The 57,671-nt window shown below is 56.0% G+C and carries 47 protein-coding genes (2 of these 47 running past the window's edge); 16 read left to right on the forward strand and 31 right to left on the reverse strand.

Going from position 1 to position 57,671, the window contains the following annotated elements:
• From ACR0B7_RS06420 to ACR0B7_RS06435, 4 genes are all read right to left on the reverse strand, one after another.
• On the reverse strand, window positions 1-459 hold the 5' end (the start) of the coding sequence (locus ACR0B7_RS06420; RefSeq protein WP_170482955.1) for a pilus assembly protein TadG-related protein. It extends 1,311 nt beyond the left edge of the window; only the first 459 of its 1,770 coding nucleotides appear in the window; its start codon is at window positions 457-459; the stop codon falls past the left edge of the window.
• Window positions 460-722: 263 nt separating this feature from the next.
• Window positions 723-2,072, reverse strand: coding sequence for a sensor histidine kinase (locus ACR0B7_RS06425; protein ID WP_170482957.1), 1,350 nt, complete (start codon window positions 2,070-2,072; stop codon window positions 723-725).
• Window positions 2,072-2,731, reverse strand: a complete 660-nt coding sequence (locus tag ACR0B7_RS06430; RefSeq protein WP_170383466.1) for a response regulator transcription factor — start codon at window positions 2,729-2,731, stop codon at window positions 2,072-2,074. The genes ACR0B7_RS06425 and ACR0B7_RS06430 overlap by 1 nt, the downstream gene beginning before the upstream one ends.
• A 38-nt stretch (window positions 2,732-2,769) precedes the next feature.
• Window positions 2,770-3,366, reverse strand: coding sequence for a hypothetical protein (locus ACR0B7_RS06435; RefSeq protein WP_170482080.1), 597 nt, complete (start codon window positions 3,364-3,366; stop codon window positions 2,770-2,772).
• 609 nt (window positions 3,367-3,975) lie between these two features.
• On the opposite strand from ACR0B7_RS06435, the gene ACR0B7_RS06440 reads away from it, so the two are divergent.
• Genes ACR0B7_RS06440 through ACR0B7_RS06455 form a run of 4 tightly spaced genes read left to right on the forward strand, consistent with a single transcriptional unit; the run spans window position 3,976 to window position 9,510 of the window.
• A complete protein-coding gene (locus ACR0B7_RS06440) occupies window positions 3,976-6,066 on the forward strand; it encodes a hydantoinase/oxoprolinase family protein (RefSeq protein ID WP_170482959.1) in 2,091 nt (696 codons plus the stop codon).
• Entirely contained in the window at window positions 6,066-7,712 is a 1,647-nt protein-coding gene (locus ACR0B7_RS06445; protein WP_170569156.1) for a hydantoinase B/oxoprolinase family protein, read from the forward strand. The genes ACR0B7_RS06440 and ACR0B7_RS06445 overlap by 1 nt, the downstream gene beginning before the upstream one ends.
• Complete coding sequence (locus ACR0B7_RS06450; RefSeq protein WP_480681122.1) at window positions 7,709-8,776, forward strand: pyridoxal phosphate-dependent aminotransferase; 1,068 nt, start codon at window positions 7,709-7,711, stop codon at window positions 8,774-8,776. The genes ACR0B7_RS06445 and ACR0B7_RS06450 overlap by 4 nt, the downstream gene beginning before the upstream one ends.
• A complete protein-coding gene (locus tag ACR0B7_RS06455) occupies window positions 8,773-9,510 on the forward strand; it encodes an aspartate racemase/maleate isomerase family protein (protein ID WP_170569159.1) in 738 nt (245 codons plus the stop codon). Before ACR0B7_RS06450 ends, ACR0B7_RS06455 begins: the two co-directional genes overlap by 4 nt.
• 33 nt (window positions 9,511-9,543) lie before the next feature.
• Here the strand turns inward: ACR0B7_RS06455 and ACR0B7_RS06460 are convergent, their stop codons facing one another.
• Complete coding sequence (locus ACR0B7_RS06460; protein WP_480681124.1) at window positions 9,544-10,476, reverse strand: GlxA family transcriptional regulator; 933 nt, start codon at window positions 10,474-10,476, stop codon at window positions 9,544-9,546.
• Window positions 10,477-10,541: 65 nt separating this feature from the next.
• Here ACR0B7_RS06460 and ACR0B7_RS06465 point away from each other — a divergent pair, with 65 nt between their 5' ends.
• On the forward strand, window positions 10,542-11,342 hold the full coding sequence (locus ACR0B7_RS06465) for an MBL fold metallo-hydrolase (RefSeq protein WP_170482969.1): 801 nt from the start codon (window positions 10,542-10,544) through the stop codon (window positions 11,340-11,342).
• A gap of 112 nt (window positions 11,343-11,454) precedes the next feature.
• Here ACR0B7_RS06465 and ACR0B7_RS06470 read toward each other — a convergent pair whose 3' ends face one another.
• The 19 genes from ACR0B7_RS06470 to ACR0B7_RS06560 all read right to left on the reverse strand — a co-directional run bounded on the left by ACR0B7_RS06470 (window position 11,455) and on the right by ACR0B7_RS06560 (window position 32,952).
• Window positions 11,455-12,423, reverse strand: a complete 969-nt coding sequence (locus tag ACR0B7_RS06470) for a sugar-binding transcriptional regulator (protein ID WP_170482971.1) — start codon at window positions 12,421-12,423, stop codon at window positions 11,455-11,457.
• Window positions 12,420-13,442 carry an ABC transporter permease gene (locus ACR0B7_RS06475; RefSeq protein WP_170482973.1) on the reverse strand — a complete coding sequence of 341 codons (1,023 nt, stop codon included), beginning with the start codon at window positions 13,440-13,442 and terminating at the stop codon, window positions 12,420-12,422. The genes ACR0B7_RS06470 and ACR0B7_RS06475 overlap by 4 nt, the downstream gene beginning before the upstream one ends.
• Complete coding sequence (locus ACR0B7_RS06480; RefSeq protein WP_170482975.1) at window positions 13,439-14,470, reverse strand: ABC transporter permease; 1,032 nt, start codon at window positions 14,468-14,470, stop codon at window positions 13,439-13,441. The genes ACR0B7_RS06475 and ACR0B7_RS06480 overlap by 4 nt, the downstream gene beginning before the upstream one ends.
• Complete coding sequence (locus tag ACR0B7_RS06485; RefSeq protein WP_480681127.1) at window positions 14,467-15,975, reverse strand: sugar ABC transporter ATP-binding protein; 1,509 nt, start codon at window positions 15,973-15,975, stop codon at window positions 14,467-14,469. The genes ACR0B7_RS06480 and ACR0B7_RS06485 overlap by 4 nt, the downstream gene beginning before the upstream one ends.
• Window positions 15,976-16,193: 218 nt before the next feature.
• Window positions 16,194-17,210 carry a substrate-binding domain-containing protein gene (locus tag ACR0B7_RS06490; RefSeq protein ID WP_170576545.1) on the reverse strand — a complete coding sequence of 339 codons (1,017 nt, stop codon included), beginning with the start codon at window positions 17,208-17,210 and terminating at the stop codon, window positions 16,194-16,196.
• 502 nt (window positions 17,211-17,712) lie between these two features.
• Window positions 17,713-19,326, reverse strand: a complete 1,614-nt coding sequence (locus ACR0B7_RS06495) for a GMC family oxidoreductase N-terminal domain-containing protein (RefSeq protein ID WP_170576546.1) — start codon at window positions 19,324-19,326, stop codon at window positions 17,713-17,715.
• 19 nt (window positions 19,327-19,345) lie between these two features.
• On the reverse strand, window positions 19,346-20,356 hold the full coding sequence (locus ACR0B7_RS06500; protein WP_170482983.1) for a zinc-binding alcohol dehydrogenase family protein: 1,011 nt from the start codon (window positions 20,354-20,356) through the stop codon (window positions 19,346-19,348).
• Window positions 20,357-20,361: 5 nt separating this feature from the next.
• Window positions 20,362-21,873 carry an FGGY-family carbohydrate kinase gene (locus ACR0B7_RS06505; protein WP_170482985.1) on the reverse strand — a complete coding sequence of 504 codons (1,512 nt, stop codon included), beginning with the start codon at window positions 21,871-21,873 and terminating at the stop codon, window positions 20,362-20,364.
• Window positions 21,866-22,708, reverse strand: coding sequence for a Cgl0159 family (beta/alpha)8-fold protein (locus ACR0B7_RS06510; protein WP_170482988.1), 843 nt, complete (start codon window positions 22,706-22,708; stop codon window positions 21,866-21,868). Before ACR0B7_RS06510 ends, ACR0B7_RS06505 begins: the two co-directional genes overlap by 8 nt.
• A complete protein-coding gene (locus ACR0B7_RS06515) occupies window positions 22,699-24,420 on the reverse strand; it encodes a glycerol-3-phosphate dehydrogenase/oxidase (protein ID WP_170482990.1) in 1,722 nt (573 codons plus the stop codon). Before ACR0B7_RS06515 ends, ACR0B7_RS06510 begins: the two co-directional genes overlap by 10 nt.
• Window positions 24,421-24,451: 31 nt before the next feature.
• Window positions 24,452-25,447, reverse strand: a complete 996-nt coding sequence (locus ACR0B7_RS06520) for an aldo/keto reductase (protein ID WP_170482992.1) — start codon at window positions 25,445-25,447, stop codon at window positions 24,452-24,454.
• The gene (locus ACR0B7_RS06525; protein ID WP_170482995.1) at window positions 25,437-26,417 is read right to left on the reverse strand and encodes a sugar-binding transcriptional regulator; all 981 of its coding nucleotides are present in this window, start codon (window positions 26,415-26,417) and stop codon (window positions 25,437-25,439) included. The genes ACR0B7_RS06520 and ACR0B7_RS06525 overlap by 11 nt, the downstream gene beginning before the upstream one ends.
• Window positions 26,417-27,412, reverse strand: a complete 996-nt coding sequence (locus ACR0B7_RS06530) for an ABC transporter permease (RefSeq protein ID WP_170482997.1) — start codon at window positions 27,410-27,412, stop codon at window positions 26,417-26,419. The genes ACR0B7_RS06525 and ACR0B7_RS06530 overlap by 1 nt, the downstream gene beginning before the upstream one ends.
• 14 nt (window positions 27,413-27,426) lie before the next feature.
• The gene (locus ACR0B7_RS06535) at window positions 27,427-28,941 is read right to left on the reverse strand and encodes a sugar ABC transporter ATP-binding protein (RefSeq protein ID WP_170482999.1); all 1,515 of its coding nucleotides are present in this window, start codon (window positions 28,939-28,941) and stop codon (window positions 27,427-27,429) included.
• 93 nt (window positions 28,942-29,034) lie between these two features.
• On the reverse strand, window positions 29,035-30,051 hold the full coding sequence (locus ACR0B7_RS06540) for a substrate-binding domain-containing protein (protein ID WP_170483001.1): 1,017 nt from the start codon (window positions 30,049-30,051) through the stop codon (window positions 29,035-29,037).
• Window positions 30,052-30,297: 246 nt separating this feature from the next.
• Window positions 30,298-31,272, reverse strand: a complete 975-nt coding sequence (locus ACR0B7_RS06545; RefSeq protein WP_480681272.1) for a zinc-dependent alcohol dehydrogenase family protein — start codon at window positions 31,270-31,272, stop codon at window positions 30,298-30,300.
• Between the two features lie 110 nt (window positions 31,273-31,382).
• Window positions 31,383-31,790, reverse strand: coding sequence for a universal stress protein (locus tag ACR0B7_RS06550; RefSeq protein WP_170483004.1), 408 nt, complete (start codon window positions 31,788-31,790; stop codon window positions 31,383-31,385).
• A gap of 58 nt (window positions 31,791-31,848) precedes the next feature.
• Window positions 31,849-32,298 (reverse strand): phasin family protein, encoded by a 450-nt coding sequence (locus tag ACR0B7_RS06555; RefSeq protein ID WP_170483006.1) that lies wholly within the window; start codon window positions 32,296-32,298, stop codon window positions 31,849-31,851.
• A 246-nt stretch (window positions 32,299-32,544) separates the two neighbouring features.
• Window positions 32,545-32,952 (reverse strand): c-type cytochrome, encoded by a 408-nt coding sequence (locus ACR0B7_RS06560; RefSeq protein WP_170483008.1) that lies wholly within the window; start codon window positions 32,950-32,952, stop codon window positions 32,545-32,547.
• Window positions 32,953-33,361: 409 nt separating this feature from the next.
• On the opposite strand from ACR0B7_RS06560, the gene ACR0B7_RS06565 reads away from it, so the two are divergent.
• Window positions 33,362-34,582, forward strand: a complete 1,221-nt coding sequence (locus ACR0B7_RS06565) for an amino acid permease (protein ID WP_170483010.1) — start codon at window positions 33,362-33,364, stop codon at window positions 34,580-34,582.
• 126 nt (window positions 34,583-34,708) lie between these two features.
• Here ACR0B7_RS06565 and ACR0B7_RS06570 read toward each other — a convergent pair whose 3' ends face one another.
• On the reverse strand, window positions 34,709-35,389 hold the full coding sequence (locus ACR0B7_RS06570) for a GntR family transcriptional regulator (RefSeq protein WP_170383409.1): 681 nt from the start codon (window positions 35,387-35,389) through the stop codon (window positions 34,709-34,711).
• 122 nt (window positions 35,390-35,511) lie between these two features.
• On the opposite strand from ACR0B7_RS06570, the gene ACR0B7_RS06575 reads away from it, so the two are divergent.
• Window positions 35,512-36,531 carry an AbrB family transcriptional regulator gene (locus ACR0B7_RS06575; RefSeq protein ID WP_480681133.1) on the forward strand — a complete coding sequence of 340 codons (1,020 nt, stop codon included), beginning with the start codon at window positions 35,512-35,514 and terminating at the stop codon, window positions 36,529-36,531.
• Between the two features lie 142 nt (window positions 36,532-36,673).
• Here the strand turns inward: ACR0B7_RS06575 and ACR0B7_RS06580 are convergent, their stop codons facing one another.
• Complete coding sequence (locus ACR0B7_RS06580) at window positions 36,674-37,396, reverse strand: DUF6629 family protein (RefSeq protein ID WP_170483012.1); 723 nt, start codon at window positions 37,394-37,396, stop codon at window positions 36,674-36,676.
• 336 nt (window positions 37,397-37,732) lie between these two features.
• On the opposite strand from ACR0B7_RS06580, the gene ACR0B7_RS06585 reads away from it, so the two are divergent.
• Window positions 37,733-38,809: an AI-2E family transporter gene (locus tag ACR0B7_RS06585; RefSeq protein ID WP_170383403.1), complete on the forward strand. Its 1,077-nt coding sequence runs from the start codon at window positions 37,733-37,735 to the stop codon at window positions 38,807-38,809.
• 72 nt (window positions 38,810-38,881) lie between these two features.
• On the opposite strand, the gene ACR0B7_RS06590 is transcribed toward ACR0B7_RS06585, so the two are convergent.
• The gene (locus ACR0B7_RS06590; protein ID WP_170483014.1) at window positions 38,882-39,784 is read right to left on the reverse strand and encodes a YegS/Rv2252/BmrU family lipid kinase; all 903 of its coding nucleotides are present in this window, start codon (window positions 39,782-39,784) and stop codon (window positions 38,882-38,884) included.
• Window positions 39,785-40,225: 441 nt separating this feature from the next.
• Here ACR0B7_RS06590 and ACR0B7_RS06595 point away from each other — a divergent pair, with 441 nt between their 5' ends.
• Entirely contained in the window at window positions 40,226-42,082 is a 1,857-nt protein-coding gene (locus tag ACR0B7_RS06595) for an SLC13 family permease (protein WP_170411958.1), read from the forward strand.
• Between the two features lie 258 nt (window positions 42,083-42,340).
• On the opposite strand, the gene ACR0B7_RS06600 is transcribed toward ACR0B7_RS06595, so the two are convergent.
• Window positions 42,341-43,426, reverse strand: a complete 1,086-nt coding sequence (locus tag ACR0B7_RS06600; RefSeq protein ID WP_170483015.1) for a DUF2652 domain-containing protein — start codon at window positions 43,424-43,426, stop codon at window positions 42,341-42,343.
• Window positions 43,427-43,812: 386 nt separating this feature from the next.
• Here ACR0B7_RS06600 and ACR0B7_RS06605 point away from each other — a divergent pair, with 386 nt between their 5' ends.
• The 3 genes from ACR0B7_RS06605 to ACR0B7_RS06615 all read left to right on the forward strand — a co-directional run bounded on the left by ACR0B7_RS06605 (window position 43,813) and on the right by ACR0B7_RS06615 (window position 47,443).
• Entirely contained in the window at window positions 43,813-44,595 is a 783-nt protein-coding gene (locus ACR0B7_RS06605) for a lysophospholipid acyltransferase family protein (RefSeq protein WP_170483017.1), read from the forward strand.
• A 419-nt stretch (window positions 44,596-45,014) separates the two neighbouring features.
• Window positions 45,015-45,158 carry a hypothetical protein gene (locus ACR0B7_RS06610; RefSeq protein WP_170576548.1) on the forward strand — a complete coding sequence of 48 codons (144 nt, stop codon included), beginning with the start codon at window positions 45,015-45,017 and terminating at the stop codon, window positions 45,156-45,158.
• A gap of 299 nt (window positions 45,159-45,457) precedes the next feature.
• Window positions 45,458-47,443, forward strand: coding sequence for a DEAD/DEAH box helicase (locus tag ACR0B7_RS06615; RefSeq protein WP_480681136.1), 1,986 nt, complete (start codon window positions 45,458-45,460; stop codon window positions 47,441-47,443).
• Window positions 47,444-47,837: 394 nt separating this feature from the next.
• Here the strand turns inward: ACR0B7_RS06615 and ACR0B7_RS06620 are convergent, their stop codons facing one another.
• The 3 genes from ACR0B7_RS06620 to ACR0B7_RS06630 all read right to left on the reverse strand — a co-directional run bounded on the left by ACR0B7_RS06620 (window position 47,838) and on the right by ACR0B7_RS06630 (window position 54,205).
• Window positions 47,838-51,158 (reverse strand): AAA family ATPase, encoded by a 3,321-nt coding sequence (locus ACR0B7_RS06620; RefSeq protein ID WP_170483023.1) that lies wholly within the window; start codon window positions 51,156-51,158, stop codon window positions 47,838-47,840.
• A gap of 374 nt (window positions 51,159-51,532) precedes the next feature.
• Window positions 51,533-52,987, reverse strand: a complete 1,455-nt coding sequence (locus ACR0B7_RS06625; RefSeq protein WP_480681138.1) for a metal-dependent hydrolase family protein — start codon at window positions 52,985-52,987, stop codon at window positions 51,533-51,535.
• A gap of 309 nt (window positions 52,988-53,296) precedes the next feature.
• Complete coding sequence (locus tag ACR0B7_RS06630) at window positions 53,297-54,205, reverse strand: LysR substrate-binding domain-containing protein (protein WP_170483026.1); 909 nt, start codon at window positions 54,203-54,205, stop codon at window positions 53,297-53,299.
• A 179-nt stretch (window positions 54,206-54,384) separates the two neighbouring features.
• Here ACR0B7_RS06630 and ugpB point away from each other — a divergent pair, with 179 nt between their 5' ends.
• The 4 genes from ugpB to ugpC form a co-directional block, all read left to right on the forward strand.
• Window positions 54,385-55,695: a sn-glycerol-3-phosphate ABC transporter substrate-binding protein UgpB gene (gene ugpB / locus ACR0B7_RS06635; protein ID WP_170483027.1), complete on the forward strand. Its 1,311-nt coding sequence runs from the start codon at window positions 54,385-54,387 to the stop codon at window positions 55,693-55,695.
• A gap of 61 nt (window positions 55,696-55,756) precedes the next feature.
• The gene (gene ugpA, locus ACR0B7_RS06640; RefSeq protein ID WP_155150415.1) at window positions 55,757-56,638 is read left to right on the forward strand and encodes a sn-glycerol-3-phosphate ABC transporter permease UgpA; all 882 of its coding nucleotides are present in this window, start codon (window positions 55,757-55,759) and stop codon (window positions 56,636-56,638) included.
• A 20-nt stretch (window positions 56,639-56,658) separates the two neighbouring features.
• Window positions 56,659-57,495, forward strand: a complete 837-nt coding sequence (gene ugpE, locus ACR0B7_RS06645; protein ID WP_170576589.1) for a sn-glycerol-3-phosphate ABC transporter permease UgpE — start codon at window positions 56,659-56,661, stop codon at window positions 57,493-57,495.
• A gap of 3 nt (window positions 57,496-57,498) precedes the next feature.
• Window positions 57,499-57,671: the 5' end (the start) of a sn-glycerol-3-phosphate ABC transporter ATP-binding protein UgpC gene (gene ugpC / locus ACR0B7_RS06650; RefSeq protein ID WP_170483028.1), read on the forward strand. The gene runs 883 nt beyond the window's last position; 173 of the gene's 1,056 nt are visible here — the first part of the coding sequence; the start codon lies at window positions 57,499-57,501; the stop codon falls past the right edge of the window.

Consider the following 57,671-nt stretch of genomic DNA (forward strand, 5'->3'; position numbering starts at 1 on the left):
AATCTCGGTATGTGGCGCGGCTTCGTTCGCTGCAGAAGCAACATCCAAGGACAGGGATTCCACCCCGCTCAAACGCATGAAATGGGTCTCGAACTCGGTCCCGATACTGGCCGAGACAGTTCGGTCCAGATAGGATTCCTCAACACCGATATTCTTTTGGTACTCGTCAAGCCCCTGAGCCGCGAGGTGAGCATTGACGACATCGGCAGGCGGCAGCTCCTGCTCTAGGTTCGCAGCGGCCAGTACCGCATTGTCCAGCGCCCATTGCAATTTAACCCGGTCACGTTCGTAGTTCATGAAATCGACCGCTATGCCCGTCATTGCGATAAGGGTTACGAACACAAAAAGGACGAATATAGTAAAGCCACCATATTCTTCGCCAGAAAAGCGCTTTAGATACTCACGATATTTATTAGACCGCTTGGAACTTGCAGCCTCTTGAGGGCAGAACTTGAGCATTGCAATCTCCACAAAATTCAGGATTCCGTGAGATACTGCTCGAAAATATTGTCCCTAATTTGCTAAATATTTGCCTTTTAGATTTCGCAGGGTGAACGGAATGTTAATTTAATGTGAACGGGCGGAAATACTAAATATGTTCACGATCATTCTGCCTGCATTTAGCAAATTCCCCCCGAAACAACAATAAAAAGAAGCGCTTAAAAAAATTAATACAGCGAATTATCACCGCTACTTTTCGGGTTTTCTTGGACAGACTCCGCTTAGGTCGATGTCTGGTTAAATCCCGTTGGGATCAGAACCCGGCTCTCCAAGCCGCCAAGATCACTGGACGTACCGAGGTTTAGCTTGGCACCGTAGGCATTTAGCAGATCAACGGCGATCGCCAATCCCAGTCCGCTGCCCGTGACCGACGTATCCAGACGCCCGCCCGACCTGAGCGCTTCGCGCCGGTCGTCTTCCGGTATTCCCGGGCCGTCGTCCTCGATATGAACTTCGATGCTCCCGCGTTTGGACACCGCAGTCACGCGCACGGTGGTTCGGCACCATTTGACCGCGTTGTCCATCAGGTTCCCAAGCACTTCCTCAATGTCCTGCGGGTCCATTCGAACCCACAGCCCCGGCGCGCGCGTCACCTCCAGCGTTTTACCTTCCCTCTCGGCCATCGAAGAAAACAGGCGGGTGAGCCGGTCCACCGAATTCGACAGATCGGTTCTCGAGTGCGAAAGCTCTGCTGTATTCAAAGCCCTCATCCTGGCAAGCGACCGGCTGAGCTGTGCGTCGATCCTGTCCAACGCCTCCTGTGCTGCGTCTGTCGGCGCGCCGTCCTCGGACAAGGTGCTGAGTTCATTCCTCAGAATGGCGGTCGGTGTCTTGAGGGCATGCGCCAGATCTGCCGCCTGCCGCCGGGAACCGGAAACAATGTCCCGGTTGCGACGCGAGAGCTGGTTCAAATCCCCGACCAGCGGCGAAACTTCATCAGGATAATCTGCAGGCTCTAGCCCCTCATCCGTATCCCAACGGTGGGACACATCGCTTCTTAGCTTTCTCAGCGGCCCCAGAATGACTGACGACAGCAGCATCGACCCCACAACACCAATCAACCCGACCAACGCGAATACGGGCAGCAGACTGCGCTGCGCTGCGCGCCTCTCAGCAATCAATTGGGCCTGGCTTTCGGCAACACTGACCCCCCAGACCGTACCGTCTTCGTAGGTAATCTCTTGAAATATGCTGCGGACCCTTTCACCTTCCGGGCCCGGAATGTTCCAGATTCTAGGCGTATCGGGGGAATCCAGAGGCTCGGCTATGGTTTCGTCAAAAAGCGATGACGAGGTGAAAATCTCTCCGGCTGCATTTGTAACCTGCCAATAGCGCCCCGAATACGGAGTCCCATATGCAGGGTCAAACATCAGGCTACGCAAAGCCTCGGGGTCGCCGGTTGTCGCGCTTAGACCTACGACAAGTTGCGTGTGCCGATCCCTCAGCGTGCTGTCAAAGCGATCCGAGACTCTGGAGTCGATGTACGAGAAAACGGCCAGCGTCCCAACTGCAACGGATACTGCACCGGTCGCGATTCCTCCCAGCAATGCCCGTTGGCGCAAAGACAGCATTAGTCGGTATCAATCATGTACCCGCGGCCCCGAACGGTCTTGATCAAGTCGGCCCCCAACTTCTTGCGCAATCGCGTTATGAACACGGCGATTGTGTTGGAATCCCTGTCCGCATCATATTCATAAATGTGGTCGGAAAGCTCGGATCTTGACACCAAGCGCCCCCGATTATGGGCCAGGTAGGTGAGAACGGCGATCTCCTGCGCGGTCAGATCAACTGCAATCCCCTGCGCTGTCACGCGCCCGTTTTTCGAGTCGAGCGTGACGCTGCCCATCTCAATCACCGGATTCATCAAGCCGCTTTGACGCCGCAGGATCGCCCGAACACGGGCTGCCAGCTCGGGCATGTGAAAGGGTTTGGTCATGTAGTCATCCGCACCGGCGTCGAGACCATCCACCCTCTCGCTCCAGCCGTCTCGGGCGGTCAGGATCAATACGGGCGTTTTCAAACCCGCGTTTCTCCATTCGCGCAGCACGGAAATGCCATCGCGCTCCGGCAACCCTAGATCAAGGATGATAACGTCATACGGTTCGGTTGAACCAAGATGAAGGGCGTCCACTCCGTTATGAACAACGTCGACGACACGCCCTTCGGCGTTCAGCAGTTTCTTGACTTGCGCGCACAGGTGCGGCTCGTCCTCAGCAAGTAGTACTCTCATTCTTCGTAATTATATTTGTTTGAGCGACGGTTCATCTATTATTTTCTACCGCCGCCATTTCCACCCGAATTCCCGCCGCCGGAGTTACCACCGCCACCGCCGGAGTTACCACCGCCACCGCCGGAGTTACCGCCACCGCCGCCGGAGTTACCACCACCGCCGCCGGAGTTACCACCACCGGAATTACCGTTACCGCCGGAATTACCGTTACCGCCGGAGTTGCTGTTTCCACCCCGGTTCCCGCTGTTGCCCTTATTGCCAAAGTTGCCCTGAGACTTGGCACTCGCCGAGTTTCCTTTGTTTGACCGGGCAGCTTCTGAAATCTGGCGTCCAACACTAGATCTATTGGACACAACGACGCCGGATTGGGCGTCTACAATAACACTTATGATTTCGCCATTCGGCTTCTTGACCAAGATGCGATAATAGACCTTGTCGGACTGAAAAGCGCGCGCGTCCACCGGCGTTCCACCAAAGACCCGCTCAACCCCTTTGATTACTTTCTTCAGCCGGATTGCCGTTCCCGAAGCAGTAACCTTTCGCAGCTCGGATTGTTTCAGCTCACGCGTAGCGGCTTGGCTCTCGGCACCCAAGAGCAAAGTAGCCAAACATATAATCGCCAAGAGCTTCTTCATTCCTTCCACTCTTTTCCCGCGAAATCCTATGCGAAGCTTACTCAACTCAACGTGAACGTGTGATGAACGGTTAATTCCACGTGGGTTCAATGAAAATCTGTTCAATAAGAGGGGCTAAACGATTCTAAATCAAGCATTTTGCACACTTACGTTGAGAAACAGCGACACGCATTTTGGAAACAACTGCAAAACTCGTCTCGAACTAACGAACAAACACCGTTTTGCCCTGCTACTCACGGAGGCAAAAACAACCGGGCCAGCCATTCATTGAGGTTCAAGAACCCTTGGCTGGCCCGGTTTCATGTCCGCCGAGTTTGACAGGCAGGATGACGGAAATGGCCTTAGACAGGTGGGGATTGAACCCAGCAATTGGGGTTTTGCCAACGTCGTTTGGCGGAACGTCAAAATTTGATGTCGCTTCCATATCATCACGTCGCATTTTTGCTTGCCGCTGATGACCGGCACTTGCACACTTGCTGCATGACGATGACTTGTATTCCAAATCCTATGGATCGCCGGGCGACTGGCTGTGATCTGGTGATCTCTGCTTGATCGCAAGGCTCTTGCCTTCTGCAACCCGCTGCGATCACTCGGATTTCGGAATACAGAATGACCCCTCAAACTCTGCGCTTGGCTATTGATATTGGCGGCACATTTACAGACACGGTTCTGGTTTCAGGCGAAGACCAGATTGTTGCCTCGACCAAAACCCTGACCACCCATCAAAACCCTGCCGAGGGTGCAATGGACGGTGCACGACGGGTCATGAGGCAATCGGGATGCGCGTTGTCCGACGTCTCTGGTTTCATTCACGGAACGACGTTGGCCACCAATGCCCTGATCGAGCGGCGCGGCGCCAAGGTTGCAACGATCACGACCGAAGGCTTCCGCGATATTCTCGAAATCGCCTACGAGCGGCGCTATGCGCAATACGATATCAATCTGGAAAAGCCCGACCTGCTGGTGCCTCGGGAAAGGGCGTTCACGGTGCGCGAGCGTATGTCGGTGGACGGCGACGTGCTTATCGCGCTAGAGCAGCCTGCGATAGACGCGGTGCTGGACGAGATCGACGCAAGCGGCGCGGACGCGGTCGCCATTTGTCTAATGCACGCTTACGCCAACCCCGCGCACGAACAGCAATTGCAAGCGGTCTTGGCCCAAGAGCGCCCCGAACTGGCCATCTCAATCTCGTCCGAGGTCAGCCCCGAGGCGCGTGAGTTTGATCGCCTCTGCACCACGGTTGCAAACGCCTATATCCAGCCCTTGATGCAGACATACCTGACGCGCTTTGCGGACCGGTTCCGTGACGAAGGTCTATGCTGCCCGATCCTGATGATGACGGCGGGTGGTGGGATGTGCACCCTAAACACAGCGGCGCAATTCCCCATCCGTCTTGTCGAATCCGGCCCGGCCGGGGGTGCCATTCTTGCCGCCCGGATCGCCGCACGCGCGGGTCTGGATCAGGTTCTGTCCTTTGACATGGGTGGAACAACGGCCAAACTATGCCTGATCGACAATGCGCAGCCACAAACCTCGCGCCAGTTTGAAATCGCGCGTGCTGCCCGGTTCATCAAGGGCTCGGGCATGCCGGTGCGAATTCCCGTGATCGAAATGATCGAAATCGGAGCGGGCGGCGGCTCGATTGCCGGGGTGGATCGATTGGGGCGATTGACCGTAGGGCCACAGTCGGCAGGTTCCGAACCCGGCCCCGTTGCGTTCCTGCGTGGCGGCACGGAACCGACGGTCACAGACAGCGACATCGCACTAGGCTACATCACCCCCGAAACCTTTGCCGAAGGGCACATCGCGATTGACCCCGAGGCTGCACAACATGCTTTGGAACAAGGGATTGGGACCAAGCTCGGCCTGAACGCAACCGGTGCCGCAGATGGTGTCAGTCGTATCGTCGACGAAAGCATGGCCAGCGCCGGACGCATGCATGCCGTCGAAAGCGGTAAGGAACTTGGCACCCGCACCATGATCGCGTTTGGCGGCAATGGCCCTCTGCATGCAACACGGGTGGCCCGGTCAGCCGGAGTAAGCCGGATCGTGATCCCGCCAAATCCCGGCGTTGGATCGGCTGTTGGCTTCCTGTATGCCCCTGTCAGTTTTGAGATCGTGCGGTCACGGTATTCCATGTTGGAAAGCATCGATGTTGACGCCATCAACACGCTGTTTGACGCGATGATTTCCGAGGCGCAACTAGTGGTTTCCCAAGGCGCGGGCGATGCGCCAACTCTGCGACAGCGTACTGCGTTCATGCGTTACAGCGGTCAGGGCCATGAAATTGAAATCCCCCTGCCCGACCGCAATCTTTCCCCCAAAGACATAGCCCTCCTCACCCATGCGTTTGAGGAGGAATATCGCAAGCAGTTCTCTCGCCCGGTGCCGGGGATGCAGATAGAAATCCTCAACTGGTCGGTGCGCGTGGCGACCGTCGAAAAGGAACCGCCTACATTGGCGGATGCGCCGGTATCTCGCGCAACAAAACCATCGCAGACGCGCCCCGTCACCTGCGACCTAACCGGAGAAACGGTACAGGCAACGCTGATCGCTCGCTCGGACTTGCACGCAGGTGATTGTCTTCCCGGACCCGCGCTGATCACCGAGCCGCAGACAACCACGTTGGTCTCCTCGGACTTCTCCGCCCGAGTGGACGCGATCGGGAATCTGGTTCTTACCCGGAAAGGAACAGAATGATGACCCACTCTCCTGCCCGCCTCCAAGTTATGTGGAACCGTCTTCTGGCGGTTGTCGAAGAACAGGGGCAAACCCTGATCCGGGCGGCCTTCAGCCCAATCGTGCGAGAGTGCGGGGATATCTCGGCCGGTATATTTGATGCGAATGGGCACATGCTGGCGCAGGCTGTCACAGGCACGCCCGGACATATCAACACAATGGCCGAAGCGGTTCAGCATCTGCGCGCGGCATTCCCGGTTCAGGACATGAAACCGGGTGACATCTATATGACCAACGACCCTTGGCTGGCCTCTGGGCATTTGAACGACTTTCTTCTGATGATGCCCGCTTTCAGGAATGGACAAGTCGTGGGCTTTACCTCGTGCACCTCTCATCTGGTGGATCTGGGCGGGCTTGGCATGGGACCAGAGGGGTCTGACATCTATGACGAGGGCTTGTTGATCCCGCCCTGCAAACTTGTCGATCAAGGCATGCCAAACGCCCTTCTTCTTGACATCATCCGCGCCAATTCCCGCGAACCCATCGCGAATGAGGGCGATATCTACGCGCTGATCGCCTGTTGCGAGGCCGGGGTTGACCGCCTGCTGAGCATGATGGAGGAATTCGGCCTAGATGATCTGGATACGCTGGGCGCCTATATAATCGACACCTCGCGCCGCGGGACTCAGGCTGCAATCGCCGAGGTTCCTGATGGGGTCTATAAGAACGTCCTGAAAATGGATGGGTATGAGAATGAACTGGAACTTCACGCCACCCTGACCGTCCATCAGGACAGAATGCATGTGGATTTCTCTGGCACCTCGGGGTGTTCGCGCAAAGGGATTAACGTACCGCTGAATTATGCCACGGCCTACACTGTATTTGCGCTGCGCTGCATTGTTGGGTCGGACATACCAAACAACGCTGGATCGTTAGAGCCCTTCACCGTTGACGGACCGAAAGGGTGCATCCTGAACGCCCAAAGGCCCGTTCCGGTTGCCATGCGGCACACTCTTGGTCAGGTGACGCCCGATTTGGTACTGGGATGCCTGCATCAAGCCCTGCCTGATCAAGTACCGGCAGAGGGCGCAAGCTGCATGTTTGACCTGCCTATGCGTCACGCGCCCGAAGTGGCCCGTGACGGTGGACGGGAGTTTGCAATCGAACCCGTGCATAATGGCGGAACAGGTGCGCGGCCTCATGCGGATGGCTTGTCGGCAACGGCCTACCCGTCCGGCGTTTTTGGCAGTCAGGTCGAAATCACGGAAAGCGTCGCGCCCGTGACGATCTGGCGGCGCGAACTTAGGCCGGATTCTGGCGGCGCGGGCCAATATCGCGGCGGGTTGGGTCAGCGCATAGAAATCACATCGTCCAATAACGCGCCTTTTGTTGTGTTCCTTTCGGTTGAGCGACTGAAATTCCCCGCTCTTGGCAGGATGGGCGGCGGCGCTGGAAAACCCGGCCGCATTCACTTTCGCAACTCGGCCGAGGACATTCCGGGCAAGGGTGAGCTGCGCGTTGAACCGGGCGACTACCTGATCTTTGAGACGCCCGGCGGCGGTGGGTTCGGAGATCCAAAGCTGCGCGATCCCTCGGCCCTCGACCTCGATCTGAAACGCGGTCTGGTCACCCCAGACGGCGCAAAAGCTTACGGAGGTGACACATGATCCGCCCGAACGCTTATGTCGCTGATATGGCAGCCTATGCCCTTGCCGATCTGGGCGGGGCGCAGACAATCTCGATGGCGCAAAATGAAAGCGCGTTTCCCGCCAGTCCTGCCGCGGTTCGTGCAGGGCAAGCGGCGGCGTCTGACCTGACGCTTTACCCCGACCCCGAGTGGACCGAGCTGCGCGCAGCCATCGCGGACGTGCACCGCCTGAACCCAGCGCGCATCTTATGCGGAGCCGGGTCGATGGAGTTGATTGGCTGCCTGATCCGCGCCTACGCAGGACCCGGTGATCAGGTTTTGGGCACGCAATACGGATATGCTTTCCTGGCATCGGCAACCGCGCAAGCACAGGCGGATTATCGGACGGCACCCGAGGTTGATCTGACGGTCAGTGTTGACGAAGTTCTTGCCGGGGTAACGCCTGCGACACGCATTGTTTTCATATGTAATCCGGGCAACCCGACCGGAACGCTTATTCCGAACTCTGACATCCTGAGACTGCGTACCGAGTTACCGGACAACGTGCTGCTGGTTATTGATCAAGCCTATGCCGAGTTTTCGGACACGAACAATAACCCCGCAGACATCTTCGCGCTGGCGGACCGAGGTGACACCGTCGTCACGCGGACCTTCTCCAAAGCCTATGGGTTGGCGAGTGCCCGCGTCGGATGGGGGTATTTTCCACCGGACATTGCTGGCGAAGTGCGCAAGCTTCTGAATCCAAACAATATATCATCGGCATCGCAAGCTGCAGCGACCGAGGCCATGCGCGATCAATCGCACATGCGCGATGTGGTTGGCCAGACGGCAGCCCTTCGCGACAAGTTTGTGCAGGACTGCCGCGCGCTTGGGCTGACTGTGCCGGACAGCCATACGAATTTTGTCCTGCTGCGCTTTGCTTCAACGCGTGACGCTCAGGCCGCCGACGCCGCTTTGCGTAACGAAAATCTGCTGATGCGCGGAATGGCGGGTTATGGCCTGCCGGACTGTCTGCGTGCAACGATTTGCGCCCCCGAGACTATGGACAAGGCGCTGAGCGTGTTGAAAGGAGTGTTGGCATGACCGAGACGCGAACCGCAGCCAAGATTGGCGTGCTCGTCCCCTACACGAACACCAATCTTGAACCTGACATGGAGATGTTGCGCCCGCCGAATACCACGGTTCATTTCCAGCGTATGGGCGGCTACGACGTGGATGAGATCCCGGGGTCTGAACAGATGGCAGGTTTGGGTGCCTCGGATATCAGCCACGACTTACGGATGATTGCAGGCGTTCGGCCGGACATTGTGCTGTACGGCTGCACCTCTGCCACTCTGACGCATGGGCCTGCGTTCGATGCGGACCTTGCGCGACAGATAAAAGCCCAATCGGGCGCCCCGTCGCTGACAGCCGCTGGATCATTGATCGCTGGCATCAAAACTCTGGGCGCAACAAAGGTTGGGTTTTCCTCGCCTTATGTTGGCGAGATCAACACGCAGGCCGTGGAGTTTCTTTCGCAGAACGGGATCGAAACCGTGCGCTGCGCCGATATAGGACGCGAATTGGGGAATTACGGTCAAGGCGAACTGACCCCCGATGAGGTGTTTGATCTGGCCTGCCAAGCGGACCATCCTGACACGCAGGCAATCGTCCTGAGTTGCACCGACATGCGCGCGGTCGAGGTCATTGACCGACTTGAGGCGCATCTGGGGAAACCTGTCGTCACCTCGAACCAGGCTATGGTTTTTTGCATGATCCAAGTGTTGAAACTCGGCCGCGACGCCGCACTGCCCGGTCGCTTGTTTGATCACATTTGAGCCCTTTTGCGTGATGGGTGCCGGCACAAGGTGTCAGCCATTCGCTCCGTCACCGGCACGCACCATGTTTCTGAAACCGGCAGGTGTCATTCCCGTCAGGCGTTGAAAAACACGGTAAAACGCTGGCACATCCGTGTAACCGGTCTGCGACGCAATCTCTGAAACAGAGGCCGGACTATCAGCCAACAAAGACTTGGCCCGTTCCATCCTTATTCGCTGCAGATACTGGGTCAGGTTCAACCCAGTGGAGACGACAAACCGGCGTTGCAGACTGCGCGGCGAGATAGCGGCAATCGCTGCAAGATCAGATACAGGCGTTTGTTGTTGAAGGTTTTTCTCCAAGTACCGCTGGACGCGCAAAACCTGACCGTCGCCGTGATTGGTTATGGGCCGAAACCTCTGAAACCGCCGTTGATCCCTGCGGTCAGGATCGACAACAAAATGGCGCGCGGTTTCCAGCATCCTTTCCCGTCCTGCCAACCGCTCGATTACAATCAGCGCCAAGTCGATCCAAGCCATCATTCCGCCTGCTGTGACCAGATCGGAATATTCGATCACCAACCGGTCAGTATCCAGGTTCAACGCAGGCCAATCCGTGCGCACGCGATTGACAATTCCCCAATGCGTTGTCACCGGCCTGTTTCCGTCTATCCCTGCCGCAGCCACCCAGTTCAGACCAACACAGGCAGAACAGACCAACACTCCGTCCGCCGCACATTCCCTGAGCCACTCAACCAATTGTGGAGATGCATTAGGGTCAGAGATTTCGGCGGCAGGCGGCAGAACAACCGCGCCCCATCTACCAGATTCGTCCTTGGGGGCGGAGTCGACAATAGGGCTCAGACCGGCATGCGACAGCATATCCCGCAACCCAAGCACTGCGGATTGCAAGGCTCCGGGATAGTCCAGGATCAGAACCGGCTGCATCTCTTTCAATTTTGGCACGATCAGAAAAGATATCGTCATTTGTGACAATACCCAGATTGGCGTTCCGCCCCATATTGTCAATCCGAACTAGCGCGGAGAGTGACATGCCAAATCAAACTCACACCCTTATGGTCGGAGACATTGAACTGACCGTACACGACGATGGCCGTTTTCAACTGCCTGCCGGGTATTTTGCAAATGTTCCCGCAGGCGTTTCCTTGGGTGAGCAGGTTGAGATCGGCGCGAACCTCTGGACGCTTCGCACGGGTGAACGTTTGTTTCTGGTCGATACCGGTTCGGCAAATGCGCTGACTGAAAGGTTCCCGGATACCGGTCAGGCATGGCCCGGTTTAGAAACCGTGGACCCGACCGACATCATCCTTACGCATATGCATGCTGATCACATGGGCGCGCTGGCCGACCCCAGCGCATTCCCCGGTGCAAAGATCCACGTCACGCGCGCCGAGTGGGATTTCTGGACGAACCCGGCCCTACCCGATGCAGTGCCCGCCGACATGCGCCCAATGGTCGAGATGATTCAGGCCGTGGCCCAAGGCTTTGCTGACAGGGTGGTCCTACACGATGGCCAAACCGAATTGGCACCCGGCATAGGCTTGGTCCCTCTGCCCGGACACACAACTGGCCATACCGGAGTTCTCGTGTCGGACAAAGGGCAAGAGTTGATGATCATCGGGGACGCAATCATCTCGGAACGGCTGCAATTCACCCACCCGGGCGTAAGCTATGCGCTGGACGGCGACCCGGAGCAGGCAGTATCCACCCGGCGAGCGCTTCTGCAACGGGCGGCCTCGCAAGGCTTTACAATTGCAGCCACACATTTTGCGTTCCCAGGCGTGGGCAAGGTACAGGCGGACGGTGACACCTATCGCTTTGCCCCGATGTGACCCCACTTTTTCGTCCGTGAAGAAGAACCTCGCCGCCTCAAACGGCTGCCCGATTTAAACTGCGGGCAGGTTTCAACCGTGTGCGAACAGCCAAGTAGGTCTGGCGCTTACGTCAACTTTCCTCAGAGCACCCCAGAACCGATTGGGCCGTCGTATCATCAACCACCAGGGTATTGATGTGGTCGCCGTTTAGGGCGGCGACGATGGGCTCCACCTTTTCGGGACCGGTCGCGACCCCAATCCGAACCGGGATATCCTTGGCTTGGGCAAGTGGCAGGCTGACCAGTTTGGAATTCAGTTCGCTGTCGCACAGCTTTCCGGCCAAATCGACCAGATGACCCAGCAATTCAGCGCGCACGCCGTCCTTGTATAGTTGGATTCTATTTTCTTCGGACAGAGGATGGGCTTTGTAGTAAGTCGCTCCTTCGCCGGTGACAGCACCCAGCCCCATGATCGAGACGCGGGCATTGCGTGCCTGCTCAAGAATATCACGGATAGCGCGGACAGATAAAAGCATGTCGCGCTCTTGTTCAGAATCCGCGTGCAAGGGCGCATGAATAAGCGTTGCCGTCCCACCTAGCCCATCGGCGATACGTGTGGCGATGTGGTTTACATCCGTATAGTGCTGTCCCTGCACTCCACCGGTCAGCGGTATCACGATATTAGACGTCTTACCCCGCACTTGCAGATGGTTTGCTACGGCGCTCAGGGCTTTGCCGCCCGAAATGGCCAGAACATCATCATCTTGAAGGATGGCTTGAAGATGCTGTGCAGCCGCCTTGCCCACCAGATCCAAAGTGGTTTCTGCATTTTCGGTTACGGTGTCCGCCACAAGGAACTCTGCCTGCGGCCAGCGCTCTCTCAACTGTCGCTCTAGGTCGAAAAGGCGCTGGAACGGGCTGTGAATCCGAAACTCGACCATCCCCATTTCACGACCTTGCTTGATCAGACGATTTACTTTGGCAGTCGACAAACGAAGACTGTTCGCAATCTCAGCCTGCAGCAAGCCCTCTTGAAAATGCAGTGTCAGCACACGAGCGATCAAGCGCAGAGTATCCGGGTCGGGACCTGTAGCGTTCAACTTTCGTTATCCTTTCTGCTCACCAAATGGTTCGATGCCGCAGCCAGCAGAAGCGCGGTGCCGACAACCAAAGTTTGGAAATACGCGGGCACCAGTGTCAACATTCCGACCGTCAGGGACATGATGATCAGCGCCCCGATAAACGACTTCAGAACGCGACCTTCACCACCGCTGAAGGCTGTACCACCCAACAGAACCACAAGTATAGCGGTTAATTCCATGCCATCGCCGGATAGCGGGTCGCCAAGAGACATAAAGCTGGACCTCGCAATACCCGCCAAAGCCGCGCAAATGCCAACCAGAACATACAGCCCGATCACGACACGCGCCGTATTGATGCCCGACAGTTTGGCCGCCGTCGGATTGCCTCCGGTCGCGGCCGCGTATTTTCCCAGCTTCATGCGGTCTTGCGCGATGATCATGGCAATCGTCACCAAAATGGCGACCCAAAACGCCCAAGGCAGTCCAAACAGAACCCCGTCGCGGCCGTAATCGTTAAACCAGCCTGGCATTTTCAGCCCACCACCGGATTTGATTGCCGACACGCCGTCCTCAACAAGCAAAAGTGCGATCCCTTTGTACAGGCTCAGCGTAATCAGGGTCGCGATCACCGGTGTTATTTTCAACCGGACGACCAAAAACCCGTTGATCGCCCCTAGTAGGACGCCCACCAGAACCGTTGCGAGAAAGGCAGGCACGAAAGGCACGCCGTTGATCGCAAGCAGCGCATAAACAACGGCGCTCAGGCTCATGGCGCTGCCAACCGACAGGTCGATATAGCCCGAGATCATCAGCAGAGTGAACGCCCCCGCTAGCGTCAATATCGGCGCCGATATGCGCAGGATGTTGATTATGTTGCGCTCACTCAGGAAGTTTCCGCGCTCGAACAGAGGAAACTTGTCCAGATTGGCGGTACTGAGGACCACGACTACAAGGACAAGAACCAGGTAGATATAATAGTCCTTCAGGAATTGCTTGGCACGGTCGCCAGGGCTACGGCTTTGGGTCAATTCAGTCATTGTGCGTGCCTCCGGGCCAGAGCCCAAGTCTGTGCCATGATCGCGATGAATACAGCGATCGCCTTGAGGGTGAATTGCCAGTCCGGTGACAGAACCAGCCCTGTCGCGGCGGACGTCACTGTCGCCAGGACAATCGCGCCGAAAAACATCCCGATCACCGAACCAAATCCGCCCGCGATTGCGACACCTCCCAATAGCGAAATGACCAGCGCGTCGAACTCCATCAACGTTCCTCGATTGGAAAAACCCGACTTGAACTCTGAGGCCAGCAGGATGCCGACGGCTCCGGCGACAAATGCGCTGAACAGGTACAGTTTCACAACGTGCCCGGCATTATCCACTCCGGAGAGGCGCGAGGCCACTGGGTTCGCTCCGATCAGGTAGGTAAGCCGGCCAAAGACCGTTTTCCGCTCGACGAATACGGCGACAAGGATCAGGACAGCCATCAGAACGACCGGCAGCTTTATCGAAGTGCCGAACATCGCCATGTTCCCCAACGTACCGAAGTCAGACGGCAGGTTTGTGTTGCGCTGTGACCCTTGAGTAATCACCTGCGCAATCCCTCGCGCCAGCATCATCGTCCCCAGTGTGACAATGATCGAAGGTACCCTCAGCACCACGACAAACACCGCGTTGACCGCCCCGATCGCCAACGCTCCGACCAAGGCGCAGCACATGGCCAAACCCGTCGGCATCCCCCAGCCAGTGGACAGCGCATTGGCCCCGTCCGATGCCTGCGCGAACCACACAGCCAGAACACCGGACAGGGCGACAATGCCACCGACCGACAGGTCAAAATTCCCGGAAACCAAAAGAAACGTGACCCCAACACCCAGCGAAATCACAGCCCAGTTATTGGTTACAAGGTTCACAACGTTCTGAAACTGAAAGAAGTTGGGAACAAAAATCGACGCAAGCATGAACAACGCCACTGCTGCGCCCGCCACCAATGAGGTGATGAACATCTCATCGCTCAGCCTGTTGTCGCGTTCGGCCAGTCTGCGTCCTGCGATTGCCTGATCCGTCATGGTTTTTCACCGCTCCCGCCGGTCACGACATTCAGGATGTGGGGAATGTCGACCTCGGCCCCGTTTTTGATTTCTGCCTTGATCCGTCCATTGAACATCAGAAAAACCCGATCACAGATGCCCAACACCTCCTCCAATTCGGATGAGAAAATGCAGACCGACTTGCCCTTGTTGGCCAGATCGCGGATCAGGTCATAGATTTCGGATTTCGCGCCCACATCGACCCCGCGCGTGGGTTCATCAAGCAGCAGCAAGTCCGCATCTGCGAACAGACACTTTGACAGGACGACCTTCTGCTGGTTTCCGCCCGAGAGTTTCTCGGCGTATTTCTCGATCGAGTTGGTGGCTATGCCCAGCTTGTTAACATACTCTCTGGCAACGGCTTTTTCGCGTTCATCATTGAAAACCCCAAAGCTCGCCAATTTGCGGATATTCATTATCGGAATATTGCGCCGGATGGTCAGCTCTGTGAACAGACCTTGGGTGCGTCGTTCTTCTGGAACAAGGGCTATTCCTGCGGCAATCGCCTCTTTCGGCGAGGTCGGACGCCGGCGCTGTTTGAAGTCAATCTGCCCGCTGGCCTTGTCTGCCCCATAAATGGCGCGGGCAATTTCAGTTTTGCCTGCTCCGACTAGCCCGTAGAACCCGACGATTTCACCTTCGTTCACTTGAAAGGAAACGTCTTGCAGCAGGTGGTTACGCAGCCCTTTGACGGTCAGGACCGGCTTGTCCGGCACCTCGCCACGGGGTTCATAGTCATGGGATATCGCACGCCCTACCATCATTTCGATCAATTCGGGGCGACCATTCACCTGGGCCAGAGGTTTCGTCGCGATGTGTTTGCCGTCACGCATGACGGTAACATTGTCGCCCAGCTCAAATATCTCATCCAGTTTGTGCGAGATATAGATAACGGTCACATCAGATTCTCTGAGGCGACGAATTACACCGAACAGGCGCTCTACCTCGCGTTCTGACAGGGCCGCAGTGGGTTCATCCATGATGATAATACTGGCGCCCGAGGACGCAGCGCGCGCGATCTCGACAATCTGCTTTTGCGCGACACTCAGCGTTGACACGCGTGCCTTGGGGTCGATTGTCGGCTCGATCGCCGCAAGCGTTCTTACCACACGATCTTCCAGATCCGATTTGACCAGAAAACCGAACCGGCTGGCTTCCATCCCCAAGGTGAGGTTTTCAAGAACCGTTAACTGATCCACGACGTGCAATTCCTGAAACAGCGTACCAATCCCGCTGTCTCGCGCCTCTTGCGTGCTGGTCGGCTCGTACGTTTTGCCCAGAATGGCCATCGACCCGCTGGTCGGTTCAAGCGCACCGGTCAGCATTTTGACGACGGTCGATTTACCCGCACCATTTTCCCCAACCAGGCAATGAACGCTGTTTCTGTCTATATCGAATGACACGGCATCCACGGCACGCACGCCGGGGTAATCCTTGGTGAGTTCCCGAACGGACAGTGCCTTCTCTGCTTGCGCGATCTGCACTATCTTCCCCTTGTTGTTCTTTACACAAGCCTGCAAATGGCGCGACGCAGCCGCTGCCCATTCTCCAAGGCTATCTGAGTTTGAGTTTTTTGCCACCAACCCCAATACACCATTGCAGCACAGGGTTGGTGACACATTCCGAACCATTTCAATCAGATCCCAGAGTGGACGGTGGACCCAACAATTATTTGGTTCGAGTTTTTTCTGGCGTCCTTAAATCAACCGCCAAACTGCTCTTTTAGCCATTGCTCGGCCTCTTCTTTCGGCATGCTCCAGTAGGAAACAGTGTATGCCTTATAGAAGAACTCCTCGGCCGTACCGGATGTCCGTTCCACTTTTCCGTCCAATACGTCCATGATCAGGTCGATACGACCCTGCGCCGTCTCCACCGGCGGCAATCCCATCGAGGCTTTGAGGCTGGAATTCGGATCATAGACCTGATCGAATTCGACTGAATCAAAGTCCACGCTGGCCACGATCTCGGTCAGCGGCTTTCCGTCATCGAACTTGCCACGTCCCAATTGGGCAAGACCCGCCATTGTACCCACAGTCAGGTTCGATGCCTCAGAGTAGATCAGATTCACTTCGGGGCGCTGCGTGAGCAAATCAACTATGATTTGCTTTGCGGCTTCCTGACCCTTGCTGGAATCCAACGCGCCAAGGTTTTCCGCATCAGGATCAACCGACAACACACCTTCGGCAAACGGAGCCGTCCGGCCCGAGTTCACTTCGGTATGGTTCGGCCAGCCCAACTGGACCATGACGATTGGCTTGTCAGGGTGCGCATCTTTCCACGCCTTTGCCATCTGCGCGCCCATCTCGAACGACACCGCAGCTTCGTCGCTGCGCGCGGTCGGGATACCGGTGTCCGTGATCGGGCTGAAGAACGAGGTCATGACGATGTCCTCTGCCAAGGCATCCTCTACACCCGGCGTTGCCGCCTCAGCGTCCCAGATATGCAAGGTGGCGGCATCAAAACCGCCTGCTGCGATCTGGTCTACGTTCTGCGTCATGACGGCAGAATCCGCCTGACCGTCAAACACCACAACTTCGGCGCCGTACTTCTCTTTGGCATAGCGTTCCGCTTCGGCTGCCTGAGATTGATGAAACACGTTCGACAAGTCCGAGACAAAAAACGCGATACGTTTCCCATCCTGTGCAAAGGCTGCGGCCCCTCCGACGAATGTCATCGTCGTAGCCAAAAGCCCTGCCTTTAGTAATTTCCTCCGCTGCATTTTTTCTCTTCCCTTTTCGCTTTTCCTCCAGAGCGCGGCTAGCCCGGAACATGCACTTCCAGAGCCGCAATTTCAGATCCTGACCTCCTCAAGCAAGGTATCTGAAATTTATTGCAGTAAGTGTTATTATTATCATGTTTGCGTTCTCAGTCAACGGTTTTGATTATTTTTCGGCAAAGATTTTGGCGAACTTGGGAGTACAAGTTGGCAATGTAAGCTATTGCTTTTTAATCACTTTTATAAAATTCAACATTCCACAGACGACCAAGGGAAAGACGCACCTCTCGACACCTTGGAAAACTCAGGTCACGCGTGGCAAAAACCTTGCTCAATTTGGGTCGAACGAATCCCTCGTTCCCAAGTCCAGCGTCAGTTCTTGCACCGTGATCCGAGCCTTGACCTTGACGGTTTCCCTAAAGCGTATCGGACCAAACCTAGCGAAAAAGGGACACGGGCTTTTTCGCCGCTAAGCCAAAAACGTCATCGACAATGCCGTCCGCGATTATACTGCTGCACGGATCATGTCCGCTGCTTTCTCGGCGATCATCACGACCGGAGACGCCGTATTGCCCGATACGATCTTGGGCATGATTGACGCGTCGACCACCCTTAGCCCCGTCAACCCATGAACTTTGAGGTCCGTTCCCACCACGGCAGAGGCGTCGGACCCCATCTTGCACGTACCGACAGGATGAAAAATCGTGGTGGCGATATCACCGACTCCGCGCACAAGGTCTTCTTCGCTTTCCATCGCCGGGCCGGGCAGCACTTCTTCGGGGTGATACGGTTTCAACGCCTTGGCGGTCATAATCATACGCGCTTGACGCACGGATTTCGCCGCCACGCGTTTGTCATTCTCGGTCGAAAGGTAGTTCAAGCGTATCGCTGGCTGCTGGGCTAAGTTCGTGCCTTGGATGTGGCAGGTGCCCACACTTTCCGGGCGCAGGTTACACACCGAGACGGTGATCGCGGGAAAGGGATGCAGCGGATCGCCCAGCTTGTCGGTGGACAAGGGCTGAACGTGATACTCCAAATCCGGCGTGGCCAGATCAGGGTTGGATTTGGTGAACATTCCGAACTGACTGGGGGCCATCGACATCGGCCCCGATTGCGTCAGCCCGTATTGCAGCGCAATCTTCGCCTTGCCGACCAGCGAGTTTGCCATCGTATTCAGCGTTTTCGCGTTCTGCACTTTGAAGACCGTGCGGATTTGCAGATGGTCCTGCAAGTTCTCGCCCACGCCCGCGCTTTCGTGATGCACGGCGATGCCGTGTTCGGCCAGCACATCGCCCCGACCAACACCCGAAAGCTCTAGAATTTTGGGGGAGTTGATCGCTCCGGCGGCAAGCAAAACCTCAGCCCCTGAGAAGGCGTCGTAGCGAACACCTTTTTGATGGAAGCGCACGCCTGTCACCCGTTTACCGTCGAACAACAACGTCTCGGTCTCGGCATGAGTCAGTACGCGCAGGTTTGGGCGCTTCATGGCCGGGCGCAGGAAGCCCTTTGCGGCATTCCAGCGCACGCCATTGCGTTGGTTGACCTCGAAAAACCCGGTGCCTTCGTTGCTGCCGTCGTTGAAATCCGCGCGCGGTTGGATGCCGAATTCCTTGGCTCCTTCCTGCACGGCCTTCAGAATGTCCCATTCAAGGCGCTGCTTGGAGACCTTCCACTCGCCGCCACCACGGTGCATGTCGCTGTCGCCCGCATGGTGATCTTCGGACTTCAGGAAATAGGGCAGCACATCATCCCATCCCCAACCGGCATTGCCCAACTGACGCCAGTGATCATAATCCGCCGCCTGCCCCCGCATATAGATCATGCCGTTGACCGAGGTGCAGCCGCCCAAAACCTTGCCGCGCGGATAAACCAGAGAGCGCCCGTTCAGCCCCGGTTCAGCGGCGGTTTTCATCATCCAGTCAGTGCGCGGATTGCCGATGCAATAGAGGTAGCCAACAGGGATATGCACCCAGTGGTAATTGTCCGATCCGCCCGCCTCCAGCAGCAGCACCCGAGTCTTGGGGTCTTCGGTCAGGCGATTGGCCAAGACGCATCCGGCCGTGCCCGCGCCGACGATGATATAGTCATATTCGCCATCAAGTTTCCGGGCGTCTGTCATGGAGTTCTGGTCTTTCTGATTAGTATGCGACGACAAGTTTGCCGATCATGCGCCCGGTTTCAATGATCGCATGCGCTTCTTTCAACGTATCCGCCGACAACCCGTTTAGAGTTTTCTGTTCAGTCGTTCGGATGATCCCGTCATCAACCATACTGGCGACACGGGCCAAAATCTGCCCCTGCCGCGCCATATCTGCTGTTCCGAACAACGAGCGGGTGAACATCAGCTCCCACATCAGCGCGGCGGATTTGCCCTGCAACGCTGAAATGTCCAGCTTCTCCGGCGTCTCGACGATGGTTCCGATCCGGCCCTGTGGCGCGATCAGTTCACACATGGCGTCCCAATGCTGCGCGGTATCGGCGTATTGCGTGATATAGTCCACGGTCTCATGCCCGGCGGCCTGCACCTCGGCGATCAGATCGCGGTGATTGACCACCTGATGCGCGCCCATGTCCCTGCACCATTCGACCGTTTCGGGGCGAGAGGCGGTAGCAATCAGATGCAGCCCGGTTAGCTTGCGTGCCAGTTGCAACGTGATCGAGCCCACCCCTCCGGCCCCGCCGATAACCAACAGGCTGGCAGGTGTTTCGTTTGTCGGAACTTGCAACCGGTCAAACAGCATTTCCCAAGCGGTCAACGACACCAACGGCAAAGAAGCCGCCGCCGCAGGACTGACCGACTTCGGCGCAACCGACGCGATGCGATGATCGACCGCCTGCAACTCGGCATAAGACCCCGGACGATCAGCATCGCCCGCATACCAGACGCGGTCACCTTTGGTGAATCCTGTGACGTCGGCGCCCATTTCCCGGACGATACCCACGGCGTCATATCCCAGAATGAACGGCTCTGCATGGTCCTGCTCGGCCGCCGTTCGGATGCGGCGCTTGGCATCTGCGGGATTGACCGAGATCGCCTCGACCTCGACCAGCAGATCGTTGGGACGAAGAACCGGCTCTGGCAGGTCGACATCCATAAGGCTGTCAGGCGCGTCAATTGGCAGTGATTTCAGAAATCCCACGGCTTTCATGTTGATTACCTTTCCATTGAAGTTTGGGTGCTGTCCCAAAACCCGCGCATGGCTTCGATAAGCGCAAGATACTGCGCATAGCGGGTGTCGTAGTGCGCTTTCATTTCAGAATTCGGCTGGAACTCGGCCTTGCGGCGGGTCATCTGACCGATGGCTTCTTCGTAAGAGCCATACGCGCCTGTTGCCACAGACACACCAATCGCTGCGCCCAACGCGCCGGTTTCCTGCGCTTCGGCCACGTAGATCGGAACGCCAAGGCAATCGGCGAACATCTGCGGCCAGACAGGGCTGCGCGAGCCGCCGCCGGACAGAACCGCCCGGTCGAAACTGACGCCCGCTGTTTTCAGAACCTCGATATGGCGGCGATGCTCGAACAAAACACCCTCGAACAAGGCGCGCAGCATATGGCCTTCGCCATGCCAGCCCGCTACGCCATAGAACCCGCCCCGGAACGACGCACCCTGCCCCGAGCCATAAAGGAACGGATGAAAGAAAGGATCATCAGCCGCAGGGGTGACCTCGGCCACCTTCTTATTGCAGAACCTAAATGGGTCGTCGTGATGCGCGCCGCGTTCGACGAATTCGCGCACATACCATTCAAGATTGGCAGCCGACGTCGCGCTTGCTTCGATATTCACGAAACGGTTGGGGCCAAAGCCAGAGACCATGAACAGATCTTCGTTGACGGCAGGTTCGTCCGAGAACACCTGATTGATGCTCCAGGTTCCCGCGATGATCGACGCCTCACCCGCGCGCACAACGCCTGATCCCATGGCACTGGACACCACGTCGAAATAGCCCCCAATCACCGGCGTACCCTCGGCCAGCCCGGTCACAGCGGCGGCCTCGGCGCTGACGGATCCGGCAATGTCCGCCGGGTCGATCAGGCGCGGCAGCATCTCGCGCGCGTCACCCAGACCGTAAAGCGACAGCAACCCGTCATCGTAGGCACATTCGGGCATCCGCGTCAGGCCGCAGCCGGACATATCCGAGATCTCGCTGACCCGCTCGCCGGTCAGTTTGTAGGTGATGAAATCCTTGCACAACAGCACCGTGCCGGTCTGCGCGTAAACCTCGGGCCGGTGGCGTTTGATCCAGGCCAGCAGAACCGGAGTCTGGGACGGCCAGGGCTTTTGCAAACACAGCGCGTGCAGAGCATCCCCCGCGGTTTCGGACAGTTCCTCAGCCAGACCAGCAGCGCGCGTGTCCAGCGACTGGATACCGACCAGAGGCTCACCCGCCTTGTCCAGCAGATACAGCCCGTTACCATGCCCCGCACAGCCAACCCCGATGATCTGATCCGGGGTGACCCCGGCCTTGCCAATACAGCCGCTGATCACCTGCCGGGCATTCGCCCACAGCTCGTTCAGGTCCCGCTCAACATGCCCCGGCTGCGGGGTCGAGGACTGCCCGTCCAGCGCCTGCATCGCCACGGGGTTCCCCTGTAGATCGAAGAGCACGGCCTTGATGACCGTGTTCCCCGCATCCAGCCCTAATATGTATCCGTCTTTAGCCACGGTTATAGATATCCCACGCTTCTTCGCCGCTGGCCTTATTGTGGATCATCGCCATCAGCGCCGCCACAACCGCCTTGGGGTTGTCATGCTGATAGATGTTGCGGCCATAAACCATCCCCTGCGCACCCTGCGCCATCAGAGCCGCCGACTTCATCAGCACGTTCTTGAGGTCTTCTTTACCACCGCCACGCACCAGAACCGGCACGCGGGCGGCCTCGATCACGCGGTGGAAGTCCTGCGCGTTCTCGGTCGGGTCGGCCTTAATGATGTCAGCCCCCATTTCCGAGGCCAGACGCACCAGCGTCACGATCTTCTCCGCGTCACCATCCACTTGATAGCCGCCCCGCACGTCGTTGGGCAGCATGACCAGAGGTTCGATCATCAGCGGCATTCCGTATTTGTGGCAGGCCGCGCGTACCTTGCTGATGTTTTCGACACATTGACGGAACAGCTCTGGCTCATCGGGCAGCATGAACAGGTTCACCACCACGGCTGCCGCGTCCATTTCCAGCGCGCCGATGATCGGCTCGTCGGCGTTTTGCAGCATCGACCACATCACCCGGTGGCGCTGATCGTTATAGGGGTTGCCCATGTCGATCCGCATCACCAGCGCAGGCTTGTCCTTTTCGGGACGCGATTGCAGCAGGTCTGCCTGGCCATAGGCGCATTGGATCGCGTCCGGCTTGGCCCCGATCAGCGTGTCCATGACGCCGGCCATATCCTCAAGCCCGACCATAAAGCTGGGTTCGTTGCAGACCCCGTGGTCGATCGCCACGTCCAAACATCCGCCATTGGTAAACATCCGGTTCATCCGGGCTTTGGTGCTTACACGCATTCTGTTCTCCGTTCATTATTTCGTGCGGTCAGAGTTTCGGCGGTCACGCCATAGAACTCGGACAATTCATGGATCAGCGTTTGGGTCTGATCAGTGATTTCCTGCGGGCTGAGATCGCGCTCAGCGGCCAAAAGCGCACCCAAATTGTCTAGCAATGCCGCCGAAATCTGCCCGGTGATCGCCAGAGCCGTGCGGCGCAGAACGATATCTGACAGGGTTTCGACAAACTCGGTGCGCAGCAGCCAAATGATCTCGGCTTCGGTGTAGGGACAGGTTTCGGACAGCGGTGCGTCCTGCGCGGACTGACAGAACAAGGCGACGTCATCAGCCTGACTTCCGTAATGCTCGATCAGATGCTGCGCGCGCTCTGGCGTGATGCGGAATTCATCGACCAGCCTGCGCTGTAGCGTGGTCGGATCATCCGGGAACTGCGCGCCACCTCCGATCGCCAACCCAAGGGTCGACGTCTGTCGGGTTTTGCCAAGCTCGGCCAGAACCTCATCCGTGGTCTGTTCACCAAAGGCGCGGAACGTGGTCCATTTACCGCCCACCATGCAGAATTGCGGCACATCTCCGTCCAGTCGTTTTGTGTAGTGACCGCGCGAAATCCGGCCGGTGAAATCCTGATCACTGTGCGGAAGCGGACGGATACCGCTGTAGCTGAACACCACCTGTTCGGGGGCGATCTCAATCTCTGGAAATACCAACCGCAGCGAACCGAGGATATAGTCGAACTCGTCTGGCTCACACCGCACACGCGTCGCCTTGTCGACGCGAATATCGGTCGAACCGGCCAGCACCTTGCCCTGATAGGGAAACACGATGCAGACCCGCCCGTCGGTATTTTCAAAGTAGACCATATGACCGCCAAGCGCCTGCACCAGCGCCGGGTTGTCGATGATCAGATGCGAGCCCTTGGTGCCCGAAACCATCTGCTCATTGGCACCACCGCCCAAGCCGCGGACCGTGTCATCCAGCCAGGCGCCAGTGGCGTTCACGATCACCTTGGGCTGCACCAGCAGGCTCTGACCGCTGCGCCGGTCGGTCACCGCATAGTCTTCGCCCAAACGTGTCATCTCGGCATAGTTCAGAGCCATGCAATCTGGCGCGGCGACCTGCATGTCTCGGATCATCTCGACACACAACCGTTCCGGATGTGTGATCTGCGCGTCGTAATACACCGCCGACCGCGTGGCCTTGCGCGTGAGCGCGGGCCAATCCTTGCGAGTCCGACCTGCGCCGTTAAAATGATGCTTTGGCAGGATGCGCCGCTTGCGCGTCACCCAGTCATACAACGACAGGCCCAGCCTGATCGGCACCGCCCCCCGGCTTGAGGGTTTACCCTGCCACCCGACAAAACTGGCCGCTGCGTTAAACATACCGGAAAAGACCGAGGTGATCGGAATGACCGTCGGCAATGGCCGCACCATATGCGGGGCGTTCAACAGCAGCGCGTCGCGTTCCTGAAGCGACTCGCGCACCAGATCGAACTCACCATTCTCCAGATAGCGCAGCCCGCCGTGGATCATCCGCGACGGCGCGGCGCTGCAGCCCGAGGCAAAGTCGTTGCGCTCGACCAGCAGCACGCGCAGTCCCTGCAAAGCCAGTTCCCGGAAAACGCCGATCCCGTTTACGCCCCCGCCGATGACCACGACGTCAAACGCAGCGTTCTCACGCAGTTTTGTCAGGTTTTGGTGCCGTTGTTCTGACATGGTGGTCCTGTTCGTTGCGGGGTCTTGGGGCTTAGCTGTCCAGATCGCTGAGATGCGCGCGGGCTTGGGCGTCGATCTCGGCAATCTCGCCGTCGGTCAGACGCAACTGGCCCGCCTTGGCATTTTCGACCGCCTGCGCCGCGTCACGCGCGCCACACAGCGAGAAGGTGATACCGGGCTGTTGCACGGTCCACGCGATAACCGTCTGCGCCAGCGTCGCGCCGTGGGCTTCGGCAATGGGTGCGATGGTCTCCATCAGGTTGGCGACCTTCTGGCGGTTCGCCATCGAAAAGCGCGGATTGTCCTTGCGCTGATCGTCGCCTGTAAACTCACGATCCGGCCCGATCTTGCCGCTGAGCAGCCCCAGCGCCAATGAGGAGTAGCTGAGCACCGACACGCCGTTCTCGCGACACACGGGCAGCAGAGTGCCCTCGATGTCGCGTTTGACCATCGAATATTCTTCCTGAACGGCGTCCAGCTGACCCGCTGCCAGATAAGCCTTCACCTCATCGACCGAGGTGTTGCTGGCCCCGATCGACCGGATCTTGCCCTGCTGTTTCAGAGTTTCCAGCGCCTCCATCGTCTCAGCGATGGGGGTGGTCGGGTCTTGCCAGTGGGTGATGTAGTGGTCGATATAGTCGGTGCCCAGACGGGTCAAGCTTTGTTCGACCTCATAGATGATCGCGTCCTTGCCCAGATAGCGATGCACCGGCTTGCCGTCATAGTCGAAGAAATGGTTGCCCTTCTGCGTGTGCCAGACCAGCCCGCATTTGGTGGCCAGCACCACCTTGTCACGCCGCCCTTTCAGCGCCTTGCCGACGATGTCCTCGGCCACGCCCTGCCCATAAGCGGGGGCGGTGTCGATCAGCGACACGCCTGCATCGACCGAGGCCTGAATTGCGGCGATGGATTTGGCCTCATCCGTACCACCCCACATCCACCCGCCGATGGCCCAAGTGCCCAGCCCGATGACCGAAGCCTCGATCCCCGAAGCACCAATTTCCCGTGTCAGCATCTCATGCGACATCTCGTGTTCCTTCCATTTCCTGTATGACTGCGGTCGCTGTATCTTCGTCCAGGATCAGCGAGTTGAGAAATTTTCCGTTCAATACTGCCTTGATCGGCTGCACTTTCTGCGCCCCGGCACTAACCCCGATCACCCGCGAACACTGCGCCAGATCGGACGGCGTGACCGAAACCAACCGCGAGTTCAGCGCATAGTTCGATACCGAGCCGTCGATATGGATCAGATGGGCCAGAAACTCTCCGATCACGCCCATACCCATCAGCATCTTGCGATCCGCCTCGGGCACCGGGTGAAGGTCGTAATAGCTGGAGCCTTCGGGTTCGATCGAACCAACCCCCACAAGCGCCACATTCGCGCGGCGGGCCAGATCCAGCACCTCGCGGATCGAGGAGACCTGTTCCAGCATGTCCCGCTGTTCGCGGCTTTCGGCGAACAGTGGCGCGTGCAGCAGCATGGTCTTGCCGCCCAGCCGGTCCGCCATCTGCGTCGCCAGATGATTCACATCCGTATAATATTTGCCCTGAATGCCGCCAGTCAGCGGCACGACTGTCACGTCAAAATCACGTTCCGATTCCAACGCCTCGACCGTGGCGCTGACGGCCTTGCCGCCGGTGATTGCAATGACGTCGCCATCGCGCAGGGTCTCAAGCAGGTGATTGGCAGCCGCGCGGCCCACCTGTTGCAAGGTCGTTTCCTCGCTGCCCGACACTGCGGGGGTCACGATGGCCTCGGACAGACCAGTCGAGCGGGTCAGGTCACGTTCAATATCCATCAGCGTCTCGAACGGGCTTTCGATGTCGATCTTGACCATGCCCATCTTGCGACCCTGCGTAATCAGGCGGTTGACCTTGGAATTTGACAGGTTCAGCGCCCGCGCGATATCGGCCTGTTTCTGCCCTTCCAGATAGTGCAGGACCAGAACGGTGTGGATTTGCCGGATAAGTTCAAAGTCTTTCTTTTTGTCGACCATCACCCGCGCCTTTTATTCAGATAGTGGTCGATGGTCACCGCCGCCAGCAGGATCGAGCCGCGGATGATGTCCTGCCAGTAGACCGACACATCCAGCAACGCCAACGAGCTGGAGACGAGCGACAACAGGACAACGCCAAGGATCGCGCCCAGAATGGACCCCGAGCCGCCGTTTAGACTGGCCCCGCCGATGACAGCTGCCGCGATAATGGTCAGTTCCAACCCCAGCCCGAAGGTGGGTTGGGCCGAGCCGAACCGCGCCATGTAGATGATGCCTGCGACGCCGCATAGGGTCGAACATAGTGTCGTGGTCAGGAAGATGACCTTCTTGGTGCGGATACCCGAATAGGCGGCGGCCTTTTCGTTGCTGCCCGTATAGAACACCTTGCGGAACATGGTCGTCCGCCGCAGCATGAAGTCAAAGGCGATCACGAAGACCAGAAAGATGACGATCACAATCGGGATCGGCCCGATGCTGCCTTGCCCGATGAACTTGAACTCGGGCGGCAGGGTATAAAGGCCCAGCGGACGCCCTCCGGTGAACAGCAGACAGGCACCGCGCGCGATCACCATGATCGCCAGCGAGACGATGAAGTGATGCAAGCCCACGCGGGTCACGAAGAACCCCATGAAGGCACCGATCCCCGTACACAATGCAATCGCCACGGCCGAGGCCACCCACGGGTTCACACCACTCAGGAACAGCCAGCCCGCGATCACCATCGCCAGCGCCGTAACCGAGCCGACCGACAGGTCAATCCCGCCCGAGATCAGCAGGATCGTCATCCCGATCACCAGCAACCCATCGACGGCAAAGGCCATCGACATTGCCCGCATATTCGCCCAGGTCAGGAAATAGGGCGAGGCGAAGGACATGATCAGGAACAGCGCCAGAATGATAACGATCAGCCCTGTCTCGCGCATCCGAAACATTCGTTTCAGCAGCGGTGCGCCGTCGGTTTCACCCGCTTGGGTCAGGTTCACGGTGTTGTCCATATTGCTTTCTCCGCTCATGCGACCGAGGGCTGCACGTCCATGACCGAGGCCAGGTGCATGATGTTTTCTTCTGTCATCTCATCGCCCGTGACCTGACCGCTGATGCGCCCTTCGCGCACCACCAGCACCCGGTCGCAGACACCAATCAGTTCGGGCAGTTCCGATGAGATCACGACAATCCCCACGCCCTCTTGCGCCAGATCGCGCAGTATGCGGTGAATCTCGGATTTCGCGCCCACATCGACCCCGCGGGTCGGTTCATCCAGAAAGATCAGGCGCGGGTTGACCGACAACATCTTGGCCAGCGCCACCTTCTGCTGGTTGCCGCCCGAGAGGGACGACACCGGATCATTCAGCGACCCGCATTTCAGGTTCAGCTTGCGCCCCAATGCCTCGGCCTGCGCTTCTTCCGTCGCGGACTGGATCAGGCCGACCCCGTTGGACACTTGCTCCAGCTTCAGGGCCGAAACATTTGCGGCAATCGGCAGGTCCAGAAACACACCATCCCCTTTGCGGTCCTCGGACAGGTACACCATCCCCTTGGCGATGCTGTCCTGATAGTTCCGCAGTTTCAGTTCCTTACCGTTCAGCCAGACCTGCCCCGTCACCTCACCCTCAAGCCGGCAGATGCCCTTGACGATCTCGCTGCGACCCGCACCGATCAGACCCGCAATGCCCAGAATCTCACCCTTTTTCAGCGTGAATGAGACATCGCGGAACCGTGTCACCTCGGTCAGGTTGCGGACGTCGAGGATGACTTCATCCGACGGCGCTTGCTGTTTCGCGGGATAGAGGTTGTCGATCACCCGCCCGACCATCGCATTCACCACATCGCTGGGCTGAATATCGGCCACGTCGTTCGTGACAATGTGCTGCCCGTCCCGGAACACCGACACGCGGTCGCAATTATCGAAAATCTCGACCATCCGATGCGAGATGTAGATGATCGAAATCCCCCGATCCGCCAGATTACGCATGATCCCAAAGAGGGTTTGAGCCTCGGTTTCCGTGAGTGCGGCTGTGGGCTCATCCAGGATCAGAATCCGACAATCCAACGTCAGAGCCTTTGCAATCTCGACCAACTGCTGGTTCGAGATCGAAAGGTTTTTCACAAGAACCGACGGGTCGATGTCGCTGAGCTGGCGGAATACATCCACCGCCTCGCGTTCCAGTTTCTTGTAGTCCATCAGCCACGAGCGGCTGACATTGGTCTTGGCCATAAAGATATTCTCGGCCACCGACACATCGGGGCACAGGGCGATTTCCTGATGGACGAAACCGATGCCCAGTTGCTGTGCCATAGTGGGCGACGAGATTTTGACCGGTTTACCGTCCAGCACGATCTGCCCACTGTCCGGCTGCAAAATCCCGTCGATCACATTCATCAAGGTCGACTTGCCTGCACCGTTTTCGCCTGCAATGGCGTGGATTTCCCCTTTGCGGAGTTCAAAGTCGATCCCGCGCAACGCTTTGACCGGGCCAAAGGACTTGCTGAGGTTCGATATCCGTAGGATCACGTCGTCTTGCATGGCAGCACCTTGTTGGGTGTCTATTGTTGGTGTCTTGAACCGCCCGCGAAAAATTCTGGAACTGCGCGGGCGGCTCATCGGGGAGTTTCCCGATTAGGCCGGATCGCGGCCTTCCATGTAGACGTTCAGATCAAAGCTGTCGGCATTGTCCTTGGTGATGACCGCAAAGCCATTATCCATGAACGGGATCTGAACCGGGTTGAAGCCGCTGGTTTTCCAGTCGTTGAACGGATCGAACACGTCCGAACGATTGGCCAGGTGCACCGCCATGAAGCCCATGAAACCCTGCACGCCCTGGTTGGGGTTCAGCGACATATGGATGTTGCCCGCGCGGATATGCTCCAGCGTGGTCGGAGTCACGTCCGCGTGCATGATCAGAATGTCCGATTCAGCTTCCAGCTTGGCAGCTACGGCACCTTCGGCAGAGCCCGCCTCGGGGATCCAGATCGCCGCGACATTCGGGTTGGCCTGAATGATCGAGGCCGTTGCACGATAGGCCGCGTTACTGTCCTGGTTCGTGGCCTGACGACCGACCAGCGTCATGTTCGGATAGTTGTCCTCCATATACGCAATCAGAGCGGTCACACGCAGGTCATGGTTCGACTGGCCCGGATTTTCGAGCACCGCGTATTCTGCGCTGTCGCCGACCTGTTTGACAATTTCCTCCGCCGCAAACTTGGCTTCGGCAAGGTTGTCCGAAGTGATATATCCCGTGCGCTTGGAATTCGGGCTGTCAGCGGCGAACGTAACGATCTCGGTGCCATTTTCGATGGCGCGGTTGATCGGTTCGATGAACGGGTCGGACTGCATCGGATGCAGCAGAACGCCCGCAGGTGTCTTCACCAGATCCTGCTCGAACGAGGCAATCTGCTTGGTGATGTCATAGTCCGGCGTGCCCGAAAAGACTGTCTTGCAGCCAAAAGCCTCGGCCGCCTGCTTGAAGCCTTGATACACTGGCACCCAGTAGGGGTGACCCGATACCATGACGTTCATGATGTAGGTCTCGCCCGGCTCGCACATGATGCCTTCGGCCGTCGCCGGTGCAGCCGTCACGCCAGCAATAGCGATGGCGGCAGAGGCAATAATCCCGTTGGTTTTCCGGTATTTCATAGAACTCCTCCCAAGAGCGTGTTCCTGCACGCGCTTTGCATTCTTCCTCCATCGCAAAGCATTTGCAAGAAATTTCACTTTATGCCTTTTATTGCATACATGGAGTTTTAAGGCCGTCCCGGAAGCCAAGTCAACAAGTTTTGGTATTTTTACCTTTGTGTGAAATTTTTTTCAAAGCGGGTCCGCCGGCAAGCAAGAACGCTGGAAGAAGTCTGATTTGAAAGGTAAATGGTCGATCAGGAGCCGTTAAGTCCTAAGAACAGCGGCACCTTGCAGCCGCCCGTGCCGCAAGTCTTCCAAAGCCTCGTTTGCTTTTTCCAAAGGATACGTCACGACGCTGGTTTCTATCCGCATCCTTGCCACCAGATCAAAAAACTCCTGCCCGTCCGCGCGAGTGAGGTTTGCCACGGACAGAATGGATCGCTCCTCCCAGAGGTCGGCGTAGGGAAAGCTGGGAATGTCGCTCATGTGAATCCCTCCGCAGACGACGCGCCCTCCTTTGCGGGTTGCCTTCAACGCGGTCGGGACCAAGCCCCCTACCGGGGCAAAAATAATTGCCGCGTCCAGACTGGCCGGAGGTGTTTCAGACGCGCCTCCGGCCCATTTTGCGCCCAAATCCAGGGCAAATTTCCGGGCAGCAAGATCGTCATCTCTGGTAAAGGCATACACCTCGATCCCCAGAAAATTGGCAACCTGACACAAAATATGTGCCGCAGCGCCAAACCCATAAAGACCCAGACGTTTTGGGTTACCGGCTATTTTGAAACTGCGGAAACCGATAAGCCCAGCGCAGAGAAGCGGTGCCAGTTCTTCGGGCGTCGCATCTTCTGCAAGAGGAAAGACGAAGTCAGCATCAGCAACGCAAAATTCCGCGTATCCTCCGTTTATTGTGTAGCCGGTAAACCCCGGAAAATCACAAAGGTTTTCGCGCTGCGATCGGCAATACTCACACGTACCACAAGTGTGGCCCAACCATGGTATGCCGACGCGCTGACCAATTCTGAACGCATCGACCCCAGCGCCCAGCTTGCTGACACGCGCGACAATTTCATGCCCCGGAATCAAGGGAAGGACAGGATTCTTCAAATCCTGATCCACGATATGCAGGTCTGTGCGGCAGACTCCACACGCGTCAATGCGCACTTGTACCTGACCCGCGCCGGGTTCGGGAATTGGCAGATCACGCAGTTGCAGCTGGGTACTGGTTCCGTCAAATATCATCGCGCGCACAGTGAGCTTCCTTTCCATGCAACATGGCAGCCAAGGCCAAAAGCCAAGGTGAGACCGGCAACTGGTAATCTCTTGCGATAGGTTCTAGGCGCACCCCAAGCTCAACGGATTACATGAACCGCGCATTTTGCGTGATGAACAACGCGGTTTGCGGTGGAACCGAGAAAGATGTTTTCAAAGCCGGGCTTATGCGAAGCAATCACGATACAATCGATGTCATGTTCATTTGCAAAGTCAACGATCGCCCGCCCCGGGTTCCCAGAGATGAGCCGCGTAGTGGCGCGCGGCAACCCGGAAGCGTGCAAATGCAGTTCCTCTTGCGCTTCACGACGTGTGTTTGCAAAGACATCTTCGGGAATTTGCGAGGCTACATACGCAGGTATCGGCTCTTGCACATGTATCACGGTGAAGGCGGCATCGGGATCAGCCAGCAAACGCGCGGCCTCGAAAGACGCCTGAGTGTCGTGGGATTTATCCAGAGCGACAGGTATCAGGATGTTCCTATACATGTTTCCCCTCCTTGTGTGTTCCTGTTGAATTCAGGCCAGAAATCTTGACCGCTCACACCTAAACCGGTTCAGATTTCGATGATTTTCCAACGGCTTTTGCGGCACTCGTAACGTCTGCTACGGTTTTCTCGACGGCCTTGACTTCGGTCTCAGTGGCATAGGATGCACAACGGGCAACCGTCTCAAACCATTCCTGTGCGTCCGCCACCATCCGCTCTGCTGATCGACGCTGCCATTCTGTCATGGTTTGCATAGCTTTTGACGGGTCGGCCGGGTTCGCAGACGACGCCGAACGCGCGGCCTTCAATGCAGAACGCACCGCTTCGTGGCGACGCTCGAACCAGTGTTGAGCAAAAGTTTCCGCCTCTGCCAGCATCTTTTCCTGAGCGTCCCAGAACTGCTCTATCTGCGCTCCGAAGACCGGGTTTGAAGATGCCGAGAGCTGCATCTGTTTGAAGACATCGACAAGTGGACCGGGATAGCTGGATTTTGAACTCTTTTCTGGCATCGGACATTCCTCCTTTTCCCTAATCACGCAATTTTGCCAGATACTGGAAAATCCGCCTTAATTTAGATCAATGCGACCGGAACCCCATGAACGTTGCAGGATTGCGTGTAACGCTTGGGGTGATTTTCTTGCCAGTTTGGTAGCAGTGCAACTTGGCCGGCTCCCAAATTGGCCCTTACTTTGGCCAGCACGGTCGTGTTCGCGGTCTAGGGGCCGCAGCCCTAACAGACCTCTGAGATCGAGCGCCTATTCAACCTGAATCGTTTCAAGAAATGCGATCAAGCTGGCCAAGGGCACGCCGGTCATCATCGGTTGACCACTCGGCAAAGACAACGCGATCTGCTTGTCTGAATCCAGCGCAGGTCCGAATATCGGCATTTCACCGCCATGGGCCAGCACAGGCGATCGCCCGTCCACTTGCTGGGCCACAAGTTCGGTTGGAAACACACCGTCGTTTCGCGCCGCCAGCTTGGTCAGATCCGGCGTGCGTATTGCCAGCATCTCGGCCATTGGTCCGTCTCCGGTCGCCTCGAATCCGTGGCACTGCCAGCAATATGTCCTGTACAGATCATTCCCGTCCTGAACATTCAAATCCTGCGCTATTGCCGCGCCAGACGTAAGAGCGGCCAGCGCAATTCCACGTATAACCCGCATCTTTTCCTCCTGTGTTTTCTCTTGGTTCGGGATCAGTCTACACGGCTTCTGCTTGGCACTTCTTTGACCTCTCTCATGTTCCCGCTCGAAAGAAACAGCCCAGGTAAGAGCCGGAGTTTCCCTGCGCAGTCTCCGCTGCTTTGCAGGCCTACCCATCGGAATGAGTTGATTTAGATCAAGGCGCGCGGCCACATTATATAGTGAAATACGAATGTTTAATAACGGTCTACGTTCGCCGACCTGTCCCCAATACGCATGATGGTGAACGGAATTCAAAACTTGTGGAGGTTCCACCTTGGGGGTTCGGCATGAAAGGTGGCGAGCCCCTCTTGCGTATAAGCGTTTTGAACAATTGGAACACCGCAATTTATCTGAATTGGAAACAGAGGACTGTTGATGAGCGATCCGCATGGCAACGACTGACCAAACGCCTCCAAAACTGCGTCGGGCGCTGACGACTCCGCTGCTCACACTATACGGTCTGGGCGTCACCGTCGGCGCGGGAATTTACGTGCTTGTCGGTACAGCGGCCGACATAGCGGGACCATATGCGGCGTATTCGTTTCTTGTGGCCGCGCTCGTGGTGTCCTTGACGGCCTTGTCTTATGCGGAACTTGCGACGCGCTATCCCGTCAGCGCGGGCGAAGCCGCCTATGTAGAGGCCGGGTTTCAGCGAAACTGGATGGCCGTTCTGGTTGGACTTTCGGTCGCTGCATCTGGAGTGATTTCAGCCTCGGCTGTCGCTATCGGCGCCGCCTCGTATCTGAACGCCCTGACCGGCTTGGGAACCGCGTTTCTGACGATCATTGTCGTTCTTGCCATGGGGCTTATCGCCCTCTGGGGCATTACACAGTCTGTCTTCGTTGCCGCCGTCATTACTGTAATCGAGATTTCCGGGCTGCTGTTCGTCGTTGGCTGGGGTCTTTCGATTGATGATCCGCAAGGTTATGCGCTAAGCGAAATGGTGCCGCCTTTCCAAATGAACACGTGGAGGGGCATTTTCGCCGCCTCGTTGTTGGCGTTTTTTGCGTTTGTCGGCTTTGAAGACATGGCAAACGTCGCAGAAGAGGTCAAAGATCCGGTCCGCACAATACCAAGGGCAATCCTGCTCACTCTGGTTCTGGCCACAGTACTGTACTTGGCGACGTCGATGACGGTTTTGCTGGTAGTCCCGATTGACCTTCTTTCAAGTTCGGCCGCGCCTCTTGCACTGGTTTTTACAGAAGCGCCAAAACTCATCAAACAGGGGTTTTCTTCGGTTGCAATCGTTGCGACGGTCAACGGAGTGCTGATCCAGATGATCATGGCGTCGCGCGTGATCTACGGGCTTGCTGACCGAGGCCATCTTCCGAACGTTCTGGCAACAGTCCCTCGTGCGACACAAACGCCAGTCGTGGCGACCTTGTTGGTCGTGGCAACAATTCTTCTGCTGACACAAACTCTGCCCATCGGCATTCTTGCAGAACGCACCTCTCAGATCGTCTTGGGTGTCTTTGTCTTGGTCAACATGTCGCTGATCCTTATCAAGACGAAACCCGACACAGCAGAAGCGCATTTTCGTGTCCCTCCTTTTGTACCGATCCTTGGAGTGGTCAGCAGCACGTTGCTTCTTGGCGCTGGGTTCCTGTGATGTTGCGCGACACGCGCCCGGCCCTCGGCTTGTCGGCTTGTCGGCTCAAGAGAGTCGCGGACCCAGCAAAAACGGTGAAGGGCACCCCCACGACCCCACCTGTAATGCCGTCAGAGTCCAGATTTCCTATCGGCCTTGATCCGTCGTGCGGTCACGCTCTTGAAGCGCACGAATTCGCATGCGCTGAGCCGCGTGAATATGCGCACGCATTTCTGTTTCCGCCGCAGCCCCGTCACGCGATGTCAGGGCTGCCATAATCCGCCGATGCTCAACCACGGCGGTTTCGGCCCGGTCACTGTCCAGCAGTTGTGATGGCCCCAGGATCAGCAATGCCTTTTGTAGCGACAGCATCGACTTTGCCAAAAACCGGTTCTTGGCCGCATCCAAAAGCGTAGCGTGAAAAATTCGGTTGATCCGCGCGGCTTCCGGCCCGGTGCCTGCTTCGGCCAACCGGTCGTTCAGAACCTCCAGCTCGTCCAGCTCGACATCCGATGCCGCCCGCGCCGCGAGGCGCGCGGCAGTCCCCTCTAGCACGGCGCGCATTTCATACAGCTCCATCACCTCGGCGTAGTCGAGGCTGCGGACCGTCGCGCCCTGTCTGGGGATATGGGCAACAAGACCATCTGCCTCAAGCTGCCGGATCGCTTCGCGCACCGGTGTCCGGCTGACGCCAAACCTCTCTGACAGCTCGATCTCGCGCAGGCGGTCGCCGGGCAGCAAAGAGCCTTCGCGAATGTCCTCCAGCAGTCGATGATAGGCAGAGTTCCCCTGAGGGCCGGGTTGAATAGGGTCGTCTAGGGTGGACATAGCACTCGCTCTTATGTATTGCGTCCACATGTATACATCTGGATACAATGCCAGTCAAACGTGACGGAACCCGCAAATTGCCGATCCCAAAGTCCCCACCCACGCTGTTGATGAAAAGGTCTATGACATTTGGCCTGGCCGTAATCGGCACAGTCCTGTTCTGGGCTCTGGATCTGCCACTGCCGTTTTTGTTCGGCCCCATGAGCGCCTGCCTCATCGCTGCTCTGGCTCATGCCCCGATGGAAGGGTTCGGGGAAATCTCTGTCGCGGCCAGAACCATCCTTGGCGTCGCGGTTGGCGCGTCGATCACGCCCAGCCTGTTCACCGAGCTTCCAAAGATGACCGCTTCCATCATGTTGATCCCGGTCTTCATCCTTCTGATCGCCTTGGTCGGAGTGCCGTTCTTTCGCAAGGTATGGGGTTTTGACACAAAGACCGCGTTCTACGCAGCAATGCCCGGCGGATTGCAGGACATGATCATATTCGGGACCGAAGCCGGAGCCGACCCGCGCACCTTGTCGCTGATCCACGGAACGCGCGTTCTGATTATCGTCACCCTGGCCCCATTGTTCCTGACGGTTTTCTATGACGCAGAGCTGACCAACCCAATCGGGCAACCCGCGAGTGAGTTGCCGGTTCGTGAATTGCTGCTCATGGTTCTGGCCGCATTCGTCGGCTGGAAGGGTGGCGAAAAAATAGGGCTGTTCGGCGCATCCATACTTGGGCCGATGATCCTAACGGCTGCTTTGTCATTAGGGGATTTCATCCACACGCGCCCACCACGCGAAGCGGTGTTGCTTGCTCAGTTCTTCATCGGGTGCGGGATCGGTGTGAAATTCGTCGGCGTGACCTTGCGCGAGCTTCGCCGGGTTGTCGCGGCAGGCGTGGCTTACGTCGTTGTACTCGCCATTCTTGCTGCGGGGTTCACGGCCGTTGTCACCACACTTGGGCTGGGTCAACCCGTCGAAGCGTTCCTTGCCTTTGCACCCGGAGGCCAAGCCGAAATGACCGTTCTGGCAATCGTGTCCGGCGCTGATCTGGGCTTTGTCATCACCCACCATCTGACGCGGATCGTTCTGGTCATCATCGGCGCACCGATTGCAGCCAATATTGTTCTGCGCTGGTCCAGACCCAAGAATTGATTGCATCCACCAATGCGCGGCTGATCGGAAATGCCCAAGGCTTGCAGGGCGAACCCGTGCCCGGCCACTCGGCCGGATTAGAAAATAACCGGTCTTTCAGACAGCCAGTGCAAAGCAGCATACCCACCAACCCAAACGAATTTCAGCCCTTCGCTGTGCCTGCCCATTGATCCGCCTCGGGTTTGCCGTAGCGCAGAACATAGAGAATATAGACGGACAGAATGGCGGCGAAAAAACACCAGATGGATGTGAAGGCATACGATGCAAAGAGGAACCCTAAGACGACGGAAGCAACGATCAGGTAGCCAAATCCCCGCACCCCTTTGTCACTTGATCCAACAAGCGGAATACAGATCACAAGCGCATAAAGCAGGCGCGCTATGATCTTGGTCGTCTCGGTGGGGAACATATGAACGTTGTTGTACTGAATTGAGTGCTTGGAAAGTTCGATATCCAGTGTGTCTGGCGCCCAAAGCACGGGCAAGTACAGAAACATTCCTAGACCGAAGCCTAGCCCGCAAATGACTTGAAAAAAACGTCTGCGCCGCAAGCTCGGCTCGATAAGCGCAGCCGAAAGAGGCACCCAAAACGGCCAAAACCAATACGCGAAAAATAGAAATATCAACGCGGCGGCGACAGATGGGCTTGCATCAGGAGTGTTGATAGACACCCACAAGAAGCCCTCGGATATTTGTTGCAGGCCGAAAAAAAGCGGAAGGCAGGCCAAGGGAAGATAACGCACCCCTTTCCGCACAGCCAGCCGAATGGTCAAACCGCTACAGGCAACAAGGGCCGCGCCCGCGACGAAGCTGGCTTCGGATGAAAAGCACATTACGAATACCCCTCCTCTTTTTGCCGCGATCATTCCACCCGAACCACAAGCCCTTCGCCCCATTCGGAAACTTCACAAGATAGCGCAAGGCAAAGGCACTTGGACCAGTTTAGATTCCAATCAAATTGATGGCGACAGAAATGACGCGCCCGTGTTGCGGTATCGGTTTCATTGATGTCGATCACCGGAGGTACAGCCCCAGTCATGTCAGGCGATGGAAAACCCATGCGCTGTGCGGCTGAGGTCAGCGCCTCGGTCTCCAGTACCAACTTCTTCGTGACACTTGCCAAAATCAGGCTGAGACGACCTAATGCCCAATAGTTAATTCTTTGTCGGCAATTCCTGTAAGTTTACGGACGGAACCCTTTCATGAAACAGTCAACGCAGAGCGACAAACCCGCTTCCTACCTGATGGGCCTCACATTCTGGTATCATCTGGTTGCGCTTCTGTTCTTGTCCGTCGCATCGTTGGTGCTTGCGGCTTCGGTATTGGTTCCACTTTCCTTTGCCGCGCTCTTGTTTGTGCTGCTGACGGCAACGTCCGATCGAATTCACAAAATACGGATATTTGGCAAAGCCGTGCCGAAATGGTTGGCGCATCTTTCCGCAATTTCCGTCATTCTTATCGGGCTGTCAGTCATTCTGTCGATTCTTTCAAGCCAGGCCGGGCAAGTCTCCGAAGCCTTCCCCCGCTATGAACAACGCCTGTCCAGTCTGCTGGCTCAAGTTGTTTCGCTGGTTGGGCAAGACAATTATGAGACCGCGATGAAAGCGTTGGAGCAGATAAATCTAGCGGGCTTCGCGCGCGGTGTTATCGGATCCGCCGGAGCGTTCCTAAGCGCCTTTTTCCTCGTGCTTCTCTACGTCCCCTTCATGCTGGTCGAGCGCGTCCCCATGCGGACCAAGATCAAGCTGGCGATCCAAGACGCCGAAGGGGCGGAAAAAGTACGGAGGGTTCTGGAAAAGACCTCCAGCAGTATTCAGCGTTACGTGGGAATAAAAACGCTGGTTAGCGCAATGACCGGGTTGGGCAGTTTCGCCGTTATGGCATCCGTCGGGTTGGATTTCTCGGAAACCTGGGCGGTTCTCGCGTTTTTGCTGAATTTCATCCCAACAGTTGGGTCCATCATCGGCGTAGCACTTCCGTCCTTGGTCGCACTGGTCCAGTTTGAGGAGGTACTGCCTTTCCTGGTTGTTTTGATCGGGTGCGGTGCTGTTCAGTTCTCGATCGGGAACATTCTGGAACCCACCCTTCTGGGCAAGAGCCTGAATTTGTCTCCGCTTATGGTGATTTTGGCACTGACGTTTTGGACGGCGGTTTGGGGTATCGCCGGAGCATTGATGAGCGTACCGATCACCGTATGCATAATGATTGTTCTGTCGAACATCCCCTCGACACAGCCAATCGCGATACTGATGTCCGGTGACGGGAAAATTAACGATTGAACCGCAGCCGCTGACAGGGCCGAAACCCTTTCGGCGTCACGCGCCAAAGCTACTGGGGTAATACTGCAGAGATCACGAGTTCTCGGATTCTTCTGGGAAAACAAATCCCAGCGCTTGCGGCTTGATCGAAACTTCAAATCGTTGATCGACCATAGGTTCGCCGTCCAGATTCATATGGAATGGCTGTGTGGTCTCCAGCACCATGGCCCTCAAACGGGATCGCTGAACAATGCCTTCGATTGGGTCAGATATGTCGGGCAACCTGCCAAACGGTACTTTTTCCGGCATCAGCCGCTCGGCAGACAGAACACTCAGATCAAGCAAACCGTCAGACACTTCGGCCTCTGGCGCGACGTCGAACCCACCCCCTGCATACCGGCTGTTGGCAATAGCGATCGCGGAAATTGAAACTTCATAGGGGTCTCCGCCATCAATCGTGATGTGCGCCGGCACCGATTTCGCATCGGACAACCGGGCAAGTCCGAACAAAGTATAGGCCAGCCCGCCCAGCCTTTTCTTCATCTCTTTGGGCGTCGTCGCGGTAATCATTGCGCCAAATCCACCACTGGCAACGTTTACAAAAGGTTTTCCGTTGATAAATCCAATGTCTATCGGCTTGGGGGTTCCCGTCGCAGCAACGCGGACAGACGTGGCCAAATCCGTTCCGTCATCACCGAAAGATCGCGCAAAGTCATTCGCGGTTCCCAGCGGAACCAGTCCCAATGAAACACCTGCGCTTTTTTTCAGTCGCAAAACAGCATCCGCGACAGCGTTCAATGTGCCGTCACCTCCTCCGGCAATTATGCGAGTCACGCCATCGCCGACGGCTTCCCGAACAGATCGCCGCAAGTCCTTACCCGACCAAGGTATGACGACCTTGATACCCAGTTCCTTTTCAAGCGGACGCACCGCTGATCGCAAGTCTGGCCTTGCAGCGGACTTCCTATTGAGCACAAGCAACGTACGTTTAGCCATTTCATCAGCATAGTGACCCAACGCTTTTGGGCAACTGCTTTGCCATACCTGCGCTGAGGCAGGCGATCTCTCGGGCCCATCCGATGCCACCAGAACCGGATGGCTTCGTGGCTGACGTCAACGCCTCGCTCATGGAATAGAGGCGTCAAAGGTTGGGACAAGCAGGTCGTTTTGATCAGCGAAAACACACCCGATTGATACGACAAAGTCTCGTTTAAGTGGTGAACATCAAGTGGCGTGCAACACAGGCGACGGAGGAACGTGTTTCCCGCCAATCACTATGTAGCGACATTCTGTTGTGACGTCTTAGAATTTTTTTTCACAGCCCCGCTGAAAATTGAAATATCATGACAGTGCGGGCGCGATAGTTTAGGTATTGCCTTTATACAAAATATCCAAGTCTCGGTGGGTTCCTTGGAACAAATTAACTTTACGTTTGAGATGGGAGTGGTTTGCGTTTTGCTGGCCTTCACCGTCTTCTTGTTCGTATCAGAAATTGTCAGAATTGACCTCTCCGCCATACTGGTTCTAGTCCTCGTCGGGCTACTCAGCTACGCACCGGGGCTTGAGAACCTGGCGGATGTTACGCATCTGTTTGATGGGTTTGCGTCGAACGCCGTGATTTCTATCATCGCGGTCATGATCGTCGGTGCCGGCTTGGACAAAACTGGTATCATGAACAAGGTTGCCGCGGTCATTCTAAAATATGGTGGCTCAGCCGAAAGTCGGGTACTGCCGATTGTTTCTGGAACGGTTGGGGTAATATCGTCATTCATGCAGAATGTCGGGGCTGCCGCGTTGTTTCTGCCGGTCGTCAGCCGCATTTCCTCGAGGTCCGGAATTCCGCTGTCGCGCCTGCTGATGCCCATGGGGTTTTGTGCCATTCTTGGCGGCACGATGACCATGGTCGGTTCGTCTCCGCTGATTTTGCTGAACGACCTGGTTCAGACTGCCAACGAGGGGCTGCCTGAAGGTCAGAAAATCCAACCCTTTGGCCTGTTCTCCGTAGCGCCAATCGGTGCGGCCTTGATCCTGACCGGGATCGGGTACTTTCTACTGTTTGGACGCTGGGTCCTGCCCGGCGATACAGGGTCTGACAACACCGGCACAGGGCAAGGTACGCAGGAATACCTGCAACGGGTTTACGGGTTGCAGGCGGATGTTTTTGAAGTGATCGTGCCAGAAAAAAGCCCGTTGGTCGGGCAAATATTGGCTGACATCAACCATGAAAATCATCTCTACATAATATCCACATTTTATCGCGGTAAGACTTCTATGGTTCAGGTTCTGACCGCCGAGATCGCCGCTCCGTGCAGGCTTGCGATCATAGGAAACCGCTCGGTCGTCGAACAGTTTGCAGAGAAATTCGGTCTGACTGTTCTTCCTGAGCTGGATATCTTCGTAGAAGAGTTTGCACCAACCAATGCTGGAATAGCCGAAGTCGTTGTGACGCCTGACAGCAAGCTGATCGGGAAATGCCCCCGCGAGCTTTTGTTCCGAAAGACATATGGCATGTCATTGCTTGCAATTCATCGAGGAGAAGAAACGCTCAGCCACGTCGAGACTGATACGCACGAGTCCACTCAGATCGGGCTCGAAGAATTTCACGCTGGCGACATGCTTGTTGCGCACACAAGGTGGGACAACCTAATGCGGATCAAAAGGGATCCAGATTTTGTGGTCGTGACAACAGATTTTCCGCAAGATGAGCTGCGGCCTCAGAAGGTCGGTTGGGCTTTGGCCTTTTTCGCAATTTCGCTGTCGCTAATACTGTTCACCGACGTTCGCTTATCCCTTTGCCTTCTGACAGGTGCCGCTGGAATGATGCTCACGCGTGTACTCAGTGTCGATGAGGCGTACAGGGCAGTCGGATGGAACACGGTTTTTCTGCTGGCATGCCTCATACCGCTGGGACAAGCGGTGCAAAATACCGGTACTGCGGCTTGGATTGCTCAGCAAATCATGATCATTTTGAATGGTTGGCCAATTTGGGCGCTTCAAGCCGGCGTCGCAATACTGGCCACCGCGTTTTCTCTGGTTATGTCAAATGTCGGGGCCACCGTCCTACTCGTACCCCTTGCCGTTTCAATTGCCGTAGCCGCCGGCGGAAACCCGGCCGCCTTTGCGCTAACAGTTGCAATCTCGACCTCGAACAGCTTCATCATTCCGACCCATCAGGTAAACGCACTGATTATGGGGCCGGCGGGTTACAAAGTATTGGACTTCGTGCGCTCCGGCGGCATCATGACCGTTCTGTTTTTGTTGGTTTCCTTGCTAATGCTCAATGTGATTTTCTGAACAGCCAGTGCGAAACAGACATCAATCTCTCGGGACTAAATCGAAAACTGACCAGGCTGAATTTTTGGCTCCGAGTAGTCTTTCGGTAATGTTTGCTACGAAAAAACCTCGCTCACTCATGGCCGGTTTTTGAAAGTTCTTACAGCAACCCGATCCCGATTTGCCGAACGGCTGATGCCTCAACGCGAGGGGATTTCAAAGCGAACGGATGCCTCACAAAGGGGAGGCGCACTAATTATCGCCCAAGAGTCATTTTCGTTACTCATGTTTCTTTTGATGAAACTCCAACGCCATATCGTCCAAAATACCGAATGCCACCGGGTAAAAATTCTCGAACAGATCGATTACCGCAGATTCCTCTGCAGAATGATGTTTGCCTTCAGCGTCAGTCAGCTGCCCCATCCGAAACACGACCTCTGTGCCTTCGTCTACAGGGACCAACTCATAAGTCTCTAGGTTTGTTAGGCCCTCAATGGACGAATTGTGAAGGATATCAGTCACATATTCGAACGGTTTCCAGTCAACGATCAGCATCTGGAAATGAGCTGCTTCATGAATGCAGTGCAGACGAACACCAGCAGCCGTTCGCGAGGCATCCCCTTCCCGATAAGCATCCTTCAACATCATCCAGCGCATCTTGAGCCGGGGATCTGTAAGCATTTCCCAGGCCACAACCGGCGGGGCCTTCAGTAAGTGCCGAGTTGTGAACACGGCATCCTCGTCAGTAACGCGGACGGGTCCGACGATCTCACGGTATCGTTGCCAAGCAGCAGCAAGGTCATAGACCCGCATGGGTACGTCACCAAAGTGCTCAAACTGAGCGCTGTACTGCATTAGTTCAGAGTTGATACCCATTGCCTGAAATGCATCTTCCGAGAACAGAGCATAGCTACGGATACCGGTATCCTCCTTCACTTTGGTCTTCGCCATGCGATGCACAAGTATGACGTCAGCACCAGAGATATCTTTCATCGGTCCGATCGTCAGCTCTTCAAATTTTCCGTGATGCGCAAGGATCTTCAGATCAAGATCGGCTACGTTGCGACAAGCATTGCATGGGCAGGTCGTGTTTTGCACAATGTTCCGACGGCGTTCGGCGAAGGCCCGGTAAAGGTTTTCACATGTGTTGAGAAAGGTTTCACCTGAAGGGAACGGTCCACTTGAATAAGCGAGAACGGCGTCACCTTCTAGACCCTGCAACTTCATTGGGTCTTTCAGTTCACCAACAATCGCCTCAAGCAAAGAGCGGATGATTGGGTTGGCGTGCTCCAACTCTGACCGGGTTAGGTATCCTGTATAACCAGTAATATCGGCAATTAGCAGGTAACCTGTCTGTAAAGACATCCGAACATTCCCATTTGCGTTCCGTCCTTTCACTGTAGCTACCGCCACAACACCGAACAAGCGAGTCTGCCTCTGTCCGACAAATCAGATAGACACGCCTGAGGCCGCAAATCCTGCTGTTTATTATCGGACGCAGCTTAGTAAGTGACATCGGCGCGTATCTGCCGCGCCCCACTGACCCGCAAAGAGTGACCGCTTTGGGCTAAAACCAGCTATTGTTACCAATCGCCAATGTCAGACTTTCTGTTGATGTGCCCCGGCCATTGCCTCATAGAGGCAAGGTGCAGGGTGCTTGTCGGACCTTGCGCCCAAGGGGCAGGCAACAAATGCCTAACGGAGAAACCTCGTGAACCTCTCCCGGCAGTCAGCACAATCAACGGGAACCTATGTCACTCCAGCCTCCAAAGGAAACGGTCGCGCTTGCGGCCACAGACCCGGCCCCCCTGCGGGTCATAAAACGCGTCGCCTTGTTCCTGCTGGGGCCTGTCTATTTCCTGTACATCGCCTTTGTGCCCCTGCTTTGCAGTAAACGGCGAGGTTTTCGCGGCTGGTACTGGCCGCTAGTCAAACGTGCCTGTTCGCGGCTTCTGTGGCTACTGAGCATCCGAACAGAGATGACACAAGCCGACAGGGCCGCGCTGGCCGTCGACACCAACAGCATCATCGTGATCAACCACCGCAGCCATCTGGATGGTTTCGCTCTGATGGACGTGGTGCCCGACGCCAAGTGGATCACCTTCGCCGCCAAAAAGGAACTTTGCGACGCGGTTCTCCTGCGCCACGGGTTCAAAGGCGCAGGGCTGGTGGAGATTGACCGGAGAAGCGGTTCAGTGGCGCTCGAAACACTCACCGCTGCCGTCCGCGCCATGCCCGCACGCCGCTCTGTTGTGCTTTTCCCAGAGGGTACGCGCACAAGCTCCGAAAGCCTCGGCACGTTCAAGGCAGGAGCTGTAATAGTCGCGCGCGCCACCGGCCGTACAATACGGCCCATTGTAATTCACGCATCCGACGCACTTATGCCGCGCGACAAACACTTACCCAAAAGCGGAACGATCCGGGTCGAGGTATTGCCGTCATTCAAATGCGATCATTCCGCTTCGGTGGACGAAGACGTGGATCGCTTGCGAAGCGCCATGATGGCCGCCTTCGACGCCGGGTTGTGTAAGTAGGTATGTGGTCCTTCGTTGGTCCCGCGTTTCCAACAGCAAGACGAAGGTCCGCTCTGGGGTCAAAGCAGTCTAGCGGTGCGTTAGGCATCAATGACCGCTGTGCGGACAAAGTTGCCATTCGGCAAATTCCGCTGAAAGTCCGCTTTCAAAAAAGCACCAAAGCCAAGGCGTTCGTTAGGGCAGCGAATTTCATGCGTCGTCACGGGAATACTTGCTACTCTTTTCTGCCAAGAAATCAATCATTGCACGGGTCTTCGCCGGCAAATTTGAGCGGCTTGCATAGATGACATTCACTCTGGCGGGTGGCGAGCTGTACTCTTCCAGGGTCGGAACTAAAAAGCCTCTCGAAAGCTCCTTTTGGCAAGCAAGTTCTCTGCTGACATGACTAGGCGTGTGCCCAAGCACGCGTGCGGCGGCGCTTGACCGGCATCGCCATCACCGGGCGCCGCGACTTCCGTGGCACCAAAACCATTTTCATTCGCGACCCCGACCGCAACGTGTTGGAACTTGTCGGACCAGGTCCGTCCGTCGCGGAACTTATTGCCGAGCACGTGCAAGGCTAACGCCCCACCTCGAAAGGAAACACTACCCGTGAAACCTTTGTTCAAAGGCGTGCTAACGGCACAAGTACGGTTTCGAATTTGGTTTAATCAAAGCTCTCACAACAGCTATTGGTTGAGCGGGTGAAAAAGTTCATTTCCTGTGATCGACACATTCTCTTTCAAACGCAGTTTACAGGCTATACATCCGCACCAAATACCATTATCGCCAGGTCTTTCCCGGCATTTGGTGACCCATGCAAGATTTCTCTGACCTTCCGCAAACCTTATCCATAGCACTTTCCCAAAAAGGCTACAGCGACTTGACGCCTGTACAAAAGGCTGTGTCAGATGAAGCGCTGGCGGGAAAGGATTTGCTTGTTTCTGCGCAAACCGGGTCTGGCAAAACCGTAGGCTTCGGGCTGGCAATGGCGAAAGAGCTTCTCGACAAGCACGGTCGGTTCGACCGACCGGCGGTGCCGTTGGCTATGGTCATTGCACCCACGCGCGAACTGGCCTTGCAAGTCCGGCGAGAGTTCGACTGGCTGTTTGCTGAGGCCGGGATCGTCACTGCATCAGCCGTCGGTGGCACGGATGCCCGAACCGAGCGCCGGACGATCGAGCGCGGCGCGCATGTCGTGATCGGCACACCCGGACGGCTGCGCGATCATATCTCACGTGGCGTCATCGACCTTAGCGATTTGCGGACCGCCGTTCTCGACGAAGCCGACGAGATGTTGGACATGGGGTTCGCCGAAGACCTTCAATACATCCTTGACCAAACGCCTGAAAGCCGCCGCACCTTGATGTTCTCGGCCACTGTTCCGCGAGGCATCGCCAAGCTCGCCCAGACTTACCAGAAAGAAGACGCGCAGCGGATCAAGGTCGGAAGCACAGAAGCTCAGCATTCGGACATTACCTATAGCGCATTGAATGTTGCCCCGTCAGATATCGAAAAAGCGATCATCAATTTGCTGTGCTATCACGATGCACAGACGACGATTGTGTTCGCGAATACCCGATCCATGGTTGCGCGTCTGACCGCAAAATTCTCCAACCGGGGGTTTTCCGTTGTCTCTCTGTCGGGGGAACTCAGCCAGGCAGAGCGCTCCAACGCAATGCAGGCTTTACGTGACAGGCGTGCACAGGTCTGCGTGGCGACGGACGTGGCCGCCCGTGGTATTGATCTTCCGGGGTTGGAGTTGGTGATCCATGCAGATCTCCCGTCGAATGCCGAAACTTTGCTGCATCGCTCTGGACGCACGGGCCGCGCCGGGCGCAAGGGGATGTCTATCTTGATCGTACCGGGACGGCAGCGCTCAAAGGCGCAACGATTGCTGAAAACGGCCAAGTTAGAGGCCGAATGGGGCGTCCCTCCCTCAGCGGATGAGGTGCTCGCTCGGGAAGAGGAGCGCATCATTTCCAATCCTGCCTTGGATGAGGTGCCAAGCATCGAGGAAACGGCTTTTGCAGAACGGCTGCTAAGCGGAAGGACACCAGAACAGGTCGCCGCAGCCTATTTGCGCCTCTACCGAGAGCGCCACTCAGCACCAGAGATTCTGGGAGCGGTGTCAGAGACTAAAAAAAGCAAATCTGATACGCGTGCGGCGTTTGGGCCAAGCACTTGGTTCTCACTGTCCTTGGGGCGAAAACAGCGGGCAGAGCCGCGTTGGTTGTTGCCAATGCTGTGCCGCAATGCGGGTCTATCCAAAGACGCCATCGGCGCAATCCGCGTTCAATACCAAGAGACATTTGTCGAGATTGCCAATGATGCAGTGCCCGCAATGAAACAAGAATTGGGGGCCGGACTCACCATAGAACAAGGCGCGACCCTGACCGAGCTGGCGGGCACACCAGATTTCGATGCCTCGCCTAAGGGGCCGCCTGCGGCACCACATTCATCGGACGACGCCGCCAAGAACAAAAAGCCGCGTTCAGGCAAACCGTCAAAAGCTACGCGCAGTTCCAAACCTTCAGAGCAAGATGCCCAAGTCGCGCCCAAACACCCAAAGGGCAGTGGGAAGTCCGCCGCAAGCACATCGCATAAGCCCGCGAGCAAGGACAAACCAAAGCAGGCCAATGCTACGCACGCGCAGCGGACCAGCGAGCGCGGAACGGCAAATCCGCAACCCGCCACGAAGGATAAGAAGCGGCAAAAACGAGACAAGAACGCCTCGGACGCTTCCAAATCTCTGAGAGAACGAAAGACGCCTCACAAGACCAAGAAAAAAGACACCGCGCGTTCAAAAAACAGAAACGGCAAGGGCGGAGAAGCAAGACCGTTCCGCAAGCCTTCAAAGAGAAGCTGAGCGTTCAGATAACTATCGGTAGGCTGATGGAAAAATACCGATTGCGTCATTTCGCACGGGCAAACCACAATAGTATGCCCATGCGACACGTCCACTTCTTTTCGCAGCTATTAAAGGCTAAAATTTGAATCCAATGCGCCCCCGTTCGCCATACTCTGCGTGAACGACTGCTATGCGGACAAACCTGTCATTCGCTGCTCTGGGCACGAATGACCAGAGCAGCGCAGAAATTGAGCGGAATTGAGTACTGTTCGCTAGAGAGCGACCTATGAAGAAACCCGGGCGGATACTCCTGGATACAGTTTCTATCGAACGCTCAAACAGACGAACACCAAGTTAAGTTCCGAGTATGGGTTCCAGTCTACCCAACTGCGCCGCTCTGAATTTTTGAGAGTTAGTCTAAAGTTGTCTGATCAAGCAGATTTTGGGCGTTGCTCACATCGGCTGTTAGCTCTCCTCCTATGATAGTTTCTAAGACAGCACTTAAGCCAAAGTTGGGAGCGGGGGTCTGTCTAAATTTTTGGCAGCTCTTAATGTAGTCTACAACAATCCGAAGTTCGTACATCTTTGCTTGCTGTCGTTTTGCCGTGTTCAAAGCCTCACAAAACTCTACTTCGGCGAACCGACTTTCAGAAATTGCAAGAGCATAAACCCGGTCGGTCTCAGCTTGCGCCCACCCTTCGTTTGTGAGGCTTTGATATCTTCGTGCCTCGGCCAAGCACTGTAAGGCGACTTCCCGGTCACCCGTTTTCAACGTGAGTTCCGCAATCAGCGTCAAAAAGAAAGGCTTATAATTCCCAGCTCCGCTGGCCCACCACGCTTCCGATGCCTCTCGTAATGCGTGGATGTTTTCCGGCTCAGGGGAAAGGTAGGCATCCACCCAGCTTCGCCAGAGCTTTGCTGTCAGCGACATGAAGGTGAACGAGTGTTTTGAGGACAGCTCCTCCAACTGATTTGCGACTTCAACAACTTGTCCAGGTTCGCGGCGCAGAAGATAGAGCATACACAGATAGGTTAGCGACTGCGCTATGCTATGCGCATGCTCCAACTTTTGCGCCGCAGCAACCGCTCGTTTCTGGACTTCAAGTGCTTTGTCTGGCTCACCGCGCATCCATACAGCCATACTTAGAAAGCAGGACGTGATCGCTGCGTGGTCCGAACCGTATATGTAGGCCAGGTGCCCGTCGCGCTTCGGACTGTAAAGCTCTAGCGCTTTACTCAAATGCTCGTATGCAGGGTTTAGTTCTCCAATATGAAACAGCACTGCACCCATGGCTCGATGCCCTACCATCTGATGGTGTGTCTCACCCGTTGTATCTGCCAAATTCAGCAACTGCGCTGCAACGCTTCTTGCCAAATCATACTCAGCCCGCACCAAGTGAAAGGAGTACAAGCCATTCAAAACAGGGAACAGATGTTCTGTTTCATCCACCCGTTCACACAAGTCGCGTATTCTTGCGTAAACGGTCCCTGTTTCATCGGCGGCTATTCCTGCAGTCGATCGTAGAACACCTGCCCTGAGAACCTGAACCTCAATTTCTTTCCGATCCCGCTCAACACCATGAGACAGTTGGCTCAACTGCTCGATCGCCAAGGACAGCTGTGTGTTCGCCTCGATATTGGCAGAACGTTGGACTGCGCGTTGGCCGGCAAGATAGCGATAGTCGATTGCCTCCTTGCTCATACCCGCCATCGTGTAGTGGTGTGCAAGTATTTCCGGACTGGCATCGCCAATATGGGTTGATTTACCACTTAAGGCTTGCGCAACACGAGCGTGCAAGACCCTGCGCTCGCTCTTCAAGAGGCTGTTGTAAGCTGTGTCGCGAATTAGGGCGTGGCGATAGCTGAAAGTTTCAAGATTTTCTTCTTCAGAAACTGTGACGATGCCTGCGTCGACCAAAAGTTCCAATCCTGCGCGTAACGGCTTGTCGCTGATACGAGCCACTTTGGCGATCAACGGAAAAGAAAACTGAGGTCCGATAACCGCCCCAATCTGGGCGACCTCCTTGACGGAACTCAGTCGGTCAAGCCGCGCCATAAGTGCATCATGCAACGTGCTTGGAACCGAACTGGCCGGAGACGCCCCACCCTTCGAGTATGCGTCCCTTCCTTTTGTCAAAACCCCTGATTCCAGTAGATCTTTTGTCACTTCTTCGACGTATAGCGGGACGCCATCGGATCTTGCCGCGACGACGTTGTACATTTCGTCAGAAATCGAATGACCTTTTGCAACTTCGTCCACAATGTTTTTGATCTGGTGAAAGTCCAGTTGCTTCAAGACCACTTTACAAAGGTTGGATTGCAGTGCCCAACCAGCGTCGAATTCAGGTCTGAACGTCATCACGACCAACACTGGAAGGTCACGAATCCGGTCCACAATTCGGTCAAGCAACAATTTGGTTGTCGGATCAATCCAATGCGCGTCTTCAAACAAAAGCAACACTGGCTTTTCCACAGCCTGAGAAGTCAGATTGCTAAGCAGCATTTCTAATGTCTGATCCATGAGTTGCTGTGGCGTCAGATTCAGTTCACCCAATTGGTCTTCAAATGGAACCGATAGAAGAGACGCGGCCAGCTTTAGAGTATGGTCTGACTGATCACTGAGAACAGAGGATATCTTTCTGAGTTTTACTTCGTTTTTGTCGTCTGAACGAAGGCCCGCAGCATTCTCAATTTGACGAATGGCCGGATAAAACGCACTCGCGTAATGGTACGGAGAACACTGATATCGTGTTTGAGTGTGCGACATCCTCGGAATGCTCTGCCTTAATTCTTCGACTAATCTGGACTTGCCAATTCCTGGTTCGCCGGACACCAGCACAACTTGCCCTTGACCGCCACTTGCCAACTTCCACTTTTCATTGAGGGTTTCAAATTCTGCAGCGCGTCCGATCAAAGGGTTCAGCACCTCGTCATGCACTGCCATGAAGCGGCTGACCGTAACCCGTGCTCGTGTCACCTGCCACGCCTCAACCTCTCTGGCAAAACCCTTGAGCTTGAATGCGCCACGCAGAACGTATTCAAAAGCATCACCCGCCAAATGATGAGTATTAGGTGCGACGATCAATGTCCCGGGCTCAGCCATTGCTTGCAGACGTGCGGCCAGGTTCGGCGTCTCCCCCATCGCCGTTCCGTCCTCAAACATTTTCTCACCACGTAAGTCACCGACAACAACCAACCCAGTTGCGATCCCAATTCGGACATTCAGTTTCGCATGAGTGCGGATGGCTGGAATTTCCTCGATAATACGAAGACCTGCGCGGATGGCTCGCTCTGGGTCATCTTCGTGCGCATGAGGAAACCCGAAGAAGACCATTATCCCATCGCCATAGTAACTTGCGATGTGGCCATCAAAAGCGGCAACCGACGCGGCGCAGGTTTCTTTGAACAGTCGGAGTACTTCCGCCAAATCTTCCGGATCGACACGCTGGGATATTTCCGTTGATCCAACCAAATCGATGAACATTACGGTAAGCTGCCGACGCTCAGCGACGATCGCGGGACCTAACGCAGTGTTGTGCGGGTAAGTCTCTCCCTTTGTTTCGGCTCGAACAGCTTTCATGAAACGGCGCCTCGGACCTAGGGGAAGCCCGATTGTAGTGAGATCTTTGTCCGTTAATTCGGTCAGATCACCTAGTTCGATTTCGTGCTCTGCAAATGACCCGGCATACTTGGACAAGCCATGTTTCTCTAGCCAGCGCAAGATATCAGACATTAGATCCTTTCGCGTGCAGCGGCTGCAGAACTATCGCCTGCGATGCACCAGCATGCATCCCTTTCTCCAGTTGGTCGTTGCAGTTTACTGAGTCGCAATTTCAGCGCACTTGAACTCTTTTTTCGCATTGAAGATCACCGTATCGAATTTGGTCAAGGACTTCGTCGCTCTGGATGGAACGGGTTCTTCGGCATCGGGTTGGTACAACGTGATGGTATCGTATCGTAAATATATAGTGCGGTTCCGTTTCCAGTGGATTGCTTTGTGCCTGCTCTGGACTCGGTGCGGATGTCGGCCGAATGTCGCGAAGGACCACGATGCGAACAGGGCAGCCTTTTACAATCGAAGTGATAGCACGCCAGTCGGTTGGCGCTCTAATCCAGTTCGTTCACATACACCGCTCCATTGAGCATGACGAAGTCAATCGTGTCGATTGGTTCCCATTCCTCTGGTGCGTCGAACCACTGATCAGTACCGCCAATTACGGTGATGTCCTCCAGCGGATTTCCATCCACCAGAATAAGATCAGCGTAGGCTCCGGCCTCGATCACACCGAGCTTGCCAGCCTGATATGGGTTCCTTGGGCCTGACATGGCGATCATTTCCCCGGCGGTCGAAGTCAACTGTTTCAACACTTCAAAATTGCTGTCGAATGTCTGTGTTCGCCACCAGATTTCATAGCGGCGCGCTCGTTCTGCATCGGCGAACTTGCCGACGTAGTCAGAGGCAAAGACGACTTTGACGCCGTTCTTGAGAAGGTTGCGCCCAAAATCAGCGTACTGTTTGCCGAGCTCTTCCACCAACGGGATTTTGTCTGCTGGCATAAGAGGGTTGCGTGCAAGGTCGGGCGATATACCCCACATTTGCGGAACCATATACCCGCCTTCCGCTGCGATACGCTGCATGGTCTCTTCGGAAATAAAGAACCCGTGCTCAAAGGTTTTGACGCCGCAATCCAGAAGTCGGTTAACCGCGCGGTCGGTGAAAGTATGTGCCGCGACGTATGTTCCCCAATCCGCCGCCGCGCCGGTAATTGCGCAGATTTCATCTTCGGTAAATTGCGTCGTGTCGATTGGGTCAAAGCGCGATGAGCCTCCACCGCCGCCCATGATTTTGATCTGTGTCGCACCATTACGCAGGTTCAAGCGCGTGGCCTTCAGCGCCTCTGGCACTCCGTCCACGACATTGCCAATACCCATACGTTCAAAATTCGACAGGTCGCCAGCATCGTTGATCGAAAACCCTGCGTCAGCTCGATCACGGAAATCACCGTGGCCAGAAGTCTGCGAGATGAAAGCGCCAGATGGATACAAGCGCGGGCCGACCACCCGACCTAGATTGATTGCTCTGGCCAAGCCAAACGCAGGACCGCCCATGTCCCTCACGGTCGTGAACCCATCTCTGACAAACCGTTCAGAAACGATGACCGCGTTGTAGCTGATGTCAGTAATGTCGAGGTCACGCTCTACTGGTCCAAAGTCATCGTTGATCATGACATGAGCATGGCCATCTATCATACCCGGCATGAGAGTGCGGCCACCGCCATCGATGACAACAGCGTCCGGCGCATCGATGGTTCCCTCTGAAATCTCGCTGATCAGGCTGCCTTCGACAAGCACGCTTCCTGCCTTCAAGCCATCGTTAACGCCATCGAAGATATTGACGTTTGTAATCAGCGTTTTTTCAGGCCGCTCTGCGTCGAAAATCATCGCCGGTAACTCACCGGGCGCGTATGCACTGGAAATGTCTGACTGCGCCGCGACCTCAAATGCCATGATTGAGACACTGGCTGAAAACACTGCTAGAAAGCCCAATTTAAAAACAATCATGGTAGTTTTCCTCCTGTCATAACAAAGCGTAACATTCGCCCGTAAAATCAAACAACAAATGATTGCTGCGTCAAACACCTGCCCGCGCGAGAGAGCAATCACTTGACGTACGCTTCAGAAGGCAAAATCTCGTGGATAGTCGGTGGGTTCTACTGACCGCTTTGGGTTTTCATCAGTCGTTCGTTGCCATAGGTCCGAACGTCCGCCCTCCGGTGAAAGCAGGCAACGACCGATTGCATTGTCCATGCGCGCAGTGCGGACAAAGCGGGCACCAGAGTGTCCTAGGGTTAGGAGCTAAATCATCCATGCTCAGGAGTTTACCGCCTTGAACGGGGCTAGGCTCTCTTGGAACTGCTCGATGAACTCAAGCGTCACTAGTGACGGTTGCTTCAAAATCGGACGCACAAGGGAAAGCGTATGTGACAAGAGCGGTTTGAACGGTCGGTAGCTCAATCCGTTGTCTGCATATTGGACGGCGTCCAACTCGCTGACCACGGAAATCCCGACACCTTTTACAGCCAATTCACAAGCCGCCGTGAACTGCCTGACTTCGATGTGGGAATTCAATTTGACGTTGGCGTTTTGAAACGCTTTTGAAAGCTGTCCAAAAAAATCGCTGTCGCGCCGTGTGTGAATAATCTTGGCGTTTGCAAGATCAGGGGGTGTCACCTCGGAGAGTTTTTCCAATTCATGTCCAGTAGGAAACACGCAAACTGTACGGACATCGATGTCTCTGCTTTCGACGGCCGGATGCCCGTTAAAGTTATCTGTGATTCCGAAATCATATTGCTCACCGATCATCCACTCGAGAATGCGTTCCGGTCTGTCAGGTTCGATCGTCATGGTTACACCCGGCCGATCTTCTAAAAACGTGGCGATGACGTTGGGAAGGTGACTGGTGGCGAACCCGGGCAAACATGCGATGCGGATGTGTCCCGCCTTGCGTTGGGTTATGTCCTGACTGACATCCGAGATCTGTTTCATCAATTCCAAAACGCGCTCTACGCTGGGTTGCAGATAACGCACCTCCTGCGAAGGCACTAAGCGACCTTCACGGCGATCAAAAAGTTGAAAGCCAAGCGATTTTTCCAGATCAGAAAGCAGTCGGCTGACCGCAGGCTGGCTTATCCCAAGATCCGTAGCTGCAGCGGTGACCGACCCATTTGTGGAAACTGCCATGAGCGCTTCCAATTGGCGGATTCTCAAAGTTTGACTCATGCTTTGAACCTGGTTCGTTGTTTCTTAGCCAGTTTATAATGCAATGTTATGTTTTTCTCAAAAATTAAATGCTTGAATTATAAATTTGTAACGTTAACGTCGTGAAATCGTCATGTGTGCTGATTACGCGTTGCAGTCGGCATTCAACGAAGCATCAACACTGATGCATGGGAGGAATCATGAATAAGCATTTTCTCGGCGCTCTTGCCGTAACCACTGCGTTGTCCCCCGTGGCGGCGATGGCGCAAACTGAAGTTCAGTTTTGGCACGCCTTCACCGGCCGACTGGGTGAGCTTGTTAAAGCGCAGGTTGAAGAGTTCAACGCCAGCCAGGATGAGTTCGTCGTGGTCGAAAGCCACAAAGGCAATTACTCGGAAACTCTGAACGCAGGTATTGCCGCTTTCCGCGCCGGTGAGCAGCCCCACATCCTGATGGTTTTTGAGGTAGGCACGGCAACGATGATGTCGGCCGAAGGTGCGATCAAACCCGTCTATGAAGTGATGGCTGAGAGCGGTGCGTCGTTCGATCCTGACGCGTATATTGGTGCCGTCAAAGGGTACTATACTACAACGGGCGGGGAAATGCTCTCACTGCCTTTCAACTCGTCCACACCGGTTCTGTGGGTCAATCGTGATGCCTTCGAAGCGGCGGGTGTTGATCCGGACACAGATCTATCGACCTGGGAAAAGGTTGGCGACGTGCTTGAACAGCTGAAGGCTGGCGGTGAGGACTGCCCGCTGGTGACCGCATGGCAAAGCTGGATTCACCTCGAGAACCTTTCGGCCTATCACGACGTTCCGTTCGCATCGCAGGACAACGGTTTTGCCGGTCTGGATACCGAGCTGATGCTGAACGGTCCGGCGCAGGTCGCACACCTGACAGCAATGGGTGACTGGGCCAAGGATGGCAAGTTCATCTACACCGGGCGCAGAAACGAAGGTGGTGCAAATTTCCGGGCAGGTGAATGCGCGTTGTTCACCGAAAGTTCGGCTGGTTATGCCGGTATCAGCTCTGAAGCTGAGTTCGAGTTCGACGTGCGCCCGCTACCCTATTGGGAGGCCGTCACCAGCGAGCCTCAGAACACCATTATCGGCGGCGCATCGCTTTGGGTAATGGAAGGCCATGATCCCGAGGAATACAAAGGCGTTGGCGAGTTCCTGAGCTTCCTTTCGTCGTCGGACATTCAGGCTGCTTGGCACCAGAATACCGGTTATCTTCCAATCACGTCCGAAGCTGGTGAAGCTACTCGTGCTGCAGGTTTCTATGACGAAAACCCCGGCACCGACATCGCGGTGATCCAGATGACTGCAAAGGAACCAACCGCAAACTCGAAAGGTCTGCGTCTTGGATCGTTCGACCAGATTCGCGGCATCATCGACGAAGAGCTTGAGGCCGTCTGGTCCGGTGAAAAGACCGCGCAGGAAGCGATGGACAGCGCAAAAGAACGCGGTGACGCGCTGCTGCGCCGGTTCGAATCCGCCAATCAATAAGTCTTAATTTGATGCGGGCCTGTTGAGGGCCCGCATTTTCTTTTTTCGGTGGAATATCAGGATGGAAAAACGCGTCACCTTCCGCGGCTGGCTTTTGCCATTGGCGCTGATTGCCCCTCAGGTCATCATTTCCGCCGTTTTCTTCTTTTACCCCGCAGGCCAGGCCGTTTGGCAATCTCTGTTCATCCCTGATCCCTTTGGGTTGTCGTCCCAATTCGTCGGGCTCGGCAATTTTGAGTTCCTGCTGAGTGATAAATTCTACCGCGCCTCTTTTGTGACAACGGCGGTGTTTTCAACGCTCGTAACGCTGTGTTCAATGATCCCGGCCTTGTTTCTGGCGGTCATTGCGGACCGCTTGATCAAAGGATCGGGCGTCTACCGGACATTGCTGATTTGGCCCTACGCCGTCGCCCCCGCCGTGGCTGGTGTACTATGGCTGTTCATGTTCAACACGCGCGTTGGTGTCGTGTCTTGGTACCTGGGCCAGCTCGGTTATGACTGGAACCATGTCCTTAACGGAACCGAGGCCATGGGGCTGGTGGTTGTAGCATCGGCTTGGGGGCGCATCAGCTATAACTTCCTGTTCTTTTTCGCAGCCCTGCAATCGGTTCCGCGGTCGGTGATCGAGGCTGCCGCGATCGACGGCGCGCGCTTTTGGCGTCGGTTCTTCACAATCGTTCTACCGCTGTTGTCGCCGACAGCGTTCTTCCTGCTGGTGGTGAATGTCGTCTACGCCTTCTTTGAAACCTTTGGCGTTATCCACACCATCACAGGCGGAGGCCCACAACAAGCGACGACAATTCTGGTCTACAAAGTCTTCTCAGACGGGTTCGTCGGGCAGGATCTTGGGTCATCCTCGGCGCAGTCCGTCATTCTGCTGATCGTGGTAGGCTTGTTGACCGTCATCCAGTTCAAATATGTGGAAAAAAGGGTGCACTACTGATGGCCGCCCAACAACACGGAATGGTCGAAAAACGCGGGATGGGGATCTGGTTAACCCATGCGCTAATGATCCTTGGCGTTGTGATCATCTTCTTTCCGATCTGGCTGGCATTTGTGGCCTCGACCGTTAGCCAGCCGGAAATCGTGTCTCCACCCATGCCGTTGGTGCCGGGTGATCAGTTTTTGGAAAACTACAAAGCCGCGCTGTTTTCCGGCGTGAATGTCCCTGTCGCCACGATGTTGTTCAACAGCCTCGTGATGGCCATCGGTATTGCGATGGGCAAGATCGTGATCTCACTATTGTCAGCCTTTGCGATTGTCTATTTCCGATTTCCCGGGCGCACGACGTTTTTTTGGCTGATCTTCCTGACCCTTATGCTCCCGGTCGAAGTCCGCATTGTTCCCACCTTTGAAGTTGTCGCCGGGTTCGGCATGCTCAACAGCTACTATGGGTTGATCTTCCCTCTTATCGCCTCGGCTACGGCGACGTTCCTGTTCCGGCAATTCTTTCTGACAATCCCGGATGAACTGGCCGAAGCAGCTCGAGTCGACGGGGCCCGCCCGATGCGGTTCTTCATTGATATCGTTGTGCCCATGAGCAGGACCAATATCGCGGCGCTGTTCGTGATCCTGTTTATCTATGGCTGGAACCAATACCTGTGGCCGCTGCTCATCACCACCGACCCTGAAATGAACACCATCGTGATGGGCATCAAACAGATGTTCCCGTCCGGCGATGATGTGGCCGAATGGCCGGTCATCATGGCCACATCTATTCTGGCGATGATCCCTCCGGTCATCGTGGTGGTATCAATGCAAAAGCTCTTTGTCCGCGGCCTTGTCGATAGCGAGAAGTAAGAAATGGCAACAGTAACACTAGAGAACGTCAAAAAGAGCTTTGGCCCGACGGACGTCATCCACGGCATCGATATCGATATTGCTGATGGTGAGTTCATCGTGATCGTTGGCCCATCGGGCTGCGGCAAGTCCACGCTGTTGCGGATGGTTGCGGGGCTCGAAACCGTGACTGATGG

The sequence above is a fragment of the Ruegeria sp. BB6 genome, assembly GCF_056539385.1.

Bases quoted from the DNA above. Each gene is read 5' to 3' on its own strand.
- ACR0B7_RS06425 (WP_170482957.1), bottom strand. From the start codon at position 2,072: ATGCTGTCTTTGCGCCAACGGGCATTGCTGGGAGGAATCGCGACCGGT.
- ACR0B7_RS06430 (WP_170383466.1), bottom strand. From the start codon at position 2,731: ATGAGAGTACTACTTGCTGAGGACGAGCCGCACCTGTGCGCGCAAGTC.
- ACR0B7_RS06435 (WP_170482080.1), bottom strand. From the start codon at position 3,366: ATGAAGAAGCTCTTGGCGATTATATGTTTGGCTACTTTGCTCTTGGGT.
- ACR0B7_RS06440 (WP_170482959.1), top strand. From the start codon at position 3,976: ATGACCCCTCAAACTCTGCGCTTGGCTATTGATATTGGCGGCACATTT.
- ACR0B7_RS06445 (WP_170569156.1), top strand. From the start codon at position 6,066: ATGACCCACTCTCCTGCCCGCCTCCAAGTTATGTGGAACCGTCTTCTG.
- ACR0B7_RS06450 (WP_480681122.1), top strand. From the start codon at position 7,709: ATGATCCGCCCGAACGCTTATGTCGCTGATATGGCAGCCTATGCCCTT.
- ACR0B7_RS06455 (WP_170569159.1), top strand. From the start codon at position 8,773: ATGACCGAGACGCGAACCGCAGCCAAGATTGGCGTGCTCGTCCCCTAC.
- ACR0B7_RS06460 (WP_480681124.1), bottom strand. From the start codon at position 10,476: ATGACGATATCTTTTCTGATCGTGCCAAAATTGAAAGAGATGCAGCCG.
- ACR0B7_RS06465 (WP_170482969.1), top strand. From the start codon at position 10,542: ATGCCAAATCAAACTCACACCCTTATGGTCGGAGACATTGAACTGACC.
- ACR0B7_RS06475 (WP_170482973.1), bottom strand. From the start codon at position 13,442: ATGACTGAATTGACCCAAAGCCGTAGCCCTGGCGACCGTGCCAAGCAA.
- ACR0B7_RS06480 (WP_170482975.1), bottom strand. From the start codon at position 14,470: ATGACGGATCAGGCAATCGCAGGACGCAGACTGGCCGAACGCGACAAC.
- ACR0B7_RS06490 (WP_170576545.1), bottom strand. From the start codon at position 17,210: ATGCAGCGGAGGAAATTACTAAAGGCAGGGCTTTTGGCTACGACGATG.
- ACR0B7_RS06495 (WP_170576546.1), bottom strand. From the start codon at position 19,326: ATGACAGACGCCCGGAAACTTGATGGCGAATATGACTATATCATCGTC.
- ACR0B7_RS06500 (WP_170482983.1), bottom strand. From the start codon at position 20,356: ATGAAAGCCGTGGGATTTCTGAAATCACTGCCAATTGACGCGCCTGAC.
- ACR0B7_RS06510 (WP_170482988.1), bottom strand. From the start codon at position 22,708: ATGCGTGTAAGCACCAAAGCCCGGATGAACCGGATGTTTACCAATGGC.
- ACR0B7_RS06515 (WP_170482990.1), bottom strand. From the start codon at position 24,420: ATGTCAGAACAACGGCACCAAAACCTGACAAAACTGCGTGAGAACGCT.
- ACR0B7_RS06520 (WP_170482992.1), bottom strand. From the start codon at position 25,447: ATGTCGCATGAGATGCTGACACGGGAAATTGGTGCTTCGGGGATCGAG.
- ACR0B7_RS06525 (WP_170482995.1), bottom strand. From the start codon at position 26,417: ATGGTCGACAAAAAGAAAGACTTTGAACTTATCCGGCAAATCCACACC.
- ACR0B7_RS06530 (WP_170482997.1), bottom strand. From the start codon at position 27,412: ATGGACAACACCGTGAACCTGACCCAAGCGGGTGAAACCGACGGCGCA.
- ACR0B7_RS06535 (WP_170482999.1), bottom strand. From the start codon at position 28,941: ATGCAAGACGACGTGATCCTACGGATATCGAACCTCAGCAAGTCCTTT.
- ACR0B7_RS06540 (WP_170483001.1), bottom strand. From the start codon at position 30,051: ATGAAATACCGGAAAACCAACGGGATTATTGCCTCTGCCGCCATCGCT.
- ACR0B7_RS06545 (WP_480681272.1), bottom strand. From the start codon at position 31,272: ATGATATTTGACGGAACCAGTACCCAGCTGCAACTGCGTGATCTGCCA.
- ACR0B7_RS06550 (WP_170483004.1), bottom strand. From the start codon at position 31,790: ATGTATAGGAACATCCTGATACCTGTCGCTCTGGATAAATCCCACGAC.
- ACR0B7_RS06555 (WP_170483006.1), bottom strand. From the start codon at position 32,298: ATGCCAGAAAAGAGTTCAAAATCCAGCTATCCCGGTCCACTTGTCGAT.
- ACR0B7_RS06560 (WP_170483008.1), bottom strand. From the start codon at position 32,952: ATGCGGGTTATACGTGGAATTGCGCTGGCCGCTCTTACGTCTGGCGCG.
- ACR0B7_RS06565 (WP_170483010.1), top strand. From the start codon at position 33,362: ATGGCAACGACTGACCAAACGCCTCCAAAACTGCGTCGGGCGCTGACG.
- ACR0B7_RS06570 (WP_170383409.1), bottom strand. From the start codon at position 35,389: ATGTCCACCCTAGACGACCCTATTCAACCCGGCCCTCAGGGGAACTCT.
- ACR0B7_RS06575 (WP_480681133.1), top strand. From the start codon at position 35,512: ATGACATTTGGCCTGGCCGTAATCGGCACAGTCCTGTTCTGGGCTCTG.
- ACR0B7_RS06580 (WP_170483012.1), bottom strand. From the start codon at position 37,396: ATGATCGCGGCAAAAAGAGGAGGGGTATTCGTAATGTGCTTTTCATCC.
- ACR0B7_RS06585 (WP_170383403.1), top strand. From the start codon at position 37,733: ATGAAACAGTCAACGCAGAGCGACAAACCCGCTTCCTACCTGATGGGC.
- ACR0B7_RS06590 (WP_170483014.1), bottom strand. From the start codon at position 39,784: ATGGCTAAACGTACGTTGCTTGTGCTCAATAGGAAGTCCGCTGCAAGG.
- ACR0B7_RS06595 (WP_170411958.1), top strand. From the start codon at position 40,226: ATGGGAGTGGTTTGCGTTTTGCTGGCCTTCACCGTCTTCTTGTTCGTA.
- ACR0B7_RS06600 (WP_170483015.1), bottom strand. From the start codon at position 43,426: ATGTCTTTACAGACAGGTTACCTGCTAATTGCCGATATTACTGGTTAT.
- ACR0B7_RS06605 (WP_170483017.1), top strand. From the start codon at position 43,813: ATGTCACTCCAGCCTCCAAAGGAAACGGTCGCGCTTGCGGCCACAGAC.
- ACR0B7_RS06620 (WP_170483023.1), bottom strand. From the start codon at position 51,158: ATGTCTGATATCTTGCGCTGGCTAGAGAAACATGGCTTGTCCAAGTAT.
- ACR0B7_RS06625 (WP_480681138.1), bottom strand. From the start codon at position 52,987: ATGATTGTTTTTAAATTGGGCTTTCTAGCAGTGTTTTCAGCCAGTGTC.
- ACR0B7_RS06630 (WP_170483026.1), bottom strand. From the start codon at position 54,205: ATGAGTCAAACTTTGAGAATCCGCCAATTGGAAGCGCTCATGGCAGTT.
- ugpB (WP_170483027.1), top strand. From the start codon at position 54,385: ATGAATAAGCATTTTCTCGGCGCTCTTGCCGTAACCACTGCGTTGTCC.
- ugpA (WP_155150415.1), top strand. From the start codon at position 55,757: ATGGAAAAACGCGTCACCTTCCGCGGCTGGCTTTTGCCATTGGCGCTG.
- ugpE (WP_170576589.1), top strand. From the start codon at position 56,659: ATGGTCGAAAAACGCGGGATGGGGATCTGGTTAACCCATGCGCTAATG.